This is a genomic window from Amycolatopsis sp. NPDC005961 (genome assembly GCF_040629235.1).
GTDB classification, from domain to species: domain Bacteria; phylum Actinomycetota; class Actinomycetes; order Mycobacteriales; family Pseudonocardiaceae; genus Amycolatopsis; species Amycolatopsis camponoti.
Window position 1 is genome coordinate 114644 of sequence record NZ_JBEXVF010000017.1, and the last position, 56294, is coordinate 170937.

48 protein-coding genes and 2 pseudogenes (1 of these 50 cut by a window edge) are annotated in these 56294 nt (G+C 73.3%); 29 read left to right on the forward strand and 21 right to left on the reverse strand.

The window, feature by feature from the left end:
- Together ABZ342_RS18185 and ABZ342_RS18190 are read left to right on the forward strand one after the other, a co-directional pair.
- A protein-coding gene (locus tag ABZ342_RS18185) for a fructose-specific PTS transporter subunit EIIC (RefSeq protein WP_360474160.1) crosses the window boundary here: on the forward strand, positions 1–572 show its 3' portion. The gene continues 877 nt to the left of window position 1, outside the view; only the last 572 of its 1449 coding nucleotides appear in the window; its start codon lies off the left edge, out of view; its stop codon occupies positions 570–572.
- A gap of 11 nt (positions 573–583) precedes the next feature.
- A complete protein-coding gene (locus ABZ342_RS18190) occupies positions 584–862 on the forward strand; it encodes an HPr family phosphocarrier protein (protein WP_360474241.1) in 279 nt (92 codons plus the stop codon).
- Positions 863–875: 13 nt separating this feature from the next.
- On the opposite strand, the gene ABZ342_RS18195 is transcribed toward ABZ342_RS18190, so the two are convergent.
- On the reverse strand, positions 876–1463 hold the full coding sequence (locus tag ABZ342_RS18195) for a TetR/AcrR family transcriptional regulator (RefSeq protein ID WP_155543811.1): 588 nt from the start codon (positions 1461–1463) through the stop codon (positions 876–878).
- Between the two features lie 85 nt (positions 1464–1548).
- Between ABZ342_RS18195 and ABZ342_RS18200 the strand changes: the two genes are divergently transcribed.
- The 6 genes from ABZ342_RS18200 (at position 1549) to ABZ342_RS18225 (ending at position 7735) form a co-directional block, all read left to right on the forward strand.
- Positions 1549–2844, forward strand: coding sequence for a cytochrome P450 (locus ABZ342_RS18200; RefSeq protein WP_360474162.1), 1296 nt, complete (start codon positions 1549–1551; stop codon positions 2842–2844).
- Positions 2841–3731 (forward strand): alpha/beta hydrolase, encoded by an 891-nt coding sequence (locus ABZ342_RS18205; protein ID WP_360474164.1) that lies wholly within the window; start codon positions 2841–2843, stop codon positions 3729–3731. Before ABZ342_RS18200 ends, ABZ342_RS18205 begins: the two co-directional genes overlap by 4 nt.
- Positions 3715–4560, forward strand: coding sequence for an SDR family oxidoreductase (locus tag ABZ342_RS18210; RefSeq protein ID WP_360474166.1), 846 nt, complete (start codon positions 3715–3717; stop codon positions 4558–4560). The genes ABZ342_RS18205 and ABZ342_RS18210 overlap by 17 nt, the downstream gene beginning before the upstream one ends.
- Complete coding sequence (locus tag ABZ342_RS18215) at positions 4557–6032, forward strand: NAD(P)/FAD-dependent oxidoreductase (protein WP_360474168.1); 1476 nt, start codon at positions 4557–4559, stop codon at positions 6030–6032. The genes ABZ342_RS18210 and ABZ342_RS18215 overlap by 4 nt, the downstream gene beginning before the upstream one ends.
- A gap of 30 nt (positions 6033–6062) precedes the next feature.
- Positions 6063–6929: an NAD(+)/NADH kinase gene (locus tag ABZ342_RS18220; protein ID WP_155543806.1), complete on the forward strand. Its 867-nt coding sequence runs from the start codon at positions 6063–6065 to the stop codon at positions 6927–6929.
- A gap of 80 nt (positions 6930–7009) precedes the next feature.
- Positions 7010–7735 (forward strand): DUF998 domain-containing protein, encoded by a 726-nt coding sequence (locus ABZ342_RS18225; RefSeq protein WP_360474170.1) that lies wholly within the window; start codon positions 7010–7012, stop codon positions 7733–7735.
- Here the strand turns inward: ABZ342_RS18225 and ABZ342_RS18230 are convergent.
- Positions 7717–8079 (reverse strand): DNA polymerase ligase N-terminal domain-containing protein, encoded by a 363-nt coding sequence (locus ABZ342_RS18230; RefSeq protein ID WP_230862563.1) that lies wholly within the window; start codon positions 8077–8079, stop codon positions 7717–7719. The genes ABZ342_RS18225 and ABZ342_RS18230 overlap by 19 nt on opposite strands.
- Before the next feature lie 105 nt (positions 8080–8184).
- Between ABZ342_RS18230 and ABZ342_RS18235 the strand changes: the two genes are divergently transcribed.
- The 3 genes from ABZ342_RS18235 (at position 8185) to ABZ342_RS18245 (ending at position 11199) form a co-directional block, all read left to right on the forward strand.
- Positions 8185–8622, forward strand: a complete 438-nt coding sequence (locus ABZ342_RS18235; RefSeq protein ID WP_155543804.1) for a Fur family transcriptional regulator — start codon at positions 8185–8187, stop codon at positions 8620–8622.
- Positions 8619–10130: a catalase gene (locus ABZ342_RS18240; protein ID WP_360474173.1), complete on the forward strand. Its 1512-nt coding sequence runs from the start codon at positions 8619–8621 to the stop codon at positions 10128–10130. The genes ABZ342_RS18235 and ABZ342_RS18240 overlap by 4 nt, the downstream gene beginning before the upstream one ends.
- A gap of 85 nt (positions 10131–10215) precedes the next feature.
- Positions 10216–11199, forward strand: a complete 984-nt coding sequence (locus ABZ342_RS18245; RefSeq protein WP_360474175.1) for a YdcF family protein — start codon at positions 10216–10218, stop codon at positions 11197–11199.
- Here the strand turns inward: ABZ342_RS18245 and ABZ342_RS18250 are convergent.
- From ABZ342_RS18250 to ABZ342_RS18265, 4 genes are all read right to left on the reverse strand, one after another.
- Complete coding sequence (locus ABZ342_RS18250) at positions 11196–11603, reverse strand: RidA family protein (protein WP_360474177.1); 408 nt, start codon at positions 11601–11603, stop codon at positions 11196–11198. The genes ABZ342_RS18245 and ABZ342_RS18250 overlap by 4 nt on opposite strands.
- Positions 11604–11710: 107 nt before the next feature.
- Entirely contained in the window at positions 11711–12898 is a 1188-nt protein-coding gene (locus ABZ342_RS18255; RefSeq protein WP_360474179.1) for a glycosyltransferase, read from the reverse strand.
- A 286-nt stretch (positions 12899–13184) separates the two neighbouring features.
- Positions 13185–14015, reverse strand: a complete 831-nt coding sequence (locus ABZ342_RS18260) for an SDR family NAD(P)-dependent oxidoreductase (RefSeq protein ID WP_360474181.1) — start codon at positions 14013–14015, stop codon at positions 13185–13187.
- Positions 14012–15025, reverse strand: a complete 1014-nt coding sequence (locus ABZ342_RS18265) for an alpha/beta hydrolase family protein (RefSeq protein ID WP_360474183.1) — start codon at positions 15023–15025, stop codon at positions 14012–14014. Before ABZ342_RS18265 ends, ABZ342_RS18260 begins: the two co-directional genes overlap by 4 nt.
- A gap of 406 nt (positions 15026–15431) precedes the next feature.
- Between ABZ342_RS18265 and ABZ342_RS18270 the strand changes: the two genes are divergently transcribed.
- The 4 genes from ABZ342_RS18270 to ABZ342_RS18285 are packed head-to-tail and all read left to right on the forward strand — an operon-like array spanning position 15432 to position 23517.
- The gene (locus tag ABZ342_RS18270; RefSeq protein ID WP_360474185.1) at positions 15432–16046 is read left to right on the forward strand and encodes a hypothetical protein; all 615 of its coding nucleotides are present in this window, start codon (positions 15432–15434) and stop codon (positions 16044–16046) included.
- Positions 16047–16073: 27 nt separating this feature from the next.
- Positions 16074–17777 carry a fatty acyl-AMP ligase gene (locus ABZ342_RS18275; RefSeq protein WP_360474187.1) on the forward strand — a complete coding sequence of 568 codons (1704 nt, stop codon included), beginning with the start codon at positions 16074–16076 and terminating at the stop codon, positions 17775–17777.
- Positions 17774–22063: a beta-ketoacyl synthase N-terminal-like domain-containing protein gene (locus tag ABZ342_RS18280; RefSeq protein WP_360474189.1), complete on the forward strand. Its 4290-nt coding sequence runs from the start codon at positions 17774–17776 to the stop codon at positions 22061–22063. Before ABZ342_RS18275 ends, ABZ342_RS18280 begins: the two co-directional genes overlap by 4 nt.
- Complete coding sequence (locus ABZ342_RS18285) at positions 22060–23517, forward strand: MFS transporter (RefSeq protein ID WP_360474191.1); 1458 nt, start codon at positions 22060–22062, stop codon at positions 23515–23517. Before ABZ342_RS18280 ends, ABZ342_RS18285 begins: the two co-directional genes overlap by 4 nt.
- 21 nt (positions 23518–23538) lie before the next feature.
- Here ABZ342_RS18285 and ABZ342_RS18290 read toward each other — a convergent pair whose 3' ends face one another.
- The 3 genes from ABZ342_RS18290 to ABZ342_RS18300 all read right to left on the reverse strand — a co-directional run bounded on the left by ABZ342_RS18290 (position 23539) and on the right by ABZ342_RS18300 (position 26945).
- The gene (locus tag ABZ342_RS18290; protein ID WP_155543794.1) at positions 23539–24666 is read right to left on the reverse strand and encodes a DICT sensory domain-containing protein; all 1128 of its coding nucleotides are present in this window, start codon (positions 24664–24666) and stop codon (positions 23539–23541) included.
- A gap of 82 nt (positions 24667–24748) precedes the next feature.
- The gene (locus tag ABZ342_RS18295) at positions 24749–26245 is read right to left on the reverse strand and encodes a cryptochrome/photolyase family protein (protein WP_360474193.1); all 1497 of its coding nucleotides are present in this window, start codon (positions 26243–26245) and stop codon (positions 24749–24751) included.
- Positions 26246–26255: 10 nt separating this feature from the next.
- Positions 26256–26945, reverse strand: coding sequence for a TetR/AcrR family transcriptional regulator (locus ABZ342_RS18300; protein ID WP_360474195.1), 690 nt, complete (start codon positions 26943–26945; stop codon positions 26256–26258).
- On the opposite strand from ABZ342_RS18300, the pseudogene ABZ342_RS18305 reads away from it, so the two are divergent.
- A pseudogene (locus tag ABZ342_RS18305) lies at positions 26908–27558 on the forward strand (ABC transporter ATP-binding protein); the annotation flags it as partial. The gene ABZ342_RS18300 and the pseudogene ABZ342_RS18305 overlap by 38 nt on opposite strands.
- On the opposite strand, the gene ABZ342_RS18310 reads toward ABZ342_RS18305, so the two are convergent.
- Complete coding sequence (locus ABZ342_RS18310) at positions 27537–27983, reverse strand: MarR family winged helix-turn-helix transcriptional regulator (RefSeq protein ID WP_360474197.1); 447 nt, start codon at positions 27981–27983, stop codon at positions 27537–27539. The pseudogene ABZ342_RS18305 and the gene ABZ342_RS18310 sit on opposite strands and share 22 nt — an antisense overlap.
- 54 nt (positions 27984–28037) lie before the next feature.
- On the opposite strand from ABZ342_RS18310, the gene ABZ342_RS18315 reads away from it, so the two are divergent.
- Complete coding sequence (locus ABZ342_RS18315) at positions 28038–28472, forward strand: nitroreductase family deazaflavin-dependent oxidoreductase (RefSeq protein ID WP_360474199.1); 435 nt, start codon at positions 28038–28040, stop codon at positions 28470–28472.
- On the forward strand, positions 28469–29665 hold the full coding sequence (locus ABZ342_RS18320) for an FAD-dependent oxidoreductase (RefSeq protein WP_360474201.1): 1197 nt from the start codon (positions 28469–28471) through the stop codon (positions 29663–29665). Before ABZ342_RS18315 ends, ABZ342_RS18320 begins: the two co-directional genes overlap by 4 nt.
- On the opposite strand, the gene ABZ342_RS18325 is transcribed toward ABZ342_RS18320, so the two are convergent.
- Entirely contained in the window at positions 29635–30096 is a 462-nt protein-coding gene (locus ABZ342_RS18325) for an SRPBCC family protein (RefSeq protein WP_360474203.1), read from the reverse strand. The two genes, ABZ342_RS18320 and ABZ342_RS18325, sit on opposite strands and share 31 nt — an antisense overlap.
- Before the next feature lie 82 nt (positions 30097–30178).
- On the opposite strand from ABZ342_RS18325, the gene ABZ342_RS18330 reads away from it, so the two are divergent.
- The gene (locus tag ABZ342_RS18330) at positions 30179–30616 is read left to right on the forward strand and encodes a DUF4383 domain-containing protein (RefSeq protein ID WP_360474205.1); all 438 of its coding nucleotides are present in this window, start codon (positions 30179–30181) and stop codon (positions 30614–30616) included.
- Here ABZ342_RS18330 and ABZ342_RS18335 read toward each other — a convergent pair.
- Entirely contained in the window at positions 30567–31808 is a 1242-nt protein-coding gene (locus tag ABZ342_RS18335; protein WP_360474207.1) for a glycosyltransferase 87 family protein, read from the reverse strand. The genes ABZ342_RS18330 and ABZ342_RS18335 overlap by 50 nt on opposite strands.
- Positions 31809–31903: 95 nt before the next feature.
- Here ABZ342_RS18335 and ABZ342_RS18340 point away from each other — a divergent pair, with 95 nt between their 5' ends.
- The 3 genes from ABZ342_RS18340 (at position 31904) to ABZ342_RS18350 (ending at position 34560) form a co-directional block, all read left to right on the forward strand.
- Positions 31904–32131, forward strand: a complete 228-nt coding sequence (locus tag ABZ342_RS18340) for a hypothetical protein (protein ID WP_155543788.1) — start codon at positions 31904–31906, stop codon at positions 32129–32131.
- 81 nt (positions 32132–32212) lie between these two features.
- A complete protein-coding gene (locus tag ABZ342_RS18345; RefSeq protein ID WP_230862560.1) occupies positions 32213–33340 on the forward strand; it encodes an acyltransferase family protein in 1128 nt (375 codons plus the stop codon).
- A 20-nt stretch (positions 33341–33360) separates the two neighbouring features.
- Positions 33361–34560 carry a cysteine desulfurase-like protein gene (locus ABZ342_RS18350; RefSeq protein WP_360474210.1) on the forward strand — a complete coding sequence of 400 codons (1200 nt, stop codon included), beginning with the start codon at positions 33361–33363 and terminating at the stop codon, positions 34558–34560.
- A 67-nt stretch (positions 34561–34627) separates the two neighbouring features.
- On the opposite strand, the gene fusA is transcribed toward ABZ342_RS18350, so the two are convergent.
- From fusA to ABZ342_RS18375, 5 genes are all read right to left on the reverse strand, one after another.
- On the reverse strand, positions 34628–36568 hold the full coding sequence (gene fusA / locus ABZ342_RS18355) for an elongation factor G (RefSeq protein ID WP_360474212.1): 1941 nt from the start codon (positions 36566–36568) through the stop codon (positions 34628–34630).
- Positions 36569–36878: 310 nt separating this feature from the next.
- Positions 36879–38318, reverse strand: coding sequence for a M4 family metallopeptidase (locus ABZ342_RS18360; protein WP_360474214.1), 1440 nt, complete (start codon positions 38316–38318; stop codon positions 36879–36881).
- Positions 38319–38633: 315 nt separating this feature from the next.
- On the reverse strand, positions 38634–40286 hold the full coding sequence (locus ABZ342_RS18365) for a helix-turn-helix domain-containing protein (protein WP_230862559.1): 1653 nt from the start codon (positions 40284–40286) through the stop codon (positions 38634–38636).
- Between the two features lie 52 nt (positions 40287–40338).
- On the reverse strand, positions 40339–41862 hold the full coding sequence (locus tag ABZ342_RS18370) for a hypothetical protein (RefSeq protein WP_360474217.1): 1524 nt from the start codon (positions 41860–41862) through the stop codon (positions 40339–40341).
- 219 nt (positions 41863–42081) lie between these two features.
- Positions 42082–45690 (reverse strand): discoidin domain-containing protein, encoded by a 3609-nt coding sequence (locus tag ABZ342_RS18375; RefSeq protein WP_360474219.1) that lies wholly within the window; start codon positions 45688–45690, stop codon positions 42082–42084.
- Between the two features lie 230 nt (positions 45691–45920).
- On the opposite strand from ABZ342_RS18375, the gene ABZ342_RS18380 reads away from it, so the two are divergent.
- Entirely contained in the window at positions 45921–46355 is a 435-nt protein-coding gene (locus tag ABZ342_RS18380; protein WP_360474221.1) for an SRPBCC family protein, read from the forward strand.
- 8 nt (positions 46356–46363) lie between these two features.
- On the opposite strand, the gene ABZ342_RS18385 is transcribed toward ABZ342_RS18380, so the two are convergent.
- On the reverse strand, positions 46364–47233 hold the full coding sequence (locus ABZ342_RS18385) for a MerR family transcriptional regulator (protein ID WP_155543781.1): 870 nt from the start codon (positions 47231–47233) through the stop codon (positions 46364–46366).
- A 502-nt stretch (positions 47234–47735) separates the two neighbouring features.
- Between ABZ342_RS18385 and ABZ342_RS18390 the strand changes: the two genes are divergently transcribed.
- From ABZ342_RS18390 to glgC, 5 genes are all read left to right on the forward strand, one after another.
- Positions 47736–48116, forward strand: a complete 381-nt coding sequence (locus tag ABZ342_RS18390) for an STAS domain-containing protein (protein WP_360474224.1) — start codon at positions 47736–47738, stop codon at positions 48114–48116.
- A gap of 283 nt (positions 48117–48399) precedes the next feature.
- Entirely contained in the window at positions 48400–50001 is a 1602-nt protein-coding gene (locus tag ABZ342_RS18395) for a choice-of-anchor A family protein (protein ID WP_360474226.1), read from the forward strand.
- A gap of 174 nt (positions 50002–50175) precedes the next feature.
- A complete protein-coding gene (locus tag ABZ342_RS18400) occupies positions 50176–51711 on the forward strand; it encodes a hypothetical protein (protein ID WP_360474228.1) in 1536 nt (511 codons plus the stop codon).
- 93 nt (positions 51712–51804) lie between these two features.
- A complete protein-coding gene (gene glgA, locus ABZ342_RS18405) occupies positions 51805–52959 on the forward strand; it encodes a glycogen synthase (RefSeq protein WP_360474230.1) in 1155 nt (384 codons plus the stop codon).
- On the forward strand, positions 52956–54173 hold the full coding sequence (gene glgC, locus ABZ342_RS18410) for a glucose-1-phosphate adenylyltransferase (RefSeq protein WP_196425373.1): 1218 nt from the start codon (positions 52956–52958) through the stop codon (positions 54171–54173). Before glgA ends, glgC begins: the two co-directional genes overlap by 4 nt.
- Positions 54174–54183: 10 nt before the next feature.
- Here glgC and ABZ342_RS18415 read toward each other — a convergent pair whose 3' ends face one another.
- Together ABZ342_RS18415 and ABZ342_RS18420 are read right to left on the reverse strand one after the other, a co-directional pair.
- Entirely contained in the window at positions 54184–54318 is a 135-nt protein-coding gene (locus ABZ342_RS18415) for a hypothetical protein (protein WP_277875400.1), read from the reverse strand.
- A gap of 79 nt (positions 54319–54397) precedes the next feature.
- Positions 54398–54556 (reverse strand): hypothetical protein, encoded by a 159-nt coding sequence (locus tag ABZ342_RS18420; RefSeq protein WP_360474233.1) that lies wholly within the window; start codon positions 54554–54556, stop codon positions 54398–54400.
- Between the two features lie 383 nt (positions 54557–54939).
- On the opposite strand from ABZ342_RS18420, the gene ABZ342_RS18425 reads away from it, so the two are divergent.
- Positions 54940–55977 (forward strand): NADPH:quinone reductase, encoded by a 1038-nt coding sequence (locus ABZ342_RS18425; protein ID WP_360474235.1) that lies wholly within the window; start codon positions 54940–54942, stop codon positions 55975–55977.
- A 115-nt stretch (positions 55978–56092) separates the two neighbouring features.
- Here the strand turns inward: ABZ342_RS18425 and ABZ342_RS18430 are convergent.
- Positions 56093–56294: pseudogene (locus ABZ342_RS18430) on the reverse strand (uracil phosphoribosyltransferase); the annotation flags it as partial.

Genomic DNA, 56294 nt, shown 5'->3' on the forward strand with positions numbered 1-56294 from the left:
TCAACGGCCTCAGCGGAGCGAGCGCGCTGCTCCTGGGCGCCGTGCTCGGCCTGATGATGGCGTTCGACATGGGCGGGCCGGTCAACAAGGCGGCGTACGCGTTCGCGGTCGGCGGGCTGACCACCGGGGCGACGGCGTCGCTGCAGATCATGGCCGCGGTGATGGCGGCGGGCATGGTGCCGCCGCTGGCGCTGGCGCTCGCGTCCACGGTGCGGAAGAAGCTGTTCACGGAAGCCGAACGCGAGAACGGCCGCGCGGCCTGGCTGCTCGGCGCGTCGTTCATCACCGAAGGCGCGATCCCGTTCGCCGCGGCGGACCCGTTCCGCGTGATCCCGTCGATCATGCTGGGGTCAGCGGTCACCGGATCGCTGTCGATGGCGTTCGGCGCGACGCTGCGCGCCCCGCACGGCGGGATCTTCGTGCTCCCGCTGATCGGCAGCCCGCTGCTGTTCCTGGTGGCGCTGGTGGCCGGGACTTTGGTGGCCGCCGGGTCGGTGATCGCGCTGAAGCAGGTCCGGTTCCGCGCATCCGAACGTTCCGCCGCCGTGTCCGGCCAGACCGTCAACGCGTGAAGGAGTCCACTGTGTACCAACGCCGCACGCTCGTCGCCAGCACGGTCGGGTTGCACGCCCGCCCGGCCGGCCTGGTCGCTCGCGCGGCCGCCGGTCAGGCCGCGAAGGTTCGCATTGCGAAGATCACCGGCGGGGTGGCCGGAGACCCGGTCGACGCGGCCAGCGTCCTGGGGTTGATGACGCTGGGGGCGGGCCATGGAGACGAGGTCGAGCTGACCGCCGAGGGTGACTCGGCCCGGGAGTCCGTGGACGCCTTGGCGGAGCTGATCGCCCAGGACCTGGACGCGTGACGGCAGGCGGGGGTCAAGCGGGGCCGAGCAGTGCGAGCGACGCCCGCACCGCGACCTCCGTGACATCCCCCGCTCGCCCGCCGTCCTCGACGGTTGTCGCGATCAGCTCCCGCAGGCCGCCCAGGAGCATGATCGCCAGCTGGCGGGACGGCGGGCTGATCCCCGCCGCGCGCAACGACGGTGTGTCCGTCAGCCGCTGGGTCATCGCGATGAACCCCTCCATCGCGTCGCGCTGGAGGTCGCGGGCCGGGGCTCCCAGGGCCGGGACGTCGCGGATCCAGCTCAGCGTGATCGCCGGCTCGGACTCCGCGCACGCGATCCACGCCTCGATCGCCTGCCGCACCTGGAGTGCCCAGGGCGCGCCCGGGTCCACCGCGTCGGAGATCTGCTGGATCATCGAGCGGTTCGCCTCGGCCAGCAACGCGATCAGGCATTCTTCGCGGCTGGAGAAGTGTTCGTAGAACGTCCGGCGGGACGTCTTGGCGCGGCGGACCACTTCGGCGACCGTCGTGTCGCGGAAGCCGTTCTCGGTGATCGATGCGGCGAGCCCGTCGAGCAGGCGCTGCCGGAACCGGCGCGTGTCGACGTCCACGGAAGTCAAGATACAGCCCTCCTCTTGAAAGGCGATGGTACACCGGCGTACCGTACCGACGGTACGTCCGCGTACCACCTTTCCGGGAGGGTCGATGACGACCACGACAACCGCGGTGACGCTGCCGCCGGGGCCGACCGCGCCCCGGGCCGTCCAAGGCGCCTACGCGCTCACGCAACCGCTGCGCGGCATGCGGCGGCTCAAAGAGCGTTACGGGGACGCCTTCACGGTGAACGTCCCGATCTTCGGCAACGCCGTCGTGATCAGCGACCCGGCCGAGATCAAGCAGCTCTTCACCTCCGGGCCGGACCTCGTCGACAACCTCGAGGTCAACCTCGGCCGGGTCCTCGGCCCGCACTCGATGTTCGCGCTGGCCGGCGACGAGCACAAACGGCAGCGCAAGCTCCTCGTCCCGCCCTTCCACGGCCGCCGGCTCGCCGCGTACGAGAAGATCGTCGAGGAAGAAACCCTTCGCGAGCTGGAAAGCTGGCCGGACGGACAGGCGGTCGCCACCCTGCCGTCGATGATGCGGATCACGCTCAACGCCATCCTCCGCGCGGTGTTCGGCGCCGAGGGGGCCGAGTTCGCGGCGCTGCGCGAGCTGCTCCCGCCGTTCGTCACCCTCGGGTCCCGGCTGGCCGTCGCGCCGATCTCCAAGAAGGGCCGCTTCAACCCGTGGCGCCGCTTCGAACGGATGCGCCGCGAGTACGACGCCATCGTCGACCGGCTCATCGCCAAGGCCCGCGTCGAAGAAAAAGACGACGTCCTCTCGATGATGCTCCAGACCCGCTACGACGACGGGTCCAGCCTGAGCCGCGACGAGATCGCCGACCAGCTCCTCACCCTGCTCACCGCCGGCCACGAAACCACGGCGACCACGCTGGCCTGGGCCGTCGAGCGCCTCCGCCGCCACCCCGCGCTGCTCGAAGAGCTGAAGAACGACGACGGGAAGCTCCTCGACGCCACGATCCTCGAGGTCCAGCGCACCCGCCCGGTCATCGACCTGACCGCCCGGCAGGTCAAGCAGGACGGCTACCGGCTCGGCCGCTGGACGCTGCCGAAGGGGTACGCGGTGCTCGTCAGCATCGCCTTGATCCACGACGACGACGCGGTGTTCCCGCACGCGGCCACCTTCGACCCGCACCGCTTCGCCGGCGCGCGCCCGGACCTCTACCAGTGGATCCCCTTCGGCGGTGGCACCCGCCGCTGCCTCGGCGCCGCGTTCGCCACCATGGAGATGACCGTCGTGCTGCGGACCCTGCTGCGGGACTTCGACCTCGTGCCGACCGCCGAGCGCGGCGAGCGCTGGCACTCCCGGGGCGTGGCCTACGCCCCGGCCAAGGGCGGGCGCGCGATCGTGCGCCGCCGGAACACCGGAGGAGCTGCGTGACCGAAGAGATCGCCGACGCCGGCCGGGGCATTTCCCTGGCCTACGAACGGATCGGGGACCGCGGCGCCGAGCCGCTGGTGCTCGTCGCCGGGCTCGGCCAGCAGCTGCACAGCTGGCCGGACGCGTTCTGCGCGCGGCTCGCCGAGCGGGGCTTCGAGGTCGTCCGGTTCGACAACCGCGACGCCGGACGCTCCACGCACCCGCGCTTCCGGCCGTCGAGCCTGCCCGCGATGTTCGCCGGCCGCTTCCCGCCGGAGCAGTACGACCTGAAGGACATGGCCGCCGACACCGTGGGCCTGCTCGACGCGCTCGACGTCGAGACCGCGCACATCGCCGGTGTGTCCATGGGCGGCATGATTTCGCAGACGGTGGCGGCGCTGCACCCGGTGCGCGTCCGGACCCTGACGTCGATCATGTCGACGACCGGGTCCCGCCTGATCGGCCGCCCCGCGTTCTCGACGTTGCGGCTGATGGGCGCGAAGCCGCCGAAGTCCCGCGAAGAGGCCATCGAAAGCGCCGTGACGATGTTCCGGCACATCAGCTCGCACGGCTTCCCGTTCGACGAGGCCTGGGTGCGCGAGAAGGCCGGGGCGGGCTGGGACCGCGACCCGACGGCGGGCGGCGTGGGCCGTCAGCTGGGCGCGATCCTCAAGTCCGGCAACCGGACGGCGTGGCTGCGCAAGATCACCGCGCCCACGCTGGTGATCCACGGCGACCGCGACCGGATGGTCCACCCGACCGGCGGCGCCGCCACGGCCCGCGCGATTCCCGGCGCCCGTCTGGAAACCGTTCCCGGCATGGGGCACGATCTGCCCGAGGGCGCGTGGCCCACCCTGCTCGACCTCATCGACAAGCACGTGAGGAGCAGCGATGTCACGGCCCCGTAGCATCACCGGCCGCCCGGTGGTGATCACCGGCGCGGCGTCCGGCATCGGCCGGGCGCTGGCCACCCGGCTGTCCCGGCTCGGCTCGCCGGTCGCGATAGCCGACGTCGACGAAGACGGCCTGAAAGCCACCGCGTCGGCATTGCACGGCAAGGTGCTCACGCGCGTGCTCGACGTCCGCGACGCCGAAGACCAGCTCCGGTTCGCCGGCGAGGTCCGCGAGTGGCTCCCGGCGCCGCTGGCCGCAGTCTTCAACAACGCCGGTGTCGCGGTCACCTCGTCCGTGCTCGACGCGGTGCCCGAGGACGACGACTGGCTGCACGACATCAACTTCCGCGGGGTGGTGCACGGGACGCGGGCGTTCCTGCCGATCCTCGTCGAGCAGGGCGAAGGCGCGATCGTCCACACCTCCAGCGTGTTCGGCCTGCTCGGGATGCCCTACCAAAGCGCTTACTGCGCGGCGAAGTTCGCCGTCCGCGGCTTCACCGAGTCGCTGCGGCAGGAGCTGGCCGGGAGCGCCGTCCGCGCGATCACCGTGCACCCGGGCGGCATCACGACGAACATCGCGCGCAACGCCCGGGTCCGCCGCGACCCCACCGGGCTGGGCCGGAGCCGCGAAGAGATGGCCGCGCAGTTCGAAGCGATGACGATGACGTCGCCGGACAAGGCCGCGGCGATCATCCACGCCGGCGTCGACCGCGGCAAGGCCCGGATCCTCGTCGGCCCCGACGCCTACCTGTTCGACGCGCTCGCCCGCGTCACCCCCACCCACTACAACGCCGTGCTCACGCGCCTGATGAGGCGCCCGCGGCGGACGGAGGCCGTGCGATGACCGAGCACGTCGAAGTCCTGATCGTCGGGGCCGGCCTGTCCGGCGTCGGCGCGGCCCACCACCTGCGGACGGCTTTCCCGCGCAAGACGTACGCGATCCTCGAAGCCCGCGACGCCATCGGCGGCACGTGGGACCTGTTCCGCTACCCGGGCGTCCGGTCCGATTCGGACATGCAGACCCTCGGCTACCGGTTCCGGCCGTGGACCAGCGAGAAGGCCATCGCGGACGGCCCGTCGATCCTGCAGTACGTCCGCGACACCGCGGCCGACGCCGGGATCGACCGGCACATCCGGTTCGGGCACAAGGTGCTCCGCGCCGAATGGTCCACCGCGGACGCGCAGTGGACGGTCGAGGCGACGCACGACGGCGAGCCGGTGCGGTTCACCGCGAAGTTCCTCTACCTGTGCAGCGGCTACTACGACTACGCGGGCGGCCACACGCCGGAGTTCCCGGGCCTCGAGGACTTCGGCGGCACGGTCGTGCACCCGCAGCACTGGCCCGAGGACCTGGACTACGCCGGCAAGAAGGTCGTCGTGATCGGCAGCGGCGCGACGGCCGTGACGCTGGTGCCGGCCATGACCGACCGCGCCGAGCACGTGACGATGCTGCAGCGCTCCCCCACGTACATCCTGTCGCTGCCGTCGGAGGACGCGCTGGCCAACCGGCTGCGCGGGCTGCTCGGCCCGAAGCTGGCGTACCCGATCGCGCGCTGGAAGAACGTCGCGGTGAGCACCCTGATCTACCAGCTCAGCCGGCGCCGCCCCGGCGTCGTGAAGGCGATGATCCGCAAGGCCGCGATGAAGCAGCTGCCGCCCGGGTACGCCGTCGACACCCACTTCAAGCCGCGCTACCAGCCGTGGGACCAGCGGTTGTGCCTGGTCCCGGACGGCGACCTGTTCCGCTCGATCAAGCGCGGCGACGCCTCGATCGTCACCGACCGGATCGCCTCCTTCACCGAGACCGGCATCCGGCTCGAATCGGGCGACGAGCTGGACGCCGACGTCGTCGTCACCGCCACCGGGCTGCGGCTGCTGGCCTTCGGCGGCATCGACCTGGTCGTCGACGGCGACCCGGTCAAGCTGCCGGAGACCATGGCGTACAAGGGGATGATGCTCAGCGGCGTGCCGAACTTCATCTTCACGATCGGCTACACGAACGCGTCCTGGACGCTGAAGGCCGACCTGGTCGGCGAGTACTTCGTCCGGCTGCTGCGCCACCTCGAACGCGGCGGGTACGACCAGTGCGTGCCGGTCAACGACGACCCGGCGGTCACCGAGCGGCCGCTGCTCGACTTCGACGCGGGGTACGTGCTGCGGTCGATCGACGAGTTCCCGAAGGCCGGGTCGCGGGCGCCGTGGACGCTGGGCATGAGCTACGCGCACGACGTCGTCAAGCTGCGGCACGGCCGGATCGACGACGGCGCGCTCCGCTTCTCGCGACGGAAGGCGGGAGCGGGCAGACTGAGCGCATGACGCTCACTTCACCCGTCCGGAGCCGCTGACATGCACTCCGCGGGACTCGTGCTGCACCCTCGCCGCGACTCGGCGGCCGCCGTCGAAGCCGTGCTCGGCTGGGCCGGCAACCGGAACATCGAGATCCTCGGCATCGCCGACGAGATCGTCCGCCTGAACTGCGCGGCGATCGGGGTGACGCCCGAGGAACTCGGCCGGCGGTCCGACCTCGTGGTCAGCCTGGGCGGGGACGGCACGATGCTGCGGGCCATGCGGCTGGCCGACGGGCAGCGCGCGCCGGTGCTCGGCGTGAACCTCGGCAAGCTGGGCTTTCTGGCCGAGGTCGACGTGCCCGACCTGCCGGGCGCGCTTTCGGCCATCGACGACCACCAGTTCACGGTGGAGCCGCGGCTGGCCGTGGACGCCGTGCTGCAGGGACGCCGGATCACGGCGTTCAACGACATCGCGGTGGTGCGCGTGCCCGGCGACGGCAGCGCGGTGGTCGCGGTGCACGTCGGCGGCCAGCAGTTCGTCAGCTACTCGGCGGACGCGGTGGTCGTCGCCACGCCGACCGGCTCGACGGCGTACAGCTTCTCGGCCGGCGGCCCGATCACCAGCCCGTCGGTGGAGGCGCTGCTGGTCACGCCCGCGGCGCCGCACTCCGCGTACAGCCGGGGCATCGTGCTCTCGGTGCACGACGAGGTGACGCTGGAGCTGCTGCCGACCAGCGGCCGGCTCGCGGTGGAGGTCGACGGCCAGGTCGAGGGGTACGTCTCCCCCGGCGACCGCCTCGACCTGCACGCCCGCCCCAGCGCGGCGCGGGTGGTCCGGCTCGGGATGACGACGTTCTACCAGCGGGCGCGGCGCAAGCTGCGGCTCACGGACTCGGCGGAGATCCCCCAGGCCGGCGACCACTGACGGCCCCTCCCGGTGGCCCAGGTCACATCTCGGGCGCGTCCCGCGATGATCACGGAATGGTCACAGGTAGCGTCCCCGGCTTGCGCCTGAACCAGCCGAGCCGTCCGGGAGTGTCCCCTTACATGCTGTTGTCCTCGCCCGTCCGCCCTTCACTCCCCGCCCGGCTGCTCGTGCCGGGCGCGCTGGTCACGCTCGCCGCCGCGATGGCCCTGCTCGTCGTGCTGCACGTCGACCGGCGGCTCGCGCCGCTCGACCCGGTCAGCTCGATGCTCAGCGACTACGCGCTGAGCCCGGGCCGCTGGATGTGGGACGCCGCGCTGCTGCTGACCAGCACCGGCTCGGCGCTGCTGCTGGTCGCGCTCTACCGCCGCGGCCTGCTGGCCAACCCGGCGCTGGTGGCGGCGAAGGCACTGTGGTGCGTCAGCCTGCTCGCGGTCGCCGTCTTCGCCAAGGATCCGCAGGGCGGCGCCATCACGGCCACCGGCAAGATCCACCTGTACGCCTCGGCCGTGACGTGCCTCAGCCTGCCGATCGTCGGCTGGTCGCTGGGCCGCCGGCACCGCGACGACCCGCGCTGGCGCCGGTTCGCGACCTGGTCGCGGCGGCTCGCACTGGCGGCGATCCCCTTCTACCTGCCGTTCATCGTGCCGTTCGCGGTGAACGTCGTCCTCGGCGGCCACCTCCCGACGGTCGCGACCGGCCTGGTGGAGCGCCTGATGATGGTCCTGGAGATCGCGCTGCTCGCCGTGCTCGGCCACTGGGCCCACCGGGCGATGCGCGCCGGCGGTCAGCTCCGGGCGGCCTGAGCCGGCGGCTGCTCGCGGGTCCGGTGCAGCAGCCAGTCGCGGTCGGTGCGGATGAGCGCGTACCGGACCGACTCCGTCCGGCCGTGCAGCGTGAACAGGATCCGCTTCTCCGTGCGATCGTGCTCCTCCCACCAGCCGGTGTCGGCGACCTTCTTCGTGTCGTCTTCGTAGGCGAGGTGGTCCATCGCGTGGTCGGGCACCGCGACCGCGAGCCGGTTGCCGGTCGCGTCCGGCGGCAGGCCGCGCGGCACCGCCCACGACCGCAGCACGCCGTCCTCCTCCAGCCGGAGGTCGAAGTGGTGCCGCGGGCGCCAGTGCTCGTGCAGCACGAAGGCCGGTTTCACCCTTCCACCATGCCAGACGGCCGCGCATCTACCCGTTTTCCGGCCGTCCAAACCGTCCATCCGAGGACTTGACCCGATCCAGAAGAGCGCGCACGGTGGGGTGTCATGAGCGATGTGACCACGACGCTGCGGGCCGCCGGCCTGCGCGTCACCGCGCCCCGGCAGGCGGTGCTCACGTGGCTGGCCGCGCATCCTCATTCCACAGTGGACGAAATCGGCACCGGGGTCCGCTCGGTGCTGGGATCCGTGTCCACCCAGGCGGTCTACGACGTCCTGGGCGCGTGCGCGGCGGCCGGCCTGATCCGCCGGATCGAACTGCCGGGACACCCGGCCCGCTTCGAACGGCGGGCCGGGGACAACCACCACCACGTCGTGTGCCGTCGCTGCGGGCGGACGGAGGACGTCGACTGCGTGGTCGGCGCCGCCCCGTGCCTGACCCCGGACGACGCACACGGCTTCCTGGTCGACGAAGCGGAAGTGGTCTTCTGGGGCGTCTGCCCCGGCTGCCGTGCCACCACTTCCCGGAAAGAGGCAACACCGTGACCGACCCGACCACCACCGACGCGGGAATCCCCGTCGAGAGCGACGAACACTCCCTCACCGTCGGGCCCGACGGCCCGATCCTGCTGCACGACAACTACCTCATCGAGCAGATGGCGCAGTTCAACCGCGAACGCGTCCCCGAACGGCAGCCGCACGCCAAGGGCAGCGGCGCGTTCGGGCACTTCGAGGTTACCGGCGACGTCAGCGCGTACACCAAGGCGGCCGTGTTCCAGCCCGGCACGAAGACCGACCTGCTGATCCGGTTCTCCACCGTGGCCGGCGAGCGCGGCAGCCCCGACACCTGGCGCGACCCGCGCGGCTTCGCGGTGAAGTTCTACACCAGCGAAGGCAACTACGACATGGTCGGGAACAACACCCCGGTCTTCTTCATCCGGGATCCGTTGAAGTTCCAGCACTTCATCCGCTCGCAGAAGCGCCGCGCGGACAACAACCTGCGCGACCACGACATGCAGTGGGACTTCTGGACGCTGTCGCCGGAGTCCGCGCACCAGGTCACCTGGCTGATGGGCGACCGCGGCATCCCGCGCACGTGGCGGCACATGAACGGCTACAGCTCGCACACCTACATGTGGGTCAACGCGGGCGGTGAACGCTTCTGGGTGAAATACCACTTCAAGACCGACCAGGGCGTCGAGACCTTCACCCAGGACGAGGCCGACCAGATGGCGTCGGCCGACACCGACTACCACACGCGTGACCTCTACGAGGCGATCGAGCGCGGCGACCACCCGAGCTGGACGCTGAAGGTGCAGGTCATGCCGTTCGAGGACGCCAAGACCTACCGGTTCAACCCCTTCGACCTGACGAAGGTGTGGCCGCACGGCGACTACCCGCTGATCGACGTCGGCCGGATGACGCTCGACCGCAACCCGACCGACCACCACACCGAGATCGAGCAGGCGGCGTTCGAGCCGAGCAACCTGGTGCCGGGCATCGGTGCCAGCCCGGACAAGATGCTGCTCGGGCGGCTGTTCTCCTACCCGGACGCCCACCGCTACCGGATCGGCGCGAACTACAAGCAACTGCCCGTCAACGCCCCGGTCGCCCCCGTGCACAGCTACAGCAAGGACGGGGCGATGCGGTACACGAAGGTGTCCGACCCGGTGTACGCGCCGAACTCCAAGGGCGGCCCCCACGCCGACGTCGCCCGGTACGGGCAGCCGGCGGGCTGGCACACCGACGGCGACATGGTCCGCACGGCCTACACACTGCGCGAGGACGACGACGACTGGGGCCAGGCCGGGACGATGGTCCGCGAGGTGCTCGACGACGACCAGCGCGGCCGCCTCGTCGACAACATCGTCGGGCACCTGCTCAACGGCGTCTCCGAACCGGTGCTGCTGCGGGCCTTCGACTACTGGCGCAACGTCGACAAGGACCTCGGCGACCGGATCGAGTCGGGTGTCCGCGCCAAGCAGGACGAGAAGGACCCGAAGGCCGCGGACCAGGGCAACCCGGCGCGCTCGAGCATGCAGCGCAAGGCCTGACGACGCGGGAGCGGACGCGGACCCGGTGGACGCCCGCCGGGTCCGCGTGCTCTACCTTGGCCCCTTCGAGGGAAGGGGAGGCCGGGTGAGCGTCACCGATGCCGTGCTGCCCGGTGGCGCGACGGCGGCCCTGGTGGTGTTCGCGATCCGGCTGCTCCGCGAGCCGCGCCGGCTCGGCAACGCCGTCTGGCTCGGCGTGGCGTTGCTGCTGGCCGGGTTGTGGCTGCTGCGCGCGGCCCTGCACCTGGAGTGGCTGACCCCGATCCTGGCCGGTGTGGTGGCGATCGTGGCGCTGCTGCTGCCGGCGGCGCTGGTCGTGAACGGCGTCCGGATGGTGCGGCGCGAAGGCCGGAGTCTCGCGAACCTGCTCTCGTTCCTGCTCGGCGTCGGCATGCTGGTGCTCGAGGGACTGCTTTTCGTGCCGCTCGGCCGCTGGGGCTCGGCCCTGGTGGCGACGGCGACGGTGCTCGCGTGCTACTTCGGGTTCCTGTTCGCGTCCCTGCTCGGGTACTCGATCCTCTACGGCAGGCTGCGGCGCCGCACGGGCTTCGACGCGATCATCGTGCTCGGCTGCGGCCTGGACGGCGATCGCGTGACGCCGTTGCTGGCCGCCCGGCTCGACCGCGCGATCCGGCTGTACGAACGCGAACCGGCGCCCCCGCTGCTGGTGGTGTCCGGCGGCCGCGGGCCTGGCGAGACGACAACCGAAGCCGCGGCGATGGACGAATACCTGTCCTCGCGGGGAATCCCGCCCGAGCGGATCCGCCGCGAAGACCGCGCGACGACGACCGAGGAGAACCTGACGTTCTCGGCGGAGCTGCTGCCCGGCGGCGTGCGCCCGCCCCGGGTCCTGGCGGTGACCAGCAACTACCACGTGTTCCGGACGGCGGTGGAGTGCCGCCGCCTGGGCCTCCCGTTCGACGCGGCGGGAGCACCGACGGCCCGCTACTTCCTGCCGAGCGCCCTGCTGCGCGAGTTCGCGGCGCTGATCCTCCACTACCGGCGCACGACGATCGCGGCGTGCGCGCTGATCATCGGCACGGGACTTGCGCTGGCGATCTTCGCCTAGGCGGGCACGGCGGCGATCGCTTCGACCTCGACCGCGTAGCCCGGCCCGGCGAGCGCGGCCACGACCGCCAGGGTCTGCGCGGGAAAGTCTTGGTCCGGGAACCACTTCGCGAACGCCTCGGCCTGCGCCGCGCGGTACCCCGCGAGGTGCTCGGTGCCCGCGACCAGCGTCAGCAGCTTCACGAGGTGCTCCGGCCCGGCTCCCTCTGCGGTGAGGAGCGCCTCGACGTTGGCGAAGATCTGCCGCCCCTGCGCTTCGGCGCCGTCGGCGAGGGTGCCGTTCGGTGCCACGCCGAGCTGGCCGGCGAGGAAGACCAGCCGGTGCCCGGGCGGCACCTCGGCCAGGTGGCTGTACCGCCCCAGCGGCGGTGCGACGGTGTCGGGGTTCCAGCGGCGTGGCTTCACGGCTTCATGATCGCAGAACGGCTCCCGAGCCGGGCCGGTTTGCGTGCCCTGGCCGCGGAGGTGGCCGCGCTCCGGGCGCTGGTGAAGGCCGTCGAGCGGGCGGGCTCCTAGACCTCTCGCAGGACCGAGCAGGCGTGGGCGACGCCGTTCTCGTGGCGCAGCCGGGCTGCGACGTACTGCGCGCCCCGGCGGAAGAGCGGGTTGCCGGTCAGCTCCTGCAGTTTCGCCGGCAGGCCGGCCAGGTCGCCGAGCGGGCGGGGTCCCGCGCCGAGCCGGTACACGCGGTCGCCCCAGTAGGGCTGGTCGGCGAAGACCGGGCACACGAGCGCCGGGACGCCGGCCCGGAGCCCGGCCGCGGTCGTTCCGGCGCCGCCGTGGTGGACCACCGCGGCCGTGCGCGGGAACAGCCAGTCGTGCGGGACGTCGGTGACGGTCAGCAGATCGTCGTCGGCGAAGTCCGCGTCGGTGCCGAGCAGACCGCGCAGGCCGGCTTGGCGCAAGGCGGTGCGCGCGAGGGCGAAGGTCTCCTCGGTCGCGCGCATGCTGCCGAACCCGACGTACACCGGCGGCGGTCCCGCGGCGAGGAAGTCGCGCAGCCGCGGGTCCGGGCGCCAGCCGGGGTCGGCGTCGAGGAACCAGTAGCCGGTGACGTGGACCCGGGCCGGCCAGTCGGGTGGCCGCGGCACGACGGCATCGGAAAAGCCGCACAGGACCGGCGAATCGCGGCGTGGCCGTTTTCCGGAGAGGCCGAGGGTTTCGGCGCGCCAGCGGTCGAGCTCGGGACGCAGGAGGTGCCCGGCCAGCGCGTCCACGGCGGTGAAGCTGAGGTGGCGGCCCCACGGTCCCAGCTTCGCGGCCCACGGGAGGAGCGGATGCGGGAAGGCGCGCGTCGGGATGCCGGGCTGGTAGTGGAGTTCGACGTTCGGGACGGGGAGGTGGGTGCCCAGGAAGCCGAGGGTCGGCGCGAGCACGAGATCGGCGGTTTTCGTCCCGGCGTGGACGTCGGCGAGCAGGCGGTCGAGGACCGGCCGCAGGACTTCGCGGAGACCGGTGAGGAACGCGAGCGGGCGGCGTCCGGCGGTCCAGGCCCGGCCGGCGGCCGAGTCGAGCACTTCGCCGGGATCCGCCGACAGCGGGCCGAAGTCGAGGCCGTGCGCGGTGACGAGGGGTTCGAAGGCGGGGGCGGCGAGGACGCGGACCTGGTCACCATCGGCGGCGAGCCCCCGCCCGAGCGCGACGCAGGGCTGGACGTCCCCGCGCGACCCGGGCGCGATGATGACGACCCGGCGGCTCATCGCTTCGCCGCCGGGCGGTGGGGCTGTGGGCAGCCGAACCTCGTCGCCGGCGCCGATGGAATCCGGCCCGCGACCGCCCGCGCAAAACGCAGCCCGCCAACCCGATCCGCCGGAGCGAGCCGCCGCATCGCCGCCGCGCGGCGGGGCCACGGGCAGCCGGGCCTCGCCACCGCAGGGGGAATCGGCCGCTGGGGAATCCGGCACGCCACCGCCCGCGCAAACCGCGACCGGCCGAGCCGATCCGCCGGTGCGCGCTGCGACCGCCGGGCAAACCTTGCGACCGCCGTCATCGCTTCGCCGCCGTCAAGCGGTATCGCAGGCGGAACGGCAAGCTCGCCAGCACCGCCGCCAGCCGCGCGTCCGCACCGACCAGGTATCTCGGCGCCGGACGGCGGGTCGTCAACGCGCGCACCACCACCTCCGCGGCCCGCCGGGGCGCTACCCCCGTCCGTGCCGACCGCGACGCACTCCGCTCCGCCGCCGCCAGCTGCTCGCCGTACCTCTCGAGGCCCGCCGGCGGCAGCGTCGCGCGCACCTCCTCCGCCGCCTCTCGCGCTCGGGACCAGATCGCCGTCGCCACCGCGCCCGGCTCGACCAGGATCACCTCGATCCCCTCCGGGGCCAGCTCCGCGCGGAGGCTGTCCGTCAAGCCCACCAGCGCGAACTTCGACGTGTGGTACGGCCCGACCATCGGCCCCGCGATCCGGCCGCCGATCGAGCCGACCGTCACCACCCGCGCCACCGGGGCGATCCGCAGCGCCGGCAGCATCGCGCGGGTCACCGCGAGCTGGCCCGTCACGTTCACGTCCAGCTGCTCGCGGAACGCCGCCAGCGGCACGTACTCCAGCGGTCCCGGCCGGGCGAGGCCGGCGTTGTTCACCAGCCCCCGCACCGGGCCCGCCGCCGCGACCCGCGCGCCGCACTCGGCGATCGACTCCGCGTCCCGCAGGTCCATCCGCAGCACGCTCACCGCGTCGCCGTAGGCGCGGTCCAGCTCCTTCTCGTCCCCGTCCGTGCGAACGCTCGCCCACACGTGCGCGCCGCGGCGGACCAGCTCCGCCACGCACGCGCGGCCGATCCCACTCGACGCCCCCGTGACCACATAGGACGGTTTCACGACGCCACCACCGCCAGCATCCGCGGCCACGTCTTGTGCAGCTCTTCCTGCCAGTACGCCCACTGGTGGGTGCCCGGCCCGTAGAGGTCCGCCGTCACCGGGACGCCGAGCGCGCGCAGCCGGCCGGCCATCGCCGTGGTCTGGCTCCCGCACAGGAACTCCAGCAGCATCGCCCCGGGCAGCACGTCGACCGGGAGCTGCGCGTCGAGCGGACCCGGCAGGCCGTTGCCCGCCGACAGGAACAGCTCCGTGCCGCGCAGCCGATCGGCGTTCACGACCGGGTCGTGCGCCTCCCAGCGCGCCGATTCGCGACGGCGGTCGCCCCACAGCGCTTCGGGGTCGAGGTGCGCCGACGCGACGATCGCGTCGGTCAGCAGTTCGCCGGTCGGGCCGGCCGGGTTGAGGTTCCCGCTGTACGACGCGGCGTAGCGGAACACGCCCGGCCGGCGCGCGGCGAGCTCGATCGCGCCGTAGCCGCCCAGCGACAGCCCGGCCGCCGCGCGCCGGCCGTCCCCGCGGTAGCCGCGGTCGACCAGCTGCGGCAGCTCGACGGCGGTGAACGTCTCCCACTGGTTGAGCGCGAGGTCCTTGCCGTAGTTCCACCAATCGGTGAAGAACCCGGCCGGCCCCGCGCCCGGCATGACGACGAGGACGTCCGCGTCGTCGGCGAGGCTCCGGATGTCGGTGTTGGCGCTCCAGCCGCGGTAGTCCTGCAGCCGCGTCTCGCCCGCGAGCAGGTAGACGGCGGGCCACTTCCGGTCCGGCTCGGCCGCCCAGTCGCGCGGCAGGATCAGCCGCACCATCGCGTAGCCGCCGACGCCGGTCGAGCGCACGGTCAGGTCGACCACCCGCGCGTCTCCGTCCACAGTGGACACGGCGACGACGTGCGAGCCGTCGTCGGCGCGGGCGTCCGGCCCGCCCGTCGCGGCCCGGGCGGCCGTGCCGGGCAGCGTGCCCGCCACGGCGAGCAGCACCGCGGCGCACCGCAGCCACCTCGCGGATATGCGCATGCGTTTTCCTTTCCCGGGAAAGTGACGGCGATCACCCGAAAAATGTCTCGGGGTGTGCGGCCAAGCTAGCGGAGTGGGAAACGAAAACGCAATTGTCCGGTGCCGGACAATGTGAATGGGAGGCAAACGAACTCCCCCATCAGGGTGAGTCGATGACCACCGAGCGTGACCAAAGTCGGACGCCCGTGCCACACCGCTGGGGTTGACTCATGAGTAACCAGCCATTCCGCAGGTCACGCCGGGTACACGCGGTGCGTTTACGGAATCTTGAGGCCCTTCCGGTAACCGATTACCTGTCGTAGCCTTCCCCTGCCGCCCGGCCCGGCCGTCCACGGACGCCTCCTCGCCGAAGGGTCCCAGTGCGGGGACCGCGAACCCCTCGAGAACGCTCCCGAAAGGGAAGTCCATGGCTGCCAAAATTCGCTTTGTCCCCGTCCTCCTGATCGCCGCCGCCGCGGCGACGACCATTTCCGGATCCACCGCGAAACCGCCGCCGGCGGTTCCGTCCGCCGCGCTGCTGCCCGCCGAAGCGATCCCGGGCACCCCCGCCCGCACCGAGTTCGACGTGCCCGAAGCACCGTCCACGACGGACAAGGACGACGGCTGCACCGCCGTCGTCCGCGGCCGGCTGCTCCCCGGCGGCCGCGCGACCGCCCGCGGCTTCCAGACAACCGTCCCCGGTGGGCAGCTGTCCGAACTCCTCGCCCGCACCCGCACCGATCTCACCGCCTGGACCGCACAGGCGCGCCGCTGCGCCCAGGTCACCGTCGACGACGGGGACCTCCCGACCGTCTCGACGCTCACCCTCGCCACCCCACCCGCCGTGCCCGGCGCGGAAACCGTGTCCTACCGGCAAGTCCTGAGCCTGCCCGGCCAGACCACCGGGCTGAGCCTGCGCACCGTCGCCATCGCCGCCGACGACGTGCTGCTCGTGCTCCGCGACGCCGGAGCGACCGGCCTCGACCTCGACACCCTGGCCGTCGCCGCGTGGCAGCACGCGGGCCCGCGGCTGGGCCGCTGAAACCGCTGAACCGCAAGGAGAACCCCGATGTCCCTGCAGCACCTCGGCGGCGGCACCCTCACCGCCTGCCTGCGCCACTGGGCGGCGGCGACGCCCGACGAGCCCGCCGTGACCTTCCTCGACTTCGCCGCCGACCCCGCCGGGCGCCGGCGCGGCCTGACCTGGCGGCGGCTCGCCGAGCGCGTCGACGCCGTCGCGGCCGCGCTGCCGGTCCGGCCCGGCGACCGCGTGGCCGTGCTCTGCCCGCAGGGGACGGACTACGTCACCGGGTTCCTCGGCGCCATCGCCGCGGGCGCGATCGCCGTGCCGCTGTTCGACCCCGGCCTGCCCGGCCACGCGGGGCGCCTCGCCGCGGTGCTCGACGACTGCGCGCCCGCGGCCGTCGTCACGACCACCGCCGCCCACGCCGCGGTGGCGGACTTCCTCGACGGCGCCGTCCCGGTCATCGCCGCCGACCGCCCCGGTCCCACGCGCTCGTGGCCGGCTCCCGAGGCGTCGCCGGACGACGTCGCCTACCTGCAGTACACGTCCGGTTCGACCCGCAGCCCGGCCGGCGTGGTGCTCACGCACGCCGCCGTGCTCGCCAACGTCGCCCAGGTCGTGCGCGGCCTCGGCCTCGACCCGGAGACGGCCACCACGGTGTCCTGGCTCCCGCTGTTCCACGACATGGGGCTCGTCCTCGGCCTGATCACGCCCCTCGCCTTGGGCTTGCGGTCGGTGCTGATGGACCCCCTCGCCTTCATCGAGCGCCCGGTCCGCTGGCTCGAACTGCTCGGCGACCACCCGGGCGCGTGGAGCGCCGCGCCGAACTTCGCCTTCCACTACTGCGCGACGCGCGTGCGCGAGCCGGAACGCCTGCGCCTCGGCGCCGTCGCGGCGATCATCAACGGCGCCGAGCCGATCAACCCCGACGTCCTCGACCGCTTCCACACGACGTTCGCCGCCGCCGGGTACGCGCCCGAGAAGACGCGCCCCGCCTACGGCCTCGCCGAGGCGACCGTCTTCGTCACCACCGGCCCGGCCACGGCCCCGAAGGTCACGACGTTCGACCGCGACGCCCTCGCGACCGGGACCGCGCGACCGGGCGGAACCGGCATCCGGCTCGTCGCGTGCGGAGTCCCGGCCGGTCAGCAGGTCGCCCTTGTCGACCCGCACACCGCCGTAGCCCTCGCCGACGGAGGGGTCGGCGAAATCTGGGTCCACGGACCGAACGTCGGCGCCGGCTACTGGGAAAAGCCGTTGGAGAGCACCGAAACCTTCGGCGCCCGCCTCGCCGGCGACCACCCGGGGCTGCCCGAGGGCCCGTGGCTGCGCACCGGCGACCTCGGCGTCCGCCACGAGGGCGAGCTGTACATCGCGGGCCGGATCAAGGACCTCATCATCGTCGACGGCCGCAACCACTACCCCCAGGACGTCGAGGCGACGGCCGCGTCGGCCGACCCCGCCATCCGCCCGGGCAGCGTCGCCGCCTTCGCCGTCACCGGTGCCGACACCGAATCCGTCGTCGTGGTCGCGGAACACCGCACCCACGACATCCTGACCGAGGACGCGGAACGCGCCCTCGGCGTCGCGGTCCGGCGGCTGGTCTCCGACGCGCACGGGCTGTCCCTGCGGGACGTGCTGCTCGTCCCGGCCGGCCGGGTGCCGCGCACCTCCAGCGGCAAGATCGCGCGCGCCGCCTGCCGCGACCGCTACCTGGCCGGCGACTACGGAAAGGCCTTGGCGCGATGAGAAACCCCGACCTGCGCCAACGGCTCCTGGAGCTGCTCGCCGAACACACCGGCACCGACGTCGAGCCGGACCGCCCGCTCGCCGACTACGGCCTGTCCTCCCGCCAGGCCGTCGGCCTCGCCGCCGACCTCGAAGACCTGGTCGGCACGCGGCTGCCCGCGACGCTGCTGTGGGAAAGCCCGACCGTCGACCACCTCGTCCGCAGCCTCACCTCGGGCGACGAGCCGGAGGCCCCGCCCGCCGACCGGCGCCGGACCGACCCGATCGCCGTCATCGGACTCGGCTGCCGCTGGCCCGGCGCCGACGGCGTCGAGGAGTTCTGGGACCTGCTGCGCACCGGGCGGGACGCCGTCCGGACGGCGCCGCCGGGCCGCTGGGACGCCGAGGCCGCGCCGGTCACCGGCGGCTTCCTCGACGACGTCGCCGGGTTCGACGCCGAGCACTTCGGCATCACCCCGCGCGAAGCCGCGACCATGGACCCCCAGCAGCGGATGCTCCTCGAAGTCGCCTGGGCGGCCCTCGAGCACGCCGGAATCGCCCCGGCGTCGCTGCGCGGCAGCCGCACCGGCGTCTTCACCGGGATCTCGACCCACGACTACGGCCACCTGACCCTCGCCGGTGCCGCCCCGGACCTGTGGACGGCGACCGGCGCGGCGGGCAGCATCGCCGCCAACCGGCTGTCCTACGTCTACGACCTGCGCGGCCCGAGCATGGCGGTGGACACGGCCTGCTCGTCGTCGCTGGTCGCGGTGCACCACGCCGTGCGCGCCCTGCGCGACGGTGAAGCCGGCCTGGCGCTGGCCGCCGGGGTTAACCTCATGCTGGTGCCGGGGCCGACGGCCGCGTTCGCCGCCGCGGGGCTGCTCGCCGGCGACGGCCGGTGCAAGACGTTCTCGGCCGGCGCGGACGGCATCGCGCGCGCCGAGGGCTGCGGCGTCGTCGTGCTCAAGCGGCTGGCCGACGCCGAGGTCGACGGCGACCGCGTGCTCGCCGTCATCCGCTCGTCGGCGGTCAACTCGGACGGCCGCTCCAACGGGCTGGCCGCCCCGAACCCCGTGGCCCAGCAAGCGATGCTGCGCGACGCCTACCGCGGCGCCGGGCTCGATCCGTCCACCGTGGACTACGTGGAGGCGCACGGGACCGGCACCCTGCTCGGCGACCCGATCGAGGCCGGCGCGCTCGGCGCGGTCCTGGGTGCGGGCCGCTCCCCCGGCGCCCCGCTGCTGGTCGGGTCGGTCAAGACGAACATCGCGCACGCGGAGGCGGCCGCCGGGATCGCCGGGCTGATCAAGGTCGTGCTCGGGCTGAGCCGCGGCGAACTGCCGCCGCAGCTGCACTTCACCGCGCCGAACCCGCACATCGCGTTCGACGACCTGCGGCTGAAGGTGGTCACCGAACCGACGCCGTGGCCGTCGTACTCCGGGCGCGCCACCGCCGGGGTCTCGGCGTTCGGGTTCGGCGGGACCAACGCCCACGTCGTCCTCGAAAAGGCCGCGCCGATCGGTACTCCTTCGCCGGGTGCCGGCGTCCGGATCGGCCTGCTGTCCGCGCGCAGCCGCGACCGGCTCGCCGAACGCGCGACGCAGCTGGCGGACTGGCTGGACTCGGCGCCGGGACGGTCCCTCGCCGACGTCACGCACACGTTGTTCCGGCGCGACAACGACGAGCGGCACCGGGCGGCGTTCGTCGCCGGGGACACCGCCGAGCTCGCCACCCTGCTGCGGGCCGTCGACGCCGATCCCCGGCCCGCGGGTGCGGCGACGGGAACCGCGGTGCCCGATGAGGGTCCGGTGTTCGTGTTCTCGGGGCACGGTTCGCAGTGGACCGGGATGGGCCGCGGGCTGCTGGCTTCGTCAGCGGTGTTCGCGGCGCAGGTGGACAAGCTCGGCGACCCGTTCACCGAGCACAGTGGACGGTCGTTGCGAACGTTGCTCGGCTCGGATCGTCTGACGCTGCCCGAGACCCAGCTGGCGATTTTCGGGACGCAGGTCGCGCTGGCCGCGCGGTGGGAGGCGCTCGGCGTCCGGCCCGCCGCCGTAGTCGGGCATTCGCTGGGCTCGGCGGCCGCGGCCGTGGTGAGCGGGGTGCTGACCGCCGACGAGGCCGTCCACCTGGTCGCCACCCGCGCGCGGCTGCTGGGCACGCTCGGTGCGGGCGGCGCGATGGCCGCCGTCCCGCTGTCGCCGTCGGAACTGCCGAGCGGGGTGGAGCTGGCCGTCGACGCCGCGCCGGGGCAGCTGACGGTGGCCGGGGAGATGTCCACTTTGGACTCGCTGGTCGCGTCGCTCACGGCTTCGGGGCGAACCGCGCGCCGGCTGCCGGTGTCCGTCGCCGGGCATTCGTCGTCGGTGGACCCGATCCTGGGTGCGTTGCGGGACGCGCTGGCCGAGCTGGGCGGGCGGCGGCCGCTGGTGCCGTGGTACGACACGGTGCTGACGGACCCGCGCTCGCTGCCGGACTTCGACGCGGACTACTGGGCGGCGCACGTCCGCCGCCCGGTCCGCTTCCGCCAGGCGGTGACGGCGGCGGCCGCGGACGGGCACCGCGTGTTCGTCGAGTTGTCGCCGCACCCGATCCTGCGCGGTTCCCTGGCGCGCACGCTCGAAGCGGTGGGGATCAAGGACGCGGTGGTGACGGGCACACTGCGCCGGGGACAGGACGAGATCCGCGCGTTCGGCGCGGCCGCGGCGGAGCTGTACTGCGCGGGAACGCGGATCACGGTGAGCGCTCCGGACGACGGCGCGCGGCTGGCGGACGTGCCACCGATGCCGTGGCGGCACGAACGGCATTGGTACACGGATGTGTCGGCGACAGCTCGGGTGACGAACCCGGCCGCCGGGAGGGCGGAACGACAGCCCGGCCATGGCGGCACCTCGCTCGCCGCCACTCAGGCGGCCGCTGCGGACCCGCTCGCCACTCAGGCCGAGCTGCTGCTCGGCCGTGGAGGCGCAGCGGCCGAACACCCCAACCGGCCGCTCGCCGCCACCAGCGGCCGAGTCGGCGCCGCACCCCTCACCGCCCGCGACCGGCTCACCGAGATCGTCGCCGCGGTCATGGGGCTCGCCCCCGCCCGCCTCGATGCCGATACCCCGCTCGTCGACCTCGGGCTCGACTCCCTCATGGCCAACCGGATCCGCGAAGCCGTCCGGCGGGAACTCGGCGCCGAACCCGATACCGCCGCCGTCCTGCGGGGCGCCACCCTCGCCGACCTCAACCGGGACCTCGCTCCCCGCGACGGCGAACTCCCCCGGCCCGCCCGCGGCCGCGCCTGGGACGCCGCCGACCGCCTCGTCCTGCGGCTCTGGCGCCGGCACACCGGCGAGGACCCGGGCCCGCGCGTCCACCTCGACGAGCGTCTCGCCCAGCTCCTCGCCACCGACCTCTCCACCGAACTCGACACCCCGATCGACGCGGCCGACCTGCTCCGGCACGACTCCCTCGCCGCCATCGCCGACGTCGCCCGCGCCGTCCTCGACACGCGCGAAGCCCGCGGCCCGGTGCACGTCCTCACCCCCGGCGACCCGGGCACCGCGCCCCTGCTGCTGTTCCACCCCGGCGGCAGCACGTGCACCGTCTACCGGCCGCTGCTCGACCGCCTGCCCGCCGCCGTGCCGTGCCTCGGCTTCGAACGCGTGCCCGGCACGAGCATCGAGGACCGCGTCGAACGGCTGCTGCCGCTGGTCCGCGCGCGGCTGCCGCGCGGGCCCTACCGGCTCGCCGGGTGGTCGTTCGGCGGCGCGCTGGCCTACGGCGTCGCGACCCGGCTCGCCGACGAAGGCGAAGACGTCGAGCTCGTCGCCCTCGTCGACACCATGCTGCCGCTGCCGGAACCCGGCCTCGACCCGCGGGCGTCGTCGGCGCGGCGGTTCCTGCGGTTCACCGGCTACGTCGAAGGCACGTACGGCCGCCCGGTCCGGCTCGGGCACGACGAGCTCGCGCCGCTGCCCGAGGAGGAGCAGATCGAGCTCACCATGCGCCGGGTCGCCGAGGCCGGGCTGCTCGGCCCCGGTGTCCTGCGGCACCAACGCCAGTCCTTTTTGGACACTCTCGCGGCCGAACGCGGGGTCCCGCGCCGCTACGACGGCCGCGTGGTGCTCTACCGGGCGACCGAGCCGTACGCCGCCGGGCTGGCCATGGAGCCGCGCTACTCCCGCTCCGACCTCGCCGCGGGCTGGGCGGACCTGTGCCCGCGGCTGGAGATCGTGCCGGTGCCCGCGCACCACCTCTCGGTGGTCGACCCGCCGCACGTCGACGTCGTCGCGCGGCACCTCGCGAGCTTGCTGTGAGGCGGTCGCTGCTGGCCGTCCTCGGCGCGGGGCTGTTCCTGGTGGCCGTGGACGCGACCGTGCTGCACGTCGCGCTCCCCGACCTCGTCCGGGACCTGCGCCCGGGCGCGGCGGCGCAGGTGTGGATCGTGGCGATCTACCCGCTCACGGCGGCGCCGCTGCTGCTGCCGTTCGGCACGCTCGGCGACCGCTTCGGACGACGGCGCGTGCTGGTCACCGGCTACGCGGTGTTCGGCGTGGCCTCGCTCAGCTGCGCGTTCGCCCCGGATGTCCCGGCGCTGCTCGCCGCCCGGGCGGCGCTCGGCTGCGGTGGCGCGATGATCATGCCGGTGACGATGTCGCTGCTGCGGGAGCTGTTCCCCGACCAGCGGCGGCGGCGCACGGCGATCGCGGTGTGCAGCGGCGTCGCCGGGACGGGCTCGGTGTTCGGGCCGGTGCTCGGCGGCGTACTCGTCGAGGCGTGGGGCTGGCGGGCGACGTTCCTGGTGAACCCGCCGGTGATCCTCGTGGCGGTGGTCGCGGCGCTGCGCTGGCTGCCGCGGTCGCCGCCCGGGCGGCGGCCGTGGGACGCGCTCAGCGCCGTCCTCGCGGCGGGCGGCGTGCTCGGGATCGCGTTCGCCGCCGGGCCGTCGGGCGGCGGCGTTCTCGCCGGCGTGGCCGGGTGCGTCCTGTTGGGACTGTTCGTGCTGCGCCAGCGTTCCGCTGCGGCACCGTTGCTGGATCTGGCGCTGTTCCGCCGCCCGGGCGTGCCGGGCGCGGTGGGCGGGGTGCTGCTGGTGATGAGCACGCTGGTGGGACTCGGGGTGCTGCTGGCGCAGTACCTCCAGGTGGCGCTGGGGCTGTCCCCGACGGCCGCGGCGGCGCGGCTGCTGCTGGTGCTCGGCGCGTCGGCGGTGGGCAGCGTGACGGCGCCGGCGCTGCTCGGCCGGTTCGGCAACGCACGGGTTCGCACCGCGGGGTTCGCGGTGGCGGGGTCGTCGCTGGCGGTGCCGGCGGCGGGCGGGTTGACGTCGTGGTGGCTGGGTGCGGCGCTGGTCGGGTCGGGGTTCGGGATGGCGCTGGCGCTGACGTCGAGCACGGACACGCTGCTGTCGGCGGCTCCGCCCGGCCACGCCGGCGGCGCGGCGGCGGTGGAGAAGACGGGGTACGAGCTGGGCGCGGGCCTGGGCACGACGGCGTTCGGTTCGCTGGCGGCAACGGTGTACGCGGCGCGGCTGGTGGTGCCGCCGGGAGTGCCGGCTCAGGCGGCCCGGCTGGCGACGGCGGGTCCGGTCCAGGCGGAGGCGGCGGCGCGGGAGTTCGCGGCGGAGGGGTTGTCGGCGGCCGCGCGGGCGGCGTGCACCGCGGGGGTGCAGGTGGCGACGGGTGTGGCTTGCGGACTCTTCGCGGTTGCCGCGGCGGTTTCGGCACTCAGCCGGGCCGGAAGTCGAGGTGTCCACACGGCGTCTGTATAGGTCGTTATACGAAAGCCGCCGTCAGCGGAACCAGACGCCCGCCGCCATGCCCTGCCGCTCCGGCGCGATCGGGAGCGACCCCTGGTTCGGCGGCCACAGCGTCACCGCCGGGATCTCGCGCAGCTGGGCACGCAGCTTCTGCAGCGGCAACGGGCGCCGGCGGGTCAGCAGCGTCGTCGTGCGGGGGTGCAGGTCCACGAACGGGTACGTCGCGTGCAGGGCCGCCAGGCGGCGTTCCAGGTGCCGGCTGCGGGACGTCAGCTCCGCGCCCGGCACCGCCGGCTGGACCACCAGGAACTCCCCCGGCCCGAGCCGGACCGCGCGGTCGAGCGGGCGCAGTCCCGCGCGGAGCAGGTCCGCGATGTTCTGCTCGGTGTGCATCCGGATGCGGGTGCCGTACCGCCGTTCGACCGCCGTCAGGTCGTCCACCGCGACCAGGACCAGCCCGAGCGGGACCGTGTCGGTCGCGTCGCCGAGCCACCGCGTGAGGCCCGCCAAGGTTTCGAGCCCCGTGTCCGGGTCGACGGCCGGGCCCGGGACCGCCGGCGCCGAAGCGCGCGCGTCGTCCAGCCGGGAGGCGACGTGCCGCAGTGCCGCCTCGGCGCGGCTCTCGATGTCGACCGCCGCGGGCGTTTCCACCGAGGCCAGGACCTCGCCGACCGTCCGCCGGACCGCCGGGGGCAGCCGGTCGCCCATGGCGTCACGCAGCCGGACGACCTCCGCGTACGCCTCGTCCCGGCGCAGGCCCCAGCGGCCGCGGAACAGGCGCGCCCGCTCGACTGAGGACGCGTTCGGGTCGACCTCGTCCATGTCCTGCGCGACGACCGAGGCCCCGAACGTCGGCGACAGCACCGCGACCGACCACTCCCGCGCCATCGGCTCGTCGGGCCGCAACAGCACCGGCGTGACGCCGTGCGGGAGGTCGGGCCGGCCGGAGTCGACCATGCCGACGACCGTGACGGCCGCTTTCCGGGCGATCCGCGCGTAGACGTCACGTTCTCGTTCGAAGTACGGCAGCCGCTGGAACAGCGCGAACACCACGGTGTCGGCGCCCGACCCCTCGGCGAGGGCCGCGCGCTCGACCGCGTGGGACGCGGTCACCAGAGCGCGTTTGGACAGCACGCCAGCGCGCTGGTCTGCGTCGGGCACGAGGATCGCCTTCGCCGGGGAAAGGGAGGCAATCACCGTAAAAGAGCGAAGCCCGTCCGGCTAGCTACACAATGGTGTGAAATCAGAAGTGGCGACGGTCAGCCTCACGGGCGACGACCTCGTCACGGTCAGCGAGCCTTTCCAGGCCCCGCAACGGCTGCCGCATCCGGTGGTTGTCCCGCAGCCGACCGGCGTTGCGGTCGAGAAACGCCCAATAGCCCGCGGTGAACGGGCACGCGTCCGGCCCGGTCCGCTTCTTCGGGTCGAAGACACAACCGGGGCAATGGTCACTCATCCGGTTGATGTAGGCCCCGCCGGCCGCGTACGGCTTGGTCCCGACGATCCCGCCGTCGGCGTACTGGCTCATGCCGATCACGTTCGCCGGCATCACCCACCCGAACCCGTCCACGAAGGCGGTGGCGAACCAGCGGTTCAGCTCGGCCGGGTCGTACCCGCGCTGCAGCGCGTGGTTGCCGAGCACCATCAGGCGCTCGATGTGGTGGGCGTAGCCGCGGTCGCGCACCCCGGCGAGCGCGGTGCGCAGGCAGGCCGCTTCGACGGCGTCCGCGTCCAGGGAACGCCACCAGTCCGGCAGCTCGTGGTGCGCCCGCAAAGCGTTGCGCCGCAAGTAGTCCGGCCCTTGGTACCAGTACAGGTGCCACACCCACTCGCGCCAGCCCAGCACCTGCCGGACGAACCCTTCGACGCTGCTCAGCGGCGCGTCGCCGGCCCGGTAGCGCTCCTCGGCCCGCCGCACGACGTCGACGGGGTCGAGCAGGCCGAGGTTGAGCGGCACCGAGAGCAGCGCGTGCGCCATCGCCCAGTCGTGGGTGAGCATCGCGTCCTGGTTCGGGCCGAAAACGGGCAGGCGGTGCTCGAGGAACCGGCGCAGGGCACGGTCCGCTTCGTCGTGACCGACGGCGAACCGGCGCGGGCCGTCGACGCCGACCGGGTGGATCTTCCCCGCCCGCTCGGCTTCGTCGAGCTCCGCGCGGACGCGATCGTCGATCTCGTTTTCCCGCGGGTGCCAGGGCGCGGGCACGTCGAGCCGGGTGGTCTTCGGCGGCGGCTGCCGGTTGTCGTGGTCGTAGTTCCAGTGCCCGCCCGCGGGCCCGCCGTCCGGTTCGAGCAGCACGCCGAACTTCCGCCGCTGGTCGCGGTAGAAGTCCTCCATGACGAACCGCGCGCGGCCGTCGGCCCAGGTCTTGAAGTCCTCTTTGGACAGCACGAAGCCGGGCGTCGGCAGGATGTCCGTGACGACGCCTTCGTCGCGCAACCGCCGGACGAAGGCGTCGGCGGCGTGCGACGTCGGCTCGTGCACGACGACCGGCCGCCCGAAGCGGCGCAGGCCGGTGCGGTAGTCCGGGGCGTCGACCAAGGTGACGCGGTCGCCGAGGTCTTCGGCGAGCCGGTACAGCGCGGCCTGGACCAGGTGCAGTTTCTGCCGGTGGAACGGCTTGCCGGCGAAGGCCGCGGCCGAGCGGATCAGCAGCACGTCGCGGTCGCGCTGCTCGGGGGTGCGGTGGAAGTGCGGCCCGAGCTGGTCGGCGAACAGCCAGAGCGCGGGCTCGTTTCGCATGGCCGGAACGCTAACCCGGTTCGGGCGGCTCCGCACGTCCGGTCAGGTAGGCGAGGGCGAGTTCCGTCGTTTCGCCGGCCCACGCGGTCCAGGTAAGCCCGTCGGGCCAGAACCGGCTGCTGGCCGCCCGGTGCACGCACGAGCCGATCACGGTGCGCGCGGCCGTTCGCAGGGCGAGCGCGGGATCCGGGCGTCCGACCTCCTCGACGCAGGGGTGCGCGGCTTCGAGGAAGGCCTGCTGGATGGCCGCGAGAGCGCGCAAGCCGCGATCACGCCCGTCGGCGCGCTGCCCGTCGAGCAGCTCCGGGAAGATCCGGTCGCGGGTCGCGAAGGTGCGGGCCAAAGCCGTCGTGAAGGCGCCGACGACAGCACGCAGCCCGGGCTCCGCCGAGCGGAGCGCTTCGCCGACGCCGGCTTCCAACTGCCCGAGAAGCTCGTCTTTCACGGCGTAGAGCAGCTGGTCCTTGCCCGAGAAGCGGCGGTAGATGGCCCCGACCGACAGCCCGGCCCGCTCGGCCACCGCGCCGACGGTGAACTCCTCGAGGCCGCGCTCGGCCAGGACGTGTTCGGCCGCGGCGAGCACCTTCTGCAGGGACTCCCGGCTGCGAGCTTGCTGCGGCGGGCGGAACCCCGGCTGCGCGGACGGCTGACGCACCGAGGCCGGCGGCGCGATCGGCACCGAGGCGAAGGTCCCCGTCATCGAGGCACTGCGGGACATCACGCTGTCAATGGGCGACGGCGACCGCGTCGGCCTGGTCGGGCACAACGGCGCGGGTAAGTCCACGCTGCTGCGGCTGCTTTCCGGGATCTACGAGCCGACCCGCGGCAGCGCCCTGGTCACCGGCCGGATCGCGCCGGTGTTCGACCTCGGCGTGGGCCTCGACCCCGAGGTTTCGGGCCACGAGAACATCCTGATCCGCGGCCTGTTCCTCGGCATGTCCCGCAAGCAGATGGAGAAGCGGGTCGACGACATCGCGTAGTTCACCGAGCTCGGGGACTACCTGCGGCTGCCGTTGCGCACCTACTCGGCCGGCATGCGGGTCCGGCTCGCGCTGGGCGTGGTGACCACCATCGACCCCGAGATCCTCATCCTCGACGAGGGTCTCGGCGCGATCGACGCGGCGTTCCTCGCCAAGGCTCGCTCGCGGCTGGTGGAGCTCGCCCGCCGGGCCGGGGCGCTCGTGTTCGCGTCGCACTCGGAGGAGCTGCTGCGTGCGCTGTGCACCAGCGCGCTCTGGATGGACGAAGGCCGGATCCGCGCGAGCGGGTCACTGGACGAAGTCCTGGCGGCCTACCGCGGCTCGGCGGCGTAAGCGCGCAAGACCTCCGTCGTGTCCCCGAGGAACTTCGCCACCACTTCGGCCTGTCCCGGCTCCAGCTCCGCCGTCAGCCGGGTCACCGCGTCGACCAAGGGGGCGAGCGCCGCGCGGACCTCGGTGCGGGCCGCGTCCGCGATGACCAGCGTGACCCGGCGGCCGTCGCTGGGGTGGCGGTCGCGGCGGACGTGGCCGGCGGTCTCCAGGCGGTCGACCAGGACCGTCGCCGACGCGGAGCGGATCTTGAGCGCGTGCGCCAGGTCGACCGTGCCCATCGGCGTGCCCGCGGCCAGGTGCTGCAGGGCCTGCACGTCGGTCGCGCCGAGGCTCAGGCGCCGGGCCAGGGCCAGCTGGACGTCGTGGGCGAGCGCCAGCAGATCCCGGAGGGCGAGGTTCACCCGGAACGCGACGCTGTCTTCCACTCGCCCATTCTAGGGTAGCTAGACAATCTAGCTAGTTTTGCTACCGTGAACCGGGTGGACGTGCGAGCGATGAACGCCGAAATGACCGCCAAGCTGATCGACACCCCCGGCGAGGCGCCGCCCGAAGGCGGGTACGCGCTGCGCGTCGTCGAGACCCGCGGCCGCAGCACCGGCGAGCCGCGGCGGGTGCCGCTGGCCGTCGTCGCGCGGGACGGCGGGCACTACCTCGTCTCGCCCGTGCGCGACCGCGACTGGGTCGCGAACCTCCTGGAAACACCGGACTGCGCGCTGCTCGCCGCCGGCGAACGCCAGGACTGCCGGGCCGAGACCGTCGACGGCGACGAGGCCGCCGGCGTGGTCGCGACCTACCTGGCCGCGATGTCGGTGCCGTGGGCCGTCCGGGCGTTCCCGGTCCCGCAGGACGCGACCCCGGCCCAGATCCTCGAACACGTGCCCGAGATGGCGGTTTTCCGATTGGACACGGCGTGAGCGTCGCGATCGCCGGTGGCGGTCCCGGCGGGCTGCTGCTCGGCTACCTCCTGGCCCGCGCCGGGATCGAAGTCACGGTCCTCGAAGCGCGCTCCGACTTCGACCGCGACTTCCGCGGCGACTCGCTGCACCCCTACACCCTCGAGCTGCTCGACCGGCTCGGCCTCGCCCAGGACCTGCTGGAGCTCGACCACTTCAAGGCGCGGTCGTTCCGCTTCCACACGCCGTCCGGCGTCTACAGCTGCGCCGACTACGACCGGCTCGACACGCCGTTCGGGTACGTCGCGCTGATGCCGCAGGTGCGGTTCCTCGACTTCCTCGCCGAGCGGGCGGCCGCGCTGCCGTCGTTCACGCTCCGGACGAACGCCAAGGTCACCGGCCTGCTCGAAGCCGACGGCAAGGTGACCGGCGTCCGGTACCGCGGCGGCGAGCTGACGACGTCGCTGGTCGTCGGCGCGGACGGGCGCTTCTCCACCGTGCGGCGCCTCGCGGGCCTCGACGCGAAGCCGCTCGGCGCCACCACCGACGTGCTCTGGTTCCGGCTCCCGCGCTCACCCGGCGACCCGCCCGACGCCGACCTCGACCTCTACTTCGGGAGCGACGCCTACGTCGGCGTCCTCGGCGGCGTCCGCGACTGGCAGGTGGGCTACAGCATCGAAAAGGGCGCGTACCCGGCGCTGCGCGAACGCGGCGTCGAGCCGATCCGGGCGTTCCTCCGCGACCGCGTGCCGTGGCTGGCCGACCGCGCCCACCTGCTCACCGGCTTCGCCGAGACGACCTTGCTTTCGGTGGACATCTCCCGCGTCGAGCGCTGGTACCGCCCGGGTCTGCTGCTGATCGGCGACGCGGCGCACGTCATCTCCCCCGTCGGCGGCAACGGGATCCTCATGGCGGTCCAGGACGCCGTCGCCGCGGCGAACCGCCTGATCCCCGCGCTGCGCGGCGGCGACGCCGGCCCCGAGGTCCTCGCGGGCGTCCAGGCCGACCGGATCCGCGCGATCGAGCGCGTCCAAGCCGACCAGGTGCGGGTCGAGAAGCGGGCCGCCGCCGCGCGGGCCCGCGGTCGCGGCGTCGCACCTCCCGCCCTGCTCAGGCTCCTGTTCGCCGTCCCCGCGCTCCGCACCCGGGGCGCGCGCACCAACGCCTACGGGCCGTTCCCGCCTCAGCTCGACGAGTCCTTGCCGGCGTCGTAGGACGTCCAGCCACCCTCGCCTTCGGCCGCTTCGACGTCGGCGTCGGCGCTCGCCGCGTGCGTCATCGCGGCCACCGTCTGCTCGAGGCCCTGCTGGACCTCGCCGTTCCCGGCCTCGCGGACGCTGTGCAGCGTCACGGTGATCTCCGACGACGCGGGGCCGTCCTCGGCGATCCGGAGTTCGCCGTGGTAGTCGTCGGGTCCCTCCGCGCCCCAGGAGAGCGAGCGGTTCGCCGTGTCGGTGTGCAACCACGCCTCGCCGGTGACGCGCTTGCCGTGGACCTCGGCCTCGACGTGCACGCTGTCGCCGCCCTTCGGCTCGGCGACCTTCATCTGCGGGAAGTACCGCGGCAGGTTCTCGGGGTGGCTCAGAAACGCGAACAGCTCGTCGGCGGGGATGTCGGCGGTCGCGCTGTGGCGGTACTCGGTCATCGTCTGGCTCCTCGGTCCGATTTCGTCCCGGTTACCCCGGAAACGGTGCATTAAAAGGACGCGCGCGGGGAATCCGGGAAGCATGACCGCCACCGACCCCGAGACCCGCGCGCCGAAGCGGGGCCCCGAGCCCGTCCAGGGCATGGGCATGCTGATCGGCCTGCTGTTCCTGATCCTGGGCGCGCTCGAGCTGATGCCGGGGGTCTCGGTCGGCGAAGGCGCCTCGCGGGCCCTGTTCGGGGTTTTCGCGGTGTCGGGGGCGTGGACGCTGGTGCACCTGCTGACCGGCGCCGCCGCGGTGTTCTGCACGCGTTCGTCGCGCGCGGCCGCCCGGTTCCTGGTCATCGGCGGAGCTTGCTACGCCGTGGTCGGCCTCGCCGGGCTGCTGCCCTTGCCTCAGGCGGTCACCGACACACTGCCGCTGAACACCGCGGGGATCTGCCTGGACCTGGCGTTCGGCACGGCGATGCTCATCCTGGGAGCGGGCTGGCTGTGGCGGCGGCCGGCACGGCGCCGCTGAGGTCGTCCGCCGACCGGGGGAACCGCACGAGCACCGCCGTGACCAGCATCGCGAGTCCGAAAAGGACATAGCCGTTGCCGGTCAGCTGCTGCGCGAAGTTCCAGTCGCGCTCCACCTCACCACCGCGCGGCCACCACCACTGCGGACCGGAGACGAACAGCACGGCACCCACCCCGGCGACGGCCGCGAACGCGCGCCGCCGGGTGCGGCGGGCCAGCCCGGCCCAGCCGAGCAGCACGACCACGGCCCAGACCCAGTGGTGCGTCCACGAAATCGGCGACACGAGCAGTCCGCCGACGGCGTTCAGGCCGAGCGCGACGACCGTCTCCCCCGCGGCCAGCGCGCGCCGCACGCCCACCGCGGTCAGCACGAGCACGACCGCGACCAGCGGCAGCCACCACGCCGTCCGCGCCTCCGCCGGCACCCCGGCCCTGGCGAGCAGCCCCAGCAGCGACTGGTCGCCGGCGTAGGTCGGCTCGCCGACGCGGCCGGTGTCCCAGAGCGCGCTCGTCCAGTACCGCACCGAGTCCGTCCCGGCGAGCAGGAAGCCCAGCGCCGTCGCGGCCAGGAACGTGACGACGCCGGTGACGGCCGCCCGCGTGTCGCGGCGGAGCAGGAGATACAGCAGGAAGATCGCCGGGGTCAGCTTGATCGCGGCGGCGAGGCCGATCAGCAGGCCGCGCGGCCACCGCGGGGTGTCGACCAGGACGTCGAGCACCACGAGAGCCAGCAGCAGCAAGTCGAGCTGCCCCGCGTACACCGTGCGCAGGACCGGTTCGAGCACCTCCGCGGCCAGCAGCAGCGCCCCGACCCGGCGCCAGTCGCTGCGCGCGCCCAGCGCGCGCAGCACCGTGACCAGCACCAGCGCGAGCAGCCCGAGGGTGCCGACGGTGACCACCAGGCACGCGGCCCAGTACGGCAGCACCGCGAGCGGGGCCAGCACGATCGCCGCGAACGGCGGGTAGGTGAACAGCAGGAACTGGCCGTCGCCGGTGCGCGGAAGCGTGCCGTACAGCGCGTCGCCGCGCAGCAGGGCCGCCGAGCCCAGGCGGTAGACGTCGAGGTCGACGCGGTACGCGGGGAACCGCCACCGGCCGTCGTTGTACGACACGAGCAGCGCCACCAGCACGAGCGCCTGGGCGCCCAGCAGCACGTACGCGTTCCCCAGCCTGGCCCGCACCCCTCTGATCATCCCTCGCATTCTGTCGGGTCCGCGGGGGGACGCCATCCGGGAAACCCCCGGACCGCACCCCGAAAACCGCTTGCCCGCCGTGCCAGCCTGGGCGGATGGGGACACCGACCGGCTTCAGCTACCGCATCGACGAACACGGCACCGTGACGATCACCCACCACGGCCGTCCCGCCGGGACGCTGCGCGGGTCCGCCGCCGCCCGCTTCCTGGCCGCCGCGGACCGCGGGGACGACCAGCAGCTGCTGATGGCCCGCGCGACGGGCAACTACAAGCACGGCAACGAGCGTCAGGCTCGCGACCACGCCCGCAACCGCGGGCGCTGACCGCCGGCTCGGCCGAAAGCCCCGGCGCATTTCCGCCGTTCGGGCCAGGCACGGAAGCCGGATGGGCTAACATCCCGATCCGTGCCGATCTCGTCAAAAGTTCACGCCAACCCCAACACCGGCTTCGCGTGGCTGAGGATGATCGGCGCGATCACCGTCATCGTCGACCACAGCATGCCCCTGCTGCACCCGCAGCGGCTGACGATCTTCCCGGCGTCCTGGCACATGTCGCCGGGCTACATCGCGCTGATGGCGTTCTTCGCGATGAGCGGCTACCAGATCCAGGACAGCTGGGCGCGCGACCCGTCGTGGTGGCGGTTCTCCGCGCGACGCCTGCTGCGGATCATGCCCCCGCTCCTGGTCGTGGTGCTGGTGACCGTGTTCGTCATCGGGCCGCTCGTGACGACCGCGTCCGACTACTGGACGAACCTGCAGACGTGGCGCTACCTGGTCGGCACGACCGTGCTGTTCTACCTGCAGCACGTGCTGCCCGGGGTGTTCACGGACAACCCGTACCCGTGGTCGGTGAACGGCGCGATCTGGACGCTGCCGATGGAGCTGCTGGGCTACGGCCTGGTGCTCGTCGCCGGCCTCGTCGTGCTGGCCGGCGCGACGCGCTGGGTGTTGGTCGTCGTCCTCGGCGGCCTGGTCTACGCCGACACCGTGCTGCGTGCGACGTTCGAATACCACGGCGCGGGCGGTTCGCTGCTGTTCGTCCCGATCGGGTCGACGGTGTCGTTCCTGGTGCCGTTCGCGCTCGGGATGGTGCTGCACGGCTTCCGGGACAAGATCCCGCTGCGACCGTGGGTGGCGGTGGTGCTGTTCGCCGCCTACCTGGCGCTCAGCCAGACGCCGGCCAGCCGGTACCTGCTGGCGGTCAGCGCGTCCTACGGCGCGATCACGCTCGCGATGCACTGGCCGAGGAAGCTCGAGGCCGGTGGGCCGCACGTCTACGGGAGCTACGGCACCTACATCTGGGGCTTCCCGATCCAGCAGCTGCTCATCCTCGCCGGCGTGCGGCAGGTGTGGCTGCTGATCCTGCTGGCCGTGCCGGCCTCCTACGTCGTCGGCCGGCTGTCCTGGGACTACGTCGAGAAGCCGACGCAGCGGCTGCGCCGGTACCTGCGGCCCCCGGCCCCGGTCCGGCTGCCGGTGGCCGCCCCACCCCAGCTGCCCGTCACCGCGGCCACGCCCCTCCGCAGATCCTGACTTCCTGGCACGCTGACGCCATGAGCTACGACGTGCAGACGATCCGCAAGCACTTCCCCGCCCTCGCCGCCGCGCACTTCGACGGACCGGGTGGCTCGCAGGTCCCCGATGTCGTCGGGGAGGCGGTGGCGGGGACGCTGTGCTCCGGGATTTCCAACCGCGGCGTCGTCACGGCCGCCGAGCGCCGGGCGAGCGCCGTGGTCGCCGAGGCACGCCAGGCCGTCGCCGACCTGCTCGCGGCGGACCCGGCCGGGGTCGTGTTCGGGCGCAGCATGACGCAGCTGACGTACGACTTCTCCCGCGCGCTCGCGAAGAACTGGGGCCCGGGCGACGAGGTCGTCGTCACCCGCCTCGACCACGACGCGAACATCCGGCCGTGGGTCCAGGCCGCCGAGGCCGCCGGCGCGACGGTGCGCTGGGCGGACTTCGACCCGGCGACCGGGCTCCTGGCGACGTCGGCGGTCGCCGGGCTGCTGTCTTCGCGGACGCGGCTGGTGGCGGTGACGGCGGCGTCGAACCTGCTCGGCACCCGGCCGGACATCCCGGCGATCGCGGCCGCGGTGCACGAAGCGGGCGCGCTGCTGTACGTCGACGGCGTCCACCTGACGCCGCACGCACCGGTCGACGTCACGGCGCTCGGGGCCGACTTCTACGCCTGCTCGCCGTACAAGTTCCTCGGGCCGCACCTCGGGCTGGTCGTGGCGGCGCCGTCGTTGCTGAAGACGCTGCACCCGGACAAGCTGCTGCCGTCGACCGACGCCGTCCCGGAGCGGTTCGAGCTGGGGACGTTGCCGTACGAGCTCCTGGCCGGGACGACGGCGGCGATCGACTTCCTCGCCGGTCTCGTGCCCGGGTCCGGCTCGCGCCGCTCGCGACTGGTCACTTCGCTGACGGCGCTTTCGGACCACGAAGACACCCTGCTCGCCCGGCTCGACGCGGGGTTGGCGGCGATCCCGGGCGTGACCCGGTACGGGGACCCTTCGCGCCACCGGACGCCGACGGCGCTGTTCGCGGTCGACGGGGTCGCGTCGCAGGCGGTGTACGAGCACCTCGGGACTCAGGGCGTGAACGCACCGGCGGGGAGCTTCTACGCGATCGAGTGCTCGCGGCACCTCGGCCTCGGCGACACGGGCGCGGTACGGGCGGGCATCGCGCCGTACACGACGGAGGCGGACGTCGACGCGCTGCTCGCCGCCGTGAAGTCACTCCCCCGGAACTAGGCCTGCCGCGGCTGGTCGTGAGTGAGAAACAGCGTCGGAACCCTGTTCCTCACTCACGACCGACCGCTTACGGCACCGGGGCGTACCCGGCGGGCCGGGCGGTGAACGTCCCCCGGCCCTGGGTGCGGCTGCGCAACCGGTTCGCGTAGCCGAACAGCTCCGCCACCGGGACCGTCGCCGTCACCAGCGCCGTGCCGCCGCGGACCGCCGAGCCGGCCACCCGGCCGCGGCGGGCGGCCAGGTCGCCGAGCACGCCGCCGACCGCGTCGGCCGGGACCGACACGACCACCTCGGCGACCGGTTCGAGCAGCCGCATGACGCACGCCCGCAAGGCTTCCCGCAGGCCGAGCCGTCCCGCCGTCCGGAACGCCAGGTCCGACGAGTCCTTCGGGTGCGTCGTCCCGTCGGTCAGCACCACCCGCAGGCCCGTCACCGGGTGCCCGCCGAGCGGTCCGTCGGCCAGCGCGTCCCGGCAGCCGGCCTCGACCGCGCGGACGTACTCGCGCGGCACCCGGCCGCCCACGATCGCCGAGGCGAACTCGAACCCCTCGGCCGCCGGTGCGACGTCCAGGACCACGTGGGCGAACTGGCCCGCCCCGCCGTCCTGCTTGACGTGCCGGTACAGCAGCCCGGTCACCCCGCGGGCCACGGTCTCGCGGTGGGCCACCGAAGGCCGCCCGACCGCCACGTCGACCCCGCGATCGCGCCGCAGCTTCTCCACCGCCACCTCCAGGTGCAGCTCGCCCAGGCCGGACAGCACGGTCTGCCCGGTCTCCGGATCGGTCCGCACGACCAGCGACGGGTCCTCCTCGACGAGCCGCGCCAACGCCGACGTCAGCCGCTCGCCGTCGCCCGCCCGGCGGGCCTCGACGGCCACCGAGACCACCGGGTCCGCCGTCGGCGGCGGCTCCAGCAGCACCGGGGCGTCCGGCGCGCAGAGCGTGGCGCCGACGCGCGCCGCCTTCGGCCCGGCCACCGCCACGATGTCGCCGGCGACCGCACTGTCCACCGGCTCGTGCCGATCGGCCTGCACGCGCAGGACGCGCGCGATCCGCTCGGTGCGCCCCGCGTCCCGCACCTGGTCCCCCTTCCGCAGCGTTCCCGAGTACACCCGCAGGTACGTCAGCCGTCCGGTGGTCGTCGCGACGACCTTGAACACCAGCGCGGCCAGCGGCGCCGCCGGGTCGGCGGGCCGGTCGGCGCGCACCGGCGGGACGTCCGACGGTGACGGCAGGTAGGCCACGACGGCGTCGAGCAGCGCCTCGATCCCGCGGTCACGGTAAGCCGCACCGCACAGCACGACGAGCCCGTCGCCGCTGAGCGTCAGCTCCCGCAGGGCCTTCTCCAAGGTCTCCGCCGAGATCGTCCCCGTGGCGCAGAACTCTTCCAGCGCCAGCGGATGCAGCTCGGCGACGGCCTCCTCCAGCACGCGACGGCGTCGTCGCGCTTCGGCCGAGGCGTCCACCGGCGGGCGCACCAGGTCGACGACGCCGGTGAAGCCGTCCTCGCGCCCGATCGGCAGCTGCACGACCAGCGGCGCCGGGTGCAGCCGCGCCCGGATCGACGCCACCGCCGTGTCGAGGTCGGCGCCCGCGCGGTCGAGCTTGTTCACGAAGGCGATACGCGGCACGCCGTGGCGATCGGCTTGGCGCCAGACGGTTTCGCTCTGCGGCTCGACGCCCGCGACGCCGTCGAACACGGCGACGGCGCCGTCCAGCACCCGCAGCGCCCGCTCGACTTCGGCGGTGAAGTCGACGTGCCCGGGGGTGTCGATGAGGGTGAGCCGGTGGCCGGCCCACGCGCAGCTGACGGCCGCGGAAAAGATCGTGATGCCGCGGTCGCGTTCCTGCGGGTCGAAGTCGGTGACGGTGGTGCCGTCGTGGACCTCGCCCGTTTTGCGGGTGGTTCCGGTGCGGTGGAGGATGCGTTCGGTGAGGGTGGTCTTGCCCGCGTCGACGTGGGCGAGGATGCCCAGGTTGCGGACGGTGGTCAGGTCGTGGGTGCGCATGGCGCGGTCCTTCGTGGCCGATCCTGGTCAGGGCGGCGCGATTCCCCGCGACGCACAGGTCCACAAAGGACGCGTCACGGAGTCCGGTGCGTGCCGCGCGGCAGGCACCGGGAGCGCGAAGACACGAGGATCACCTCGGACCGCGGACGGGAGACGACGGCGACGCGCACGGCCGGCTCCCTTCGTTCGACGCGATCTTGGACTCCGGGCAGCGTAACGGCGGATTTCCGCGCCGCCAACCGGATTTCCGCCCGGAAACGCCGAAGACCACCCCGGTCGTCCGGGGTGGCCTTCGGTCTTCAGCGACGGATCAGCTGGGGTCCTGGTCCAGCTGGGTGGCCTTTACGGCGTTGGCCACCTGAGTGCAGTCGTCGGTGGTGATGCCCGCCGTGCCCGCCTTGGCGAGCGCCGCGCAGGAGGAGTTCAGGGCTTCGCCGACGTCCTTGAACGTCGCGCTCGGGGTGAGCGTGTTCTCGACGCCCCACCAGATCTGGACGGACTTGTCGAGACCGAGGCCCCGCACCGTCTGGTTGTTGAACGTGTCGCCGTCGGTGATCAGGTAGTCGGTCTTGTTGACGACGCCGTCGTTGATGTGCTCGTCCGGGTTGTTCGTCTGCCAGCCGGGGCCGTTGACCATGTCCGGCTGCGGGGAGAGTGACGAGCGCGGGTCCTTCATGTTGCGGATCGCGCCGAGCGACGAGCCCGCGCCGAGCAGCCAGCGGTTGTCGCCGGTGTCGTTGGGGTCGTTCGAGGTGATGCCGATGAACTTGCCGAAGACGTCCGACAGGCCTTCGTTGATCGAGTCGGCCTGGCCGCCGCTGAGCCCGGAGGTGTGCTGGGTGACGCCGTGGGTGAGCTCGTGGCCGGTGATATCGTCGGTGGTGACGCCCTCGCCGAAGGCCATCTGCTCGCCGTCCCAGAAGGCGTTCGCGAACGGGCACTCGCCGTCGACGCAGATCCGGACGGTGCCGCGCAGCGCCTTGCCGGTGCCGTCGGAGAAGTCGGCGCCGATCAGGTTCGTCAGGTCGACGCCGACGTACTTCTGGTAGAAGTCCGAGGCCTGGCCGAAGAAGTCGTAGACGTGGTTGACGTCGGCGACGCTCGACTCGGCGCCGCCTTCCTTGCGGGTGACTTCGAACGAGGTGCCGCAGCGCACGGATTCCGTGCTGCCGCTGACCACCTTGTGGTTCGCGTCGCAGACGTCGCGGTTGGCCTCGCGCACCTCCGACCACGAGGTGAGGACGTCCGCGGTGCCGGCCTTGACGACCTCGGTCCACTTGTCGTTCAGCTTCTTGCCGTGCACGGTGACCTGGTACGTCGGCACCGCGACGCCGTCGCCCTTCGCGCCGCCGAGGGTGGCGTCGTACCAGTACGCGCGCGGCGCGTCGGCCCTCAGCGTGGCGGCGGCGAGGCCGGTGCGCTTCGCGACGTCCGCGATGGCGGCGTCCGAAGCGCCTGTCGCGGTGGCCGGGAACGCGCCCGCCGTCTTCTTCGTGGTGCGGCCGTGGGTCGCGAGGACCGCGCCGGCCTTGTCGCGAATCTGGACCAGCTGGCCGCCGAACACGGGCACGCCGTCGATCTCCTGCTGCGACCGCACGACGCTGCCGAACGGCATCGCGAGGGAGTTCAGCGCCTGCATCGACGGCTGCGCGATGGTCGCGTAGGCCGGCGAGCCGGTCGTGAGCAGCGAAGTCACGACGACAGCCGCACCCACCGCCGCCGTCCCTGCGATGACCCGTTTGCGTGACACCCGGTACACCTCCGTGGAAACTTGATCACCTGACGTGAAGTCCGTGCAGGTTCACATGCCCCGAAGGTGTCGCACACCGGTCGAAAGTAGGTAACCGACCAAGTGTGGTCCAGAAGTCGGTAGTTAATCACCGACATTTCGGACGCCGCACGTGCTCGAAGAGGCATCACGCGTGTCCAGAAAGGCATGACGCGTGATTAGCGGGGCATCACCCGTGATTGGCGGGGCATCGCGCTGATGCCCGTCACACGCGTGATGCCCTTCGGATCACGCGAGATGCCCCTCGGATCACGTGAGATGCCTGGTGGCACACGGTCAAGAGGCGGGTGGGGCCACCACGCGGAGCTGGAGCATCGCCGCGAAGCGCGCTTCGGGGTCCGTCATGTCGAAGCCGCCGACCTCGGCGAGGCGGCGCAGGCGGTACCGGAACGTGTTGGGGTGCACGTGGACCGCGGCCGACGCGGCGATGACGTCACCGAAGGCGTCGAGCCAGGCTCGCAACGTCTCGACCAGGTGGGCGTGGTGCTGCTCGTCGTAGTCCAGCAGGCGCGCGACCGGGCCGGTCGGGCGGTCGCCGCGGGCGGCGACCAGGTCCTGCAGCTCCAGCAGCAGCGCCTCGACGTGCACGTCGGCCAGCGACGCCACCCGGCGGCCCGGACCACTGCCCGACCCACTGCCCGACCGCAGCACCCGCAACGCCCGGTCCGCGCTGTCGCGGGCCTCCGGCAGCTCGGCCGCACTGCGCGCCACCGGCCCGATCCCGACCACCGCCCGGACGCGGTCGCCCACCCGGTCCAGGAAGTCGTTCGCGATCCGGAGGGCGCGGCGCTCCCCGTCGGCGTCGCGGGTCACCGGCACCAGCCCGTACGCGGTGTCTCCGACGAGCGCCGCCGCGCAGCGCGGGTGCACCGCGGTCAGGTGCATCGCCAGGCCGTCGGCCAGCCGCTGCCGTTCGGTGGCGAGTTCGGCGTCTTCGGCGCCGTTCTCGAGCACCGCCAGCGCCAGCACGACGACCGGCTGGTCGGCCAGCCCCAGCCGGCTCAGCGCCTCTCGGGCCGCCGCCCCGCCCTCGAGCGCCGTGCTCACCAGGTCAGCGCGCAGCCGGCGTTCGACGTCGGCCCCCGCCCGGACGCGCAGGAGGTGCAGCGCCACCAGGCGGGCCGCGTCGCAGAGGGCCTGCGTGCGGTCGGGCGTCAGCGGCTCGCGCACGGCGGCCCAGATCGAGCCGAGGATCTCGTCGCCGGCCCGGACCGCCACGGCGACGCGCGGGATCGTGAAGCCGTCAAGGCTTTCGGGCGGGCGGTCGACGTACACCGGCTGGTCGCTGCGGTAGAGCTCGCGGAACACGCCGCGGTCGGCCAGCATCCGGGAGAACCGCTCGGGCACCTGCCGTCCCAGGATGGTCTCGACCCGCGACGGGTCGGCTTCGTCCTGGCGGCCGGAGAACGCGAGCACGCGCGAACGGCGGTCCTCGATGGTGACAGGGGCGTCGATGAGCGCCCCGATCGCGTTGGCGACGGCGAACAGGTCGCCCGAGGGCAGCCCGGCCAGGGTTTCGGGCTGGGCGTCGCCGACGTCGCCTTCGGCCAGCAGCGACCGCAGCATGGCGGCGAGCTGGGCCCAGGACGCGCCGCGCGCCAGGGCCAGCAGCGCGACGCCGGTCTCCTCGACGGCGGCGGTGATCGCCGCGGTGACCGTGACCGGCGCGCGCAGCACGAGCCCGGCCGCGTCGTGGCGGGCCAGGGTCCGCAGCTGGCGCACCACCTCGTCCGGTTCGGCGAGGCCGACGCCCAGCATCAGGGCGTGCTGGGGCAGGGCGGGCTCGTCGAAGGGGTCGTGGATGGCGACGCCGCCGATGCCGCCGGGGCGGTCGCCGTCCCCGAGCACGAGGTCCAGGAGCGTGCCGCCCAGGTCGTCGAGGACGCGGCCGAGGCTGGCGTGCGGGCGCAGGTTCACCGAAACGAGCACCTCCCGAAGCTAGGCGCGAGAACGTCAGCCTAGTTCGTCCGGCGGCACGAAATCAGTATTCGTTTTGGTCGTCGGCGACGAACTCCTCCCACCAGGGGATGATCCGGAAGGAGGCGTCGCCGAGCCCGCGGAAGACGCGCCCCGCGACCTCGGGTTCGTACCCGCTGTGGCGCCGGGTCTCCCAGACGTAGAGCGGGACCCCGGCGGGCACGTCCGGCGCCTCGTCGAACTGCTCGGTGACGAGGACGACGCGATCGTGCCCGGTCGGGCGGTCCGGGGTGCCGCAGAGGTCGGTGGAGTGCCAGCGGATCAGGGCGTGCAGCGGCGACTCGTCCGGGTCGAGCGGGAACCGCCCGCCGCCGAGCACGGCGAGGTCGGCGTCGTCGCACCGCTGGGCGAGGGCGATCCCGAAGACGATCCGGGCGTCGCTGCCCGGTTCGACGACGACGAGGGTGCGCCCGCCCAGCCGCGGGACGGCACCGAGGCTGTGCCGGGCACCGGCGGCCAGCGCGGGTTCCCACCGCCGGCTGTCGACCGCGCCCCAAGCGGCGGCGAACCGCAGCGGCCCCAGCCCGGAGGCGCGGACTTCGGCGGGATCGGCAATCCGCGCGGCGACGGCCATGGCGGTCTCGAACCCGATCCCGGCGGCGTCGAACCGGCGCAGGTGGGCGAGGAGGAGGGTGAGGGGAAGGTGCGGGATGAGCGGTTCCAGCCGGGCTCGGGCGCTCGGGTCGGCCACCAGATCGGACACGGGCAGGGCGGCGACGAGGGTTCCGGCGTGCGACGAGGCCCCGGCGTGCCGAAGCCGGGCGAGCAGTCGCCCGGGTGGCGGCTGGCCACTACCCGACCGAAGCCCGGCGACGACCTGCATCGGCCCGACCGCCGTCGCAAGATCGATTGCTGTCCCGGCAGCTTGGCCTACCAGCAGCCGCTCGGGCGAAAGCGCCCGGCTGAGCGGATCCGCGATCCGCGGCAAGCCCGCCCAGCTGCGCACCAGCGGCAGCGTCGCCGGGATCGTCCGCACCTTCCCGTGCCGCCGGGCCAACGCATGCCGGAACAGATCGCCCTGCTCACGATCCCGGGCCCGCGGGTGGACCAGCCTGATCACCTCACCGAACCGCAACGGCCGCGGTGTCCCGATTCCGCCGTACCGAGGCAGGTCACCCTGAACGAAGCCCACTTCGAAGTGGTGACCACCGTCGTCGTACGCCACCAACGCCGGCTCGTCGTACAGGTGCGTCACCGCGTCCGCCACCGCGCGCTTCACCGGCTTCGGCAGCGACGGCCCGTGCGCCGCCGCCCAATGGGCCAGCAGGTGGCCCGGGTCGTCGGCTCGGTGCAGCACCGAGGTGATCACCTGGCGCGACACCCCGTGCTCGCCCCGCTCCAGCCGTCCGGCCACGAACGCCGCCGCCCCGACCAGTGCCGGGTAGCGCATCGGGGTCGCCGTGCGCAGCCAGCGCAGGAAACCCGGTGCCCACGCCGGATCCGCGCGCCGCAGCAACGACACGTAACGCTCCCGGGCCGGGCGTGGCCAGGCGAAGAACGCGTCCTCGTACGCCACCCTGGCCAGCACCAGCCGGTACAGCTCGTCGATGACCCACCCCTCCCCCGTGCCGGGCCCGCGAGCGAGGAGAACCGAGACCCGGATCGGCTCCGGGCTGGTCGTCGGCGGACGGTGAGGAGAACGCGCGGCACCCCTCCACTCGCTCCGGATCGCGACCCACAGCCACGCACCGGAACTCCTCGCTCGCGGGCCCCGCGAGCGTAGCGGCGGGGTCCGACAAAAACGCGGCTAGATCACCTTCGCCGCCACGTTGTAGGCCTCCACCAGCAGCCGGGCGTTCGGCACGCGCCGCCGCGGCTCGACGCGGACCGTGCGGCTCTCCCCCGGCAGCAGCCAGAAGTAGTTGTCGCCGTAGCGGGTCGGCAGGACGCGGTCAGTGCCGTTGCGCTCGCGCAGCGACAGCCGGATCATCGCCGCGACCGTCTTGCCGTCGTTGCGGATCGTCGCCGTGTACGCGTCGCCGTCGGCCTTCAGCGACGACGTCAGCCGCGCGCCCGGGAGCTGGTTGAGCGCGCGCATCGCCGTGTCGCCGCGGTAGCGCCAGTACGTGTTCTCCGACAGCACCGCGCCGCGCGCGTCGGTCAGGGTCAGGCGCAGCAGGTGCAGGTCCGGGTGCGCGGCGTCGAACGGCACCGTGAACGCCGTCGCGCCGACGTTCGCCGCCACGTCGAGCTTCTGCTGCTGCGCCGCCCCGAGGGTCGCGCCATCCAAGGAAAACAGCCGCGCGGTGACCGTCACCCCGCCCAGCGCGGCCGGCGTGTGGTTGACGACCCGGACCTGCCACGTCGTCAGGTCGGCCTGCACGTGCCGGGCCTCGCAGCCCTTGCGCGCGCCGTAGTAGCTGCCGTTGACGTCGAGGTCGTAGTCGTAGGTCTGCCAGACCGTGCTGTGCCACGCGGGGTGCGACATCCACAGCAGCACGCCGGTGGCGTCGGCCCACAGCCTCGTGTTCCACGCCTCGAAGATCGCGCGCATGCTCTCGTAGTTGACGAACTGCGCCTTGCGGCAGAACTCCGCCAGGCTCGTCGACGGCGCGAGCCGCGCGTCGATCGCCGCCAGATAGCTCTGCGGCGACTGGTTGCCAGCCGTCGACCAGTCGTGCAGGAACCACGGCGCGCCGATCGGCCAGCCCGGGTCGCCCTCGCCGACGAGGTTGCGCATGCTTTCGACGACCGAAACGGTCGGCAGCCCGATCTCGCTCCAGAACCCGTACTTGCCGCCGGTCGCCTCACCCGTGAAGTACCGCTTCGGGTCCTGCCAGTAGTAGGGCCCGTCACCGGTGATCACGCCGCCCGCCGAGTTGCCCTGGTACAGCAGGTCCGTGTTGTCGTGGACGATGTCCCGCAGCGCGTTGTCGATGGCCGGCGGCGGCGTGCCTTCGTTGCAGCCGAACCAGACCGTCGCGCACGCGTGGTGGCGGTAGCGCAGCACGGTGTCCTTCGCCTGCGCGAGGAAGATGTCGTGGTTGGCCGGGTCGGTCGACCAGCCGTCCCAGAACTCGTTCCACAGCAGGATGCCGTACTTGTCGCAGGCGTCGAACAGCTCCTGGCGGTACGACGAGCCCACCCAGTTGCGGATCAGCGTGAAGTTCATGTCGCGGTGCATCGCGACGACGGCGTCGGTCCGCTCGGGCGTCATCCGGCGCAGCAGCTCGTCCCAGCCCCAGCTGCCGCCGCGGGCGAAGATCTTGACGCCGTTGACGAGGAAGGTCAGCGGCTTCGGGCTGTTGTCCACCGACGCGGCGTCGGTCCACGTGTCGCCGTCCTGCGACACCTGGATCTTGAACGTCGCCGCGTAGGCGGTCTCCCAGGTCAGCACGACGCGGTCGAACGCCGTCGCGGCGCCGAGGTCGACCTGCAGCCACTGGTTGTCGTCGTAGGCCGACGTCCAGCGGGTGTTCGGGTCGCCGTCGAAGGCCCGCTCGGGCGGGTTGCCGTCGGCCACCGACAGCGACGTCGCGGTCTTGCCCTGGGCCAGGTCCGTCCCCGCGTTCGCGCTGTCGACCACGGACATCGTCCAGAGCGAGAATCCCCAGCCCGTGGCGCGCTTGAGCCCCTGCATCCGGACGAACCGGGCGTTCTGCGGCGCGAGGTCGACGGACTGGGTCGCCCGGCCGTCGGCGATGACGATCGGCAGGTCGTACTGGTAGCCGATCTGGCGCAGGCCGATCTTCGACGTCCGCCGGTCGCTGGTCGCCGCGCCGATCGCGGCGGTGAGCGTGAGGTCGTAGAGGTTCGGGTCGCCGTAGCCGTTGGGCCACCACAGCTTCGGGTTCTTGACCTGCTGCGCCGGGAACACGACGTCGGTGGTCTGCCCGGCCGGGACGGTGACCGTGGCCGACACGTTCACCGGGCCGAAGGCCGCGCTGACCTTGACGCGCTGGGCCGTCGGCGCGGCGTTGCGCACCGGCACGGTGAGCGTCACGACGGCGGTGGCGGCGTCGGGCACCTTCGTGTCGACGCGGACGTCGCCGAGGACGGCGGCGCCGGTCGAGCGCAGGCGCACGTGGTCCCAGATGCCGGACGCGCGGTCGCGCACCGCGGGCATCCAGTCCCAGCCGGACACCGCGAGGTAGGTCGGCGAGTTGTCGAACATCGTGCTGCCCGCGTCGACCCAGGAGCTGCCGTTCGGGCCCTTGTCGCTGGGGCTGCCGGGCCGCGGCATCGGCGAGATCTTCACGGCGAGGGCCTGGTCGCCGGTGCGGCGCAGGGCGGCGGTGACGTCGTAGGCGCCGCGGCCGAACGGGTGGCTCTGGGTGCCGATTTCGGCGCCGTTGAGCCAGATCCGCGCTTCGTGGTTGACGCCGTCGAACTCGAGCCAGACGTGCCGGCCCGCCGAGGTGTCGAGGCCGCGCGGGAGTGAGAAGCGGCGGCGGTACCACCAGGCGTGGCGCGACAGCGCTTCCGGGACGTGGAGCTGGTTCATGCCGGAGACCGGGTCGGGCAATTGACCCTGTTCGACCAGCGACGCCAGGACCGTGCCGGGAACGGTCGCCGGGAGCCAGCCTCGGGTGTCCACAGTGGACCCGGACAGCGCCGTGCCGTCCCCGGTCGGCGCCCAGTCGTCCATCGTGAGGACCCAGCCGGACTCGAGCGGCACGGTGCCGTCGGCCGCGACGGAGAGCGCGGGCGGGTCGTCGTGCGGGCGGACCGGGAAGCTGGTCCAGCCGTGCACCGCCGGCCGGTTCTGCGGGCCGGTGCCGAACACCTGGAAGCCGTTGAGGCCCAGGGGGTTGGTCGTCGAGCGGCTCGCCGCGGTGAAGCGGACCCAGCGCGCGGTGACCGCGGTCAGCGGGATCGTGACGACGCCGCCGGTGCCGGCGTCGGTGTGGTGGACGGTGCGCCAGGCCCGGCCGTCGCCCGAGACGTCGAGGTCGAACGCCGTCGCGTAGCTGGACTGGATCTCGAACCCGCTGGTGTGGCTGCGGGAAGCGGTGCCGTCGAAAGCCGGGTCGCCGGGCCGGGCCTCGAAGGTCAGCACGACCGAGTCGATCCGGCACTGGCCCTGCAGGTCGACGACGATCCACTGGCCGTCGCCCGGGGTGGCGCGCCAGCCGGAGCCCCTGACGCCGACCTGGGCGAGGCCGTCGACGGCGAACTCCCCCGGGGTGGCGGCGTAGTCGGTCGAGGACACCTGCACCGGCCGGAACAGGGCCAGGTCGGTCGTCGGCGCCCGGCCGTCGGCGGCCACGGGCGACGCGGACGCGACCCCGGGCAGGACGGCCGCGAGACCGAACCCGGCCAGCAGCCCGGTCCCGGCGGTCAGGAGGTGGCGCCGCGAAACGGCGGCCACCTCCGCGGGCTCGACATCCGCGGTGATGCCGTACTCCTCCGCCATGCGAACTCCGATCTGAAAGCGGCGGCCGGACCTGGCGGGGTGGCGCCGCGAGCGGGGATGACAACGTTGCCAGGAAGCTTCCGCCGCGCGCGCCGGAAGCGTCAAGAAGACAAGGCAGACAAGAATTCCGAATACTTGACATCGTTGTCTGCGGAACCTTCGGCGTGCCCCGCTGAGCGGTGCCCGTTACGGTTGCAACGGCTGCGCAACGAACCGATCCAGGAGGTCCGATGGTCCAGGTCGAACGCACCGTCACCGTGCGCGCGCCGGTCGCGCGCGTCGCGGAGTACCTCGCGGACTTCGCGCACACGGAGGACTGGGACCCGGGCACGGTGACGTGCACCCGCACGGACACGGGCCCGATCACCGTCGGCGCCGAGTGGCACAACGTGTCGGAGTTCCGCGGCCGCCGGACGGAGCTGGACTACCACCTGACGCGGCGCGACGCCGGCCGCGTGACGTTCGTGGGCCGGAACAAGACGGCGACCTCGACCGACGACTTCGGCCTCTCCGCGGGCCCGGACGGGACGACGGTCCGCTACCGCGCGACGATCGTGTTCCACGGCTGGGCGAAGCTCGCGAGCCCGCTGCTGAAGCGCGAGTTCGAACGGCTCGGGGACGCGGTGGTGCCGGAGCTGACGCGGGTCCTCGACGGACTGGCGTGAAGCCGGAACTACGCCTCCGCGTGCGCCACGGCCAGCTCGACCGCCGAGGCCAGGTCGTCGACCCTGGCGAAGCCGCGGTCGCCCAGGTGCTCCCAGCCCGGCCCCGCCATGCCCACGACGCGGCCGAGGTCGCGCACGCGGGCGGCGAGCAGGTCGTCGGCCGTCGGGGCCGCCAGGGACCACAGCAGCACCAGCACCGGGTCGAGGCGCGCCGCCAGGTCGGCGACCGTCTCGGCCGGCACCAGCTGGCCGAGGTAGGCGACCGGCACCCCGGCCTCGGCCAGGGTCGCGCGCAGGGCCTCCATCGGCAGTGAGTGCCGTTCGGCGGGACAGCACGCCAGCAGGACCGGCCGGCCCGGGACGGCCGCCGGGAAGCGGCGGCTGAACCGCTCGTACGCCAGCGAGATCTCCGTCGTCAGCGCCCATTCCGACCCGAAGCAGACGTCGCCGCGCTGCCAGCGGTCGCCGAGGCTGCGCAGGACCGGAGCGAGGACCTCGGTCCAGGCGGCCGCCGGGCCGAGCGTGCCGAGGGTTTCGTCGATCAGCCCGGCGACCGACGCGGATCGCAGCTCGTCGGCGGCGTCCTCGAGCTCGCGCACGCGGCGGGCCGGAGGCACCTCGGGCGGGCCGGCGGACGAGTCGCCGAAGGCCACGGCGGCGGCCTCCCGCACGGGCATCCCCCGGGCGACGAGCCGCTGCATGTGCTGCAGCCGCCGGACGTCGGCGTCGGAGTAGCGGCGGTGCCGTCCGGAAGCCGGGGCCGACGGACCGATCCCGTACCGCGCGCTCCAGCTGCGCAGGGTCACCGGCGAGACGCCCAGCAGCGCGGCCACCTTGCCCGGCGCCCAGGCACCCGTCTCGATGTTCTTCGGTTCCACCGTTCCCCTTCGCCTCGCTCGCCGCAGCTTAGCGACGACGAGGCCACCTGACCGGCAGGGACACCGTGGCCACGCCCGGCGCGGAGATCGCCGGCCGGGTCTCGGGGACCGCCCGGCGGAGGTCGGCGAGGGGACGACCTCCGCCGGGACGCCGCGGGACACCGCCGTCACGCGGTGGAACCAAACCCGGAAACCCCGGGCCGGCCGAAGCCCGGAGGGCGGCCCACAGGGGACGCGGCGGCGGGGCGTCGACCTGCCGCGTCCCCTTCGGCGCCGCCCGGCGCCGGGGGATCCGGCCCGCGTCAGCCGGATCCGGACGGCCGCGGGGTGTGGCAACCCGCCACGGCCCGCCCAGTCGCGGGCGGAAGGGGTGCTGCACAGTCAAGCTATACCCGTCTGCAACGCTTGCGCATCGTTATCCCTCGGATGCCGCAGCGATTCGCCCCACCCGGGCGAGTGAACCCGGCGTGCGGTGGGTACTTCGCCGAGCAGGAGGGCCCCGATGACCGAGAACCGCACTCAGCCCCGCTTCGCGACGACCACCGAAGCGGGGGTCGTGATCGTCCGCTGCGCCGGCGACCTCGACCTGGCGACCACCACCCGGCTGCGCGACGCGCTGCTGGGCCCGTTCCGCGGCGACGCGACCGCGGTCGTCGCCGATCTCTCCGAGACGACTTACTGCGACTCGACCGTCTTCAGCGTCCTGGTCGAGTCCTACCGCGAGGCCGTCGCGCTCGACATTCCGTACGCCATCGCGGCGGCCCGGATCGCGGTCGCCCGGCCCCTGGCCATCCTCGGCCTGGACAGCGTGCTGCCGCTGCACCCCGGCGTCGCCGAAGCGCGCGCCGCGGTCACCGGGGATCCGGCCGTCCGCATCTCCTGAGCCACGACCACACCTCCCGGAAAGCGGCGAACGCCTCGAAGCCGGGAGCACGGCCGTCCACCGGTGGCCTGGTGGCCTCGGCTGCGCCGAAGCGCGCCGCAGTCACCGGGAGCCCGTCCGTTCGCGTCGCCTGAACGGCGGCCGCACCCGGTGAAGGCGGCAGAGGCCGCACGGCGGTCCCCTGGTGGACTCGGCGGCCTCGATCGGGTGGATCGGCGGGCGCCCGGCACGACCGGCCGCTAGCGTCCGACCCTGGTAGTCCACAGTGGACAGGGGAGGTTCCGTGCGCGCGACCCATGCCGCCCTGGCGGCGCTGGCGGCCTGCGGGCTCGTGGTGCTTTCGGTACCCGTGCTGCGGTCCGCGCACGCCGACCCGCTGCCCGACGGCCTCGGACCGTGCGTGCCCGGGACGTGCCCCGATCCCTACCCGCCGGTCGGCAACCGCCCCTTCGCCGGGCGCGACAACGGTGTCAACCTCTACGTCGGCGGCAGCATGCGCGTCACCGGCAGCGCCGCCGAGGCCGAGGGCCGGGTGGTCGTCGGGGGTGACTTCACGCTGCGGAAGACGTCCGGGTCGTCGATCTACAACGTCGGCGTCGCCGGGGTCGGCTCCCGCGTGCCGCCGCCGGACGGTGCCGACTACCTGACCGTCGGCGGGGACCTGACGGTCGCCGACCAGCAGCGGCTCGACGCCGTGGGCGACTCGGCCGGCGGCGTCGTCCGTCACGCCAAGACGGTCACCGGCACCGTGATCGGGAAGCTCGTGCACGACACCGACGCGATGCAGCCGTACGCGGGGCTGCGGGGACGGCTCAACGCCGCGAGCAGGTGCTACGCGCGGGCCACGACCACCGGGACCGCGGTGAACCAGGGCTACCAGACGCTCTTCACCGGCGACGGGAAGGCGAAGCTTCAGGTCTTCACGATCGACCAGGACATCGCCGGGCCGGGCGGCAGCACGCAGGGCATCGCGTTCGCCGGCATCCCCGCCGGGGCGACGGTGCTGGTCAACCTCACCGGCCGGGCCCGGACGATCAACACCTACAGCGGCGGCATCGAGGACAGCGACCCGCTCAACGCGCTGCGCCCCCGCCTGCTGTGGAACTTCCCGGCCGCGGCCACGGTCGGCCTCACCGGCAGCGGCATGTTCCAGGGCAGCGTGCTCGTGGGCAACCCGGCGGGGACGACCACCGTGACGCTGCCGGGGACGAACGGCCGCTTCTTCACGGCGGGCGACCTCGTCCACGGTTCGAGCGCCGGCCAGGGCAGCGGGCAGGAGTTCCACGCGTACCCGTTCGTCGGCGACCTGCCCTCGTGCCGGGACGAGCCCGAACCGACCACGACGGCCCCGACGACCATCACCGGCACGAGCACCACGGCGCCGACCACCAGCACCTCGACCACGACGACCACGGCCGGGCCGACGACGACCACGACCTCGCCGACCACCACCGAGCCGACCACCACCACATCCGAGCCGTCGACGACAGCGACCACGAGCGAGCCGTCGACCACGACCCCGACCACGACCACCACCGAGCCGTCGGCCACGACCACGACCACGACGACGTCCGAGCCGACCACCTCGGCCACATCGCCGACCACGTCCGAGCCGACCACCTCGACCACAGCGCCGACCACGACCGAGCCGTCGACCGGCACGACCACCACCACCGCCACGAGCGGCCCGGCCACCTCCACCACGACCTCGGCATCCTCGACGACATCGGCCACCCCGGCCCCCGCACCCACCACCCCGGGCGGCGGCAGCGGCCGCCTGCCGGACACCGGGATCGACCTCGGCCCGATCCTCGGCCTCGGAGCCCTGCTCCTGACCGGCGGCGTCGCGCTCGTCCTGGTCACCACCCGCCGGAAGGCGCCCTGACCACCCCGTCCACAGTGGACCACGCTGCGGGCCCCGCCGGGCCGTGCCACCATCGGGTGAACCCTGGCGGGGCCGGCGGACGTGATCCGGGTGTAGCACCCCGGTAATACGCCGTCGTTACGGTGCCGGGCCATGGCAGTCGGACAGCGGGCGGTCGTTCCGCGAGGTGGGCAGGTGCTTGCGGAAACGGACGCGGAACGCACGACCGCGGAACAGGGGAACGCGCCCGGCCGGTGGCTGCCGGTCTTCGGGGCGGTGCTGGGCGCCGTCGTCTTCCTCGTGGTGCGCGGCAGCCTGACCGACGACGGCTACATCACCCTCGCCTACGCGAAGAACCTCGCCGTGCACGGCGAGTGGGGCTTGATCCCGGGCTCGCCCGCGAACTCCGCGACGTCCCCGCTGAACGTGCTGCTGCTCGCCGCGCTCACCCTGCTCACGCGGATCGCCGGCGACCCGCACCCGGTGATCGCGCTCGGGATCCTCACGGTCCTGTGCGGCGGCGCGCTCGGCTGGGCGTGGCAGCGCATCGGCCGCACCCTCGCGCTGCCGCCCGCCGCCGGCGTCCTCGGCGTCACGCTGGTGCTGCTCAACCCGTTCGTGCTGTCCGCGATCGGGCTGGAAGTCCTGCTGATCCCGGCGGTGCTGCTGGTGCTCACGGTCTTCGCGCTCGAAGGCCGGCCCCTGCTGTTCGGCGTGACCGGCGGGCTCGCCGTCCTCACCCGGCTCGACCTCATCGTGTTCGTGGTGCTGATCGCGGTGAGCGCGCCCGCGATCCGCCGCCGGCTGCTGCCCGTCGTCGGCTGGGCGGTGCTGACGGCCGCGCCGTGGTTCGTCGTCAGCTGGGTCGCCTTCGGGTCGTTCGTGCCGGACACGCTGGTGATCAAGCAGACGCAGGCCGGGCTGTTCGCACCGTGGACCTACAGCACCGGGCCCGTGATGTACTACGTCGGCTGGCCGGTCACCGTGCTCGTGTCGTTCGTCCCGGCCCTGCTCGGCGTCGTCGCGCTGGCCGGGTGGGCGGCCGCGCGGTTCGGGGTCCGGTGGCCGGAGTTCCCCGCGCTCGGCCCCCTCGCCGCGCTGGGCGGCGGCGGGATCCTCTACTACGTCGCGTATTCGTTCCTGGGGGTCGGGCCGTTCCACTGGTACTACGTCGCCCCGGTGACCGCGGCGAGCGCGTTCGCCGTCGCCGCGTTCGGCGCCTGGCTGACGCAGGCCCGCGAACGCCCGGCGTTGCGCGGCACGCCCCCGGCCGTCGCACTGGGTCTCACCGGCCTGCTGGTGCTGGCCGGCGCCGCGGTCGACGCCGCGCAGGGCCTGCCGTGGAAGTCGCCGGTGATCTTCGGCAACTGGGCCAGCTCCACCGACTACGCCCGTGTCGGGACCGAGCTCGGCCCCCGGCTCGCCGGGGCCGCGGTCGCCAGTCCCGGCGAGATCGGCACGCTCGCCTACTTCTGCGAGTGCGCCATCATCGACGAGTTCTCCGACCGCGGCCACGCGGTCGAGCTCGTCGAGAAGCGGATCGCGACGGCGAACCCGCTGATGAGCCTCGCGCTGCGGGTCAACTACCACTGGCTGGACACTTCGGTCACGCCGCGCAAGCCGGACTACCGGCTGCAGTACGCCCAGGGCCCGGCGACCGGACCGGACAGCTGGCAGGTCCGGTCCGCGGCGAAGGGCGTCGGCCACTTCACCCTCACCCGAGAGCCGTGATCGCCGCGCTCATCTGAGCAGTGACCGAAAACTCCGAAGATTCCCCTGGACGCCAGACTGCGCCACAGGCCGGGGAGGCCATAGGGTTTCGGCATGAAGGTCGGCCTGCTCACCCGGGAATACCCGCCGGAGGTCTACGGCGGCGCCGGGGTTCACGTGGAGTTCCTCGCCCGGGAGTTGCGGTCGCTGGTCGATCTCGACGTCCACTGCTGGGGCGCGGACCGCCCGGACGCCACCGGCCACACCGATCCGCACGGGTACCGCCAGCCCGCGTTCACGACCATGGACATCGCCGTCTCGATGGCGAACGCCCTCGAAGACCACGACCTCGCGCACAGCCACACCTGGTACGCGAACCTGGCCGGGCACCTGGCGAAGCTGACGCACGGCATCCCGCACGTGGTCACCGCGCACTCGCTGGAGCCGCTGCGGCCGTGGAAGGCCGAGCAGCTCGGCGGCGGCTACCGCGTCTCGTCGTGGATCGAGCGCGAGGCCTACGAGTCCGCGGACGCGATCATCGCGGTCAGCGGCGGCATGCGCCGCGACGTCCTCGCGGCCTACCCGGCGGTGCCGCCCGAGCGGGTCCACGTGATCCACAACGGCATCGACACCACGCTCTACCGCCCGGACCCGGGCACGGACGCACTCGCGAAGCACGGCATCGACCCGACCCGGCCGTACGTGCTGTTCGTCGGCCGGATCACGCGGCAGAAGGGCGTCCCGCACCTGGTGCGCGCGGCCGCGTCGCTCGACCCGGGCACCCAGCTGGTGCTGTGCGCGGGCGGCGCGGACACCCCCGAGCTGGACGCGGAGTTCCGCGGGCTGGTCGCGGAGCTGGAGAAGACGCGCACCGGGGTCCGCTGGATCCCGGAGATGCTGCCGCGTCCCGAGGTCGTGCAGCTGCTCACCCACGCCACGGTGTTCGCCTGCCCGTCGGTCTACGAGCCGCTGGGCATCGTGAACCTGGAGGCGATGGCGTGCGGCACGCCGGTGGTGGCCAGTGACGTCGGCGGCATCCCGGAGGTCGTCGACGACGGCCGGACCGGATTGCTCGTGCACTACGACGACCAGGACCCGCGAGGGTTCGAGGCGGGCCTGGCCGCCGCGCTGAACGAGGTGGTGGGTTCCCCGGACCGGGCCGCCGCGATGGGTACCGCCGGCCGCGAGCGCGCGGTCGGCGAGTTCGGCTGGAAGGCGATCGCCGAGCGGACGGTCGCCCTCTACGAGGCGTGCGGGAGGTCGTCGTGAACACTGGAGCGGACGTGCTGGGCATCGTGCTCGCGGGCGGCGAGGGCAAACGGCTGATGCCGCTGACCGCCGACCGCGCCAAACCCGCCGTGCCCTTCGGGGGTGTGCACCGGCTGGTCGACTTCGTGCTGTCGAACCTGGTGCACGGCGGGTTCCGGCGGCTGTGCGTGCTGACGCAGTACAAGTCGCACTCGCTCGACCGGCACATCTCGACGACGTGGCGCCTCTCGGCGCTGACCGGCGAGTACGTCACGCCGGTGCCGGCGCAGCAGCGGCTGGGGCCGCGCTGGTACCAGGGCAGCGCCGACGCCATCCACCAGAGCCTCAACCTGGTCTACGACGAGGACCCCGAGTACATCGCGGTGTTCGGCGCGGACAACATCTACCGGATGGACCCCCGGCAGATGCTGGAGGCCCACATCTCCTCGGGCGCCGGCGTCACCGTCGCCGGGATCCGGGTGCCGCGCGCCGAGGCGAGCTCGTTCGGCGTCATCCGGACGACCGACGGGCTGATGATCGACGCGTTCATGGAGAAGCCCGCCGACCCGCCGGGCCTGCCCGACTCCCCCGAGGAGTCGTACGTGTCGATGGGCAATTACATCTTCACGACGAAGGTGATGCTGGAGGCGCTGCACGCGGACGCCGAGAACGCGGCCTCGCACCACGACATGGGCCGCGACATCATCCCGGCGCTGGTCAAGTCGGGCGAGGCGGCGGTCTACAACTTCAACGGCAACGTCGTGCCCGGCGAGACCGAGCGCGACCACGGCTACTGGCGCGACGTCGGGACGATCGACAGCTACTACGAGGCGCACACCGACCTGATCTCGACGCACCCGATCTTCAACCTGTACAACCGGAAGTGGCCGATCCTGGCGCACCCGGGCCAGCGCGCGGCGGCGAAGTTCGTCGAGGGCGGCTCGGCGAACCAGTCGATCGTCAGCAACGGCTGCATCATCTCGGGCGCCCAGGTCGTGGACTCGGTGCTCTCGCCCGACGTGCTCGTGGAGCAGGGCGCGGTGGTCCAGGGGTCGGTGCTGCTGGACGGCGCCCGGGTGGGCCGTGGCGCGGTGGTGCGGCGGGCGATCCTCGACAAGAACGTCGTGGTGCCGCCGGGGGCGCACATCGGGGTCGACCTGGCCAGGGACCGCGGGCACTACCACGTCAGCGAGGGTGGGATCGTCGTACTCGGCAAGGGAGAACGCGCGATCTGAGGGCCGCGGCTCAGGACTGCGAGTCGACCCGCGCCAGGCGCTCGATCACCTGGCGGGGGTCGATGCCCCAGCGCTCGGCGAGCTCCGAGATCGTGGCGCCCGCCGCGTACTCGGCGGCGATCATGCTGTTCACGACCCCTGCCACGTTCCACTCCTCGACCGTGCCTGCGCATGCGCGGGACATGCTACATGTTCACTGCGGATGTCGAACAAACCGCCTCAGGTCAGCGGGCGGCGAACCCGCACGCGATCGCCGCAGCCAGGAACACCGCCGCCAGGACCGCGGCCCACACCACGCCCATCACCGCCGCGAGGTAGGCCTGGACCGCCGAGACCACGCCGTACGTCACGGCCAAGCCGCGCCACGCCCGCCCCTCGCGCACGCCGGTCCTCCCCCGCCACCGAAAGTGATTCAGCGCCCTGATTTCTCCGGTTCCCCCGGCGGATTCTTCGTAGTCGCCCGTGCGCGCGTGGCGCTGAACACCGCGTCGAAGATCGGCGTCGGTTCCCCGTCGTCACGCTTCGGCCGCTCGTCCCCCGGACTGCGCTTTTCCTCTCCCACGCGCCCAGTTTCTGCGACGGCGGCCGATTTCGCTCGGGCAGCACGGAAAATCGCCCGGCCGGGGGATCACCCGCACGGCGCGCGTTTTCCCGTCGTTTTCGCCCGGCGGCGAATAGGCGGGTGGCGCACGCTGCGGATTTACCCTTACCTCATTTCCGGTGGACATCGGGAATAACCCCGGGGTGCCGCGGGATTGCACCCGGCATGAAAGCTGTCGTCTACCGCCGCCACGGCGGACCCGAGGTCCTGTCGGTGTCGGAGCGGGCCCTCGTGGACCCGGGTCCCGGCGAGGTCCGCGTCCGGGTCGTCGTGTCCGCGGTCAACCCCACCGACTGGAAGGCCCGCGCCGGCCGCGGCGCCGAGGCCGGGACCGAAACGCCCGACACCGTCCCCAACCAGGACGGCGCCGGGGTCGTCGACGCGGTCGGCCCGGACGTCACCGGGCTCGCGCCCGGCGACCGCGTGTGGCTGATCCTCGCCGGCACCCACGGCCCCGAGGCCGGCACCGCGCAGGAGTACACCGTGCTCCCGGCGGCGAAGGTCTTCCGCCTGCCCGACGCCGCCGGCTTCGACGAAGGCGCCGGGTTCGGTGTCCCGGGGCTGACCGCGCACCGGGCGCTGACCGTCGCCGAAGACGGGCCCACCCGGCTCTCCCCCGGCGCGCTCGACGGCCGGACGGTGCTGGTCAGCGGCGGGGCCGGCGCGGTCGGCAACGCCACGATCCAGCTCGGCCGCTGGGCCGGGGCGACGATCGTCGCGACCGTCAGCAGCGACGAGAAGGCCGCGCTCGCCCGCGCGGCCGGCGCCCACCACGTGCTGCGCTACCCCGACCCGGAGCTCGCCGCCCGGATCCGCGAGGTCGCGCCGGACGGCGTCGACCTGGTCGTGGAGGTCGCGGCCGGGGTCAACGCCGGGCTGCACACCGAGGTCCTGCGTCCGCGCGGCACGGTCGCGGTCTACGGCGACGACCGCGGCACGGGCACGGTCAGCCTCGAGTTCGGCCCGAACCTGTGGCTGAACACGCGCTACCAGTTCCTCGTGCTCTACACGGTCGGGGAGGACAAGCTCCGCGCCGCCGCCGAAGACGTCACCGCGGCGCTGGCCGACGGCGCGTTGCGGCTCGGCGAGGACCGCGGCGTGCCGGTCCACCGCTTCCCGCTCGAAGACACCGCGAAGGCCCACATCGCGTCCGAGGAGGGCGCGACCGGGAAGGTGCTGATCGACGTCACGCCGGCCGGGTGACCAGCGCCTGAAGGAGGTCGGCGAGGGTCAGGCCGGCTTCGTCGCGGTGGTCGCGCCAGCGGCCGAACAGTTCCCGCGCCGCGTCGACCGACGCGGGTGAGAGCCCGGCGTCGGCGCACGCTTCGGCGATCTCGGCCATCTCGCCTTCCCACCGCCAGGCCCGCCGGCCGGCGGAGGTGATCCCGCCGGGTGCGCCCAGCGGGGTGTGCGGCAGGACGTCGGCGGCGCCCCGATCGGTGAGCAGCCGGATCGTGTACTCCATCGAGCCGCCGGTGGCGAGCATCGGGTCGAGCACCATGACCGGCCGGTCGGCGAGC

What these genes read in the sequence shown, in the direction of transcription:
- glgA (WP_360474230.1), top strand. Translation starts at nt 51,805, where the DNA reads ATGAAGGTCGGCCTGCTCACCCGGGAATACCCGCCGGAGGTCTACGGC.
- ABZ342_RS18280 (WP_360474189.1), top strand. Translation starts at nt 17,774, where the DNA reads ATGAGAAACCCCGACCTGCGCCAACGGCTCCTGGAGCTGCTCGCCGAA.
- ABZ342_RS18350 (WP_360474210.1), top strand. Translation starts at nt 33,361, where the DNA reads ATGAGCTACGACGTGCAGACGATCCGCAAGCACTTCCCCGCCCTCGCC.
- ABZ342_RS18300 (WP_360474195.1), bottom strand. Translation starts at nt 26,945, where the DNA reads ATGACGGGGACCTTCGCCTCGGTGCCGATCGCGCCGCCGGCCTCGGTG.
- ABZ342_RS18330 (WP_360474205.1), top strand. Translation starts at nt 30,179, where the DNA reads ATGACCGCCACCGACCCCGAGACCCGCGCGCCGAAGCGGGGCCCCGAG.
- ABZ342_RS18340 (WP_155543788.1), top strand. Translation starts at nt 31,904, where the DNA reads ATGGGGACACCGACCGGCTTCAGCTACCGCATCGACGAACACGGCACC.
- ABZ342_RS18295 (WP_360474193.1), bottom strand. Translation starts at nt 26,245, where the DNA reads ATGCGAAACGAGCCCGCGCTCTGGCTGTTCGCCGACCAGCTCGGGCCG.
- ABZ342_RS18390 (WP_360474224.1), top strand. Translation starts at nt 47,736, where the DNA reads ATGACCGAGAACCGCACTCAGCCCCGCTTCGCGACGACCACCGAAGCG.
- fusA (WP_360474212.1), bottom strand. Translation starts at nt 36,568, where the DNA reads ATGCGCACCCACGACCTGACCACCGTCCGCAACCTGGGCATCCTCGCC.
- ABZ342_RS18265 (WP_360474183.1), bottom strand. Translation starts at nt 15,025, where the DNA reads ATGCGCATATCCGCGAGGTGGCTGCGGTGCGCCGCGGTGCTGCTCGCC.
- ABZ342_RS18255 (WP_360474179.1), bottom strand. Translation starts at nt 12,898, where the DNA reads ATGAGCCGCCGGGTCGTCATCATCGCGCCCGGGTCGCGCGGGGACGTC.
- ABZ342_RS18325 (WP_360474203.1), bottom strand. Translation starts at nt 30,096, where the DNA reads ATGACCGAGTACCGCCACAGCGCGACCGCCGACATCCCCGCCGACGAG.
- ABZ342_RS18270 (WP_360474185.1), top strand. Translation starts at nt 15,432, where the DNA reads ATGGCTGCCAAAATTCGCTTTGTCCCCGTCCTCCTGATCGCCGCCGCC.
- ABZ342_RS18215 (WP_360474168.1), top strand. Translation starts at nt 4,557, where the DNA reads ATGACCGAGCACGTCGAAGTCCTGATCGTCGGGGCCGGCCTGTCCGGC.
- ABZ342_RS18235 (WP_155543804.1), top strand. Translation starts at nt 8,185, where the DNA reads ATGAGCGATGTGACCACGACGCTGCGGGCCGCCGGCCTGCGCGTCACC.
- ABZ342_RS18210 (WP_360474166.1), top strand. Translation starts at nt 3,715, where the DNA reads ATGTCACGGCCCCGTAGCATCACCGGCCGCCCGGTGGTGATCACCGGC.
- ABZ342_RS18275 (WP_360474187.1), top strand. Translation starts at nt 16,074, where the DNA reads ATGTCCCTGCAGCACCTCGGCGGCGGCACCCTCACCGCCTGCCTGCGC.
- ABZ342_RS18335 (WP_360474207.1), bottom strand. Translation starts at nt 31,808, where the DNA reads ATGATCAGAGGGGTGCGGGCCAGGCTGGGGAACGCGTACGTGCTGCTG.
- ABZ342_RS18200 (WP_360474162.1), top strand. Translation starts at nt 1,549, where the DNA reads ATGACGACCACGACAACCGCGGTGACGCTGCCGCCGGGGCCGACCGCG.
- ABZ342_RS18375 (WP_360474219.1), bottom strand. Translation starts at nt 45,690, where the DNA reads ATGGCGGAGGAGTACGGCATCACCGCGGATGTCGAGCCCGCGGAGGTG.
- ABZ342_RS18425 (WP_360474235.1), top strand. Translation starts at nt 54,940, where the DNA reads ATGAAAGCTGTCGTCTACCGCCGCCACGGCGGACCCGAGGTCCTGTCG.
- ABZ342_RS18220 (WP_155543806.1), top strand. Translation starts at nt 6,063, where the DNA reads ATGCACTCCGCGGGACTCGTGCTGCACCCTCGCCGCGACTCGGCGGCC.
- ABZ342_RS18380 (WP_360474221.1), top strand. Translation starts at nt 45,921, where the DNA reads ATGGTCCAGGTCGAACGCACCGTCACCGTGCGCGCGCCGGTCGCGCGC.